Genomic DNA, 57,671 nt, shown 5'->3' on the forward strand with positions numbered 1-57,671 from the left:
ATCAGTCATCGCTTCGATCGGCACGATAAAATGAATCGCATCATAATGATGATGATGTTCACTCACATATTGAAATAAAGGATTCGCTTGCATGCGAAACACACGATTTAAAATCACACCTAACTTCATAGCACTCCTCCTTAGATGATACCAACGTTGCGCTTATGCTTTGTTTAAAAGATAATTCCCAGTCGCGAGATACGAAGCAAAGGCACACCAAGCGACATATGGAAACAACAACACGCCCGCCACTTTATGTTTTTTGAAAAACTGCACAGTCGTCACAATCACCGCACCCAATAATAAAAAGCTGTTTATTACCGCTATACCTCGCCATTTAAATTTAAAATAGATGATAGCCCATGCATAATTGAAAGCCAATTGTGTCATATACATTATAGACATGAAACGTGAGGGCTTCTTATTGGACACGCACGCATGTGCGATTCCCATAGAAGTATACAGTACCGACCATACAATCGGAAAGACATATCCTGGCGGTGAATACGGTGGCGTTTTGGTTTCTTTATAATCGTCGCGCGCATGACGTACAATCACTCTGCCAACAACTTGGCCACCTAGTAAAGGGCCTATGGCTCTTACAAATTGTTCAAACTTCATACGTTTTGACATAATCTTCTTCCTTTCATCATAAACATTTCCTAGGAAATACACCCCATTATGACGTTTTCATCGCATGACTTTCACGTACTAAGCGCGCTTCTAATCCATAGGAAAATTTCAATTTCAGTTTAAAGGCATTCATGACGGCTTTATGCACTTTCGCTTGCGTAAATTTATAGAACCACCATGGTAATGTAGGTTGGTACTCTTGAAGGGCGATAATACAATCGTCAGAGTCAGGTAACCTTCTAAATTCCAAACGTGCATTCCCACCGTCATCCGCTAACGCAAAATCGCCTCCAACAATATGAAACATCACTTTATCTGCATGAGATACATGTTTATCTTTCTTTAAACGCAACAACGTCTTATTTAGAAACGGCACTTGAATGGTAAATAAATCATCTTCCAGACGACTGTGAACAAGATAAAACGTAATCGTGTTTAAAAATTCTGCATAGGTTGTTGCGAGCGCATTCATGTCTACAGTTTGTGGTAATGATACCCTTGAAATGGCGCGCACATCTTTTATTTTCAGCTGACCTGACTGTGATTTTTTTGATTTCGTTTTATGAGCATCTTGTTCCTCATCTAATGCTTTACGGACACTTTCCTTAAAATCAATGGTACCGATTGAAATGCCTTCAACAGTATTGTCATCACTGCGTTTCATATCATGGATAAGACTATCCATTAATGGATACACCATTTCTTTCGGCACACCTGAAATGAGTTTCACCCAAAATTTACTTAACCAAATCGGAATGATAGGTAAATCAAACATTGGCAAGCGCTTGTCTAAGACTTCTGCGGTTTGACTAAACAAATCTTTATACGTCATATGTGAAGGGCCACCGATATCAATCGCCTCATTAGTTTGAGGCTGACGTTTCACAAGGGCTTTTAAACCGTGAATCACGTCATCGATTGCAACAGGTAATGTGGTATGATATGCCCACTTCGGTAAAAGCAACCCTGGTAAACGTTCCACCAACGTTTTCAAAATTGGATACGAACTGCCTTTTGAACCAATAATAAGGCCAGCTCGCAACGTACTTACAGGCACACCATAGGCGCCTAAAATACGCTCACATTCAAGACGACTTCTTAAATGTGGTGATAATTGATCATCTTCTGGAATTAAACCACTCATATAAACGATATGTTTCACACCATTCGTACGTGCTGCTTGCGCAAAATTATCCACTAACAATGCATCCATATCTTCAAAACTTGCTTGTGTCAGTTTGGCAGAAGGCATCATCGAATGTACTAAATAAATCGCAACATCGACATCTTCCATCACTTCAGTGATTTCTTCAATATCGAATAAATCTGCTGATTTCCAAGTCACATTCGCTTCATTTTCTTTATTCTCGATATGTCGTGAAATAGCTACAATTTCATAATCTTTTTTTAATTGTTTCATTAAATGGCCACCGATATACCCTGAGGCCCCAGTTAATAGCACTTTAGTCATTGCTTTCACCTACTTATATAGAGTAAAAAAAGTGAGTCGGACTGACGTCGTACTCACTTTAAATTTTTATAAATCTGTTTATATATATTATTCCGTACCCTTCAAATTAAAATACTAATCCTAGCATATACTAAAAAAGCCCAATGGACATTTTCTCCATTAAGCTTAACATCAAACCACTTTATTGCGCGTGTGGCGTATCAGTACTTTGCATCATACTTGCTGTACCACCATGGCCATATTCATTTGACGCATCGTTCCCTCTTGATGCCATGAGGACAAACGTATAAAATATCAGTCCGATTAATGCGATACCACCAATAAATCCAGTAATAATTAAAATACTTTCTGCAAATGGATTTGTGACAATACCAGTAGGCACTAACGCCACTAAGAATATAAGGAAATAAGCTATATAACTACTCATGTTAAATAAAATCGCAAGAAACATCGTGCGATCAACATCGTGTAAACGACGTGTCATCACTGTTAAATTCGGAATAAAAATCAATAAACCAAAAATATAACTTGCACGCTCTGCTGCAAACAATGTCAACAGCGTCATAATGACTGCATTGATCCATAATGGATGCCAAAATTCTTTACGCGTCGAACGTCCCTTAATATCAAACAGACGCGTCCAATATAACGTGTAACATGATAAAACAGTTTGTGGATGATTCATAATAACACTCCTCACTATATATAATTTTTTTATATATCTTATATATAGATTATCATGTCACGCAACCAGGTCATATTAAGGCTATATTAATTAAAATTAAATCAATCTAAGCGATTTAGAGTGATAGTGACTATAAAAAATCTCAATGAATGACGCATGCACTACATTGAGATTTGTTAATTTATTATTCAGTTGTAGTTGTAGGATTCAATAAACGATATGTCCCACCATCACCATACTTGTTTGGCTTTTCGTCACCTTTTGTGCACATCAATACGATTACATAAATTGTCAAGATGAACACGATAACTGTGAAAATGGCTAGAGCTGTAATGTAGGCCGTAACCATCGGTGTCACTTCGTTAGACATAATACTGAATGAACCTGTCGTTAAGTCTAGAATCGTCGCACCTAAACCGATGACATTAAGGATAACGGCTAATAACATCGTGCGATTCTTATCGTGTAGACGTCTTGCCATTACTGTTAATGTAGGAACAAAAATGATTAACGAGAAAATATCATCTACAACGTTGTGGGTAAATCGCGCTAATAAAAAGCTAATCACTAAATTGATCCAAAATGGATGCCAAAATTCTTTACGTGTTGAACGTCCGTGATAATCAAATGCACGCGTCCAAAAAAGCTTATAACAAGATAATACATTTTGTGTTCGATTCATAGTTGCACCTCATTTATATAATATCTTTATTTTTCAAAATAATAACATAATTCCCCAAAAAACAATACTATAATGAGTCACTACATCTAGCATGTTTGATAAATATTATTTCGACTTCTAAAATGTAAATATAACAGATGTTTACGGAGTGATTGTTGATGAATGATAAAGTAAACCAACTGAAACAAATGATAGACCAATCTCATAAGATTGTATTTTTTACAGGTGCCGGTATTTCAGTCGCAAGTGGTATTCCTGACTTTCGTTCAATCGGAGGTATCAATGATGCCATTGCGCAAAACGGCTATACCCCAGAATATATTTTAAGTGCTGATTATTTAAGAGATGATCCTGCTGGATTTATCGATTTTTGTTACAAATATTTATTATTTGCGGATAAAAAACCGAATCGTGTACATCAATGGATTGCCGAGCTCGAAGCTGAAGGTCGTTCGCTTGGTGTGATTACACAAAATATTGATGGCCTTCATTCTGACGCAGGAAGTCAACGCGTTGATGAATTGCACGGCACGATGAATCGTTTTTATTGCACACGTTGTGATGCCACGTTTACGAAATCTTATGTTTTAGCACATCAACTGCGCCACTGCGACCAATGTGGTGGGCATATTCGACCAGATATTGTGTTATATGGTGAGATGTTAGACCAAGAAACGTTAATGCGTGCCATGTATAAAATTCATGATGCTGATACGTTGATTGTGCTTGGGTCATCACTCGTGGTTCAACCTGCTGCTGGATTTGTATCTCAATTTAATCACGGCAACTTGATTATCATTAATCGCGAACCCACACCCTATGACCATTTGGCAGACCTTGTCATTCATGAAGATATGGTCAAAGTGATTGATGCTTTAACTAATAGAAAATGAAAGAGTAGAGAAAGAATAAAAGTATTCTCGCTCTACTCTTAAAAATTACCTTTCATCAAAAGGATGAACGCTAATTTTCTCTACTATTTTTCTCAGTTCACCATTTACATTAGCGTAACCATTTACTAAGCATTCACCCTTTACTAAATGAGAAAGATCGTTTTCAAGTTGTTTTCTCATGTTATTATCAGAAGTTATCATTTTACTTATATAATTAATTTGATCTTCAGGAGGTGAAAAGTGTATTTGCATAGCTGCATTGAATAAATAAGAAATATCACCGCTATTTTTCAAGCTACTTATTGATTGTGTAGCTAACCAGGATGACCAACCAAATTTTCTACCTTCTCTCAATATTTTAGTTGTTGGAGAGGTTTCTTTATGGTTAAGGTTTTGCATCTCATCTAATAACACTGGTATAGGTCTATTTTTATTTCCATTAATTTCTGTATAATTATACAAATCCCAAAGTATGAATTCTGTAATAATCTTTTGTATATCTGCAACATAGCCTTTTAATTGAAAGATATTGACCTTTCCTTGATTGCTAAATATTTGATCCCAAGAAAAGTCATTATCGTCATATAGAAATGGGTCTTTATCAAGTAATTTACCTATTCTTCCAACAAGTTTAAGAGATGAATTATCTTCTTTATCAATGAGTCTATTTTTTAGTTTAGTAAAAGTAAAACTTTCACCATATATATTTAATCCTTCTATTATAGATTCTTTCAATAAGCTACTTTGTTGTATTCCTAAATTAAATACAAAGTCTATATTTTGGACAATCCTGTCAGCTAAATCATCATCTGCTTCTGGTACCTTAAAACCGTCCAAATCTATATCTTTCTTTTTAAATGGGTTAATCGGAATTTTATCTTTAAAAATATATTTAGTAACTAGGTTATCACCTAAAAACTCAATAAATTCATTTTCTAAATGATTTAGTAAAAATCCGTCAGTATAGTCAATAACTAAGCTATCAATGTTGACTTTAGCCATTTCATATAATAAACACTGCATGAAGTATGTTTTTCCTTGTCCAGATTTCCCACTTATTAATAAATGTCTGTTTGATAATCTAGGATCTCCGTATTCCCAATATAAAGTTTGGTTACTTCCCTTAATTTTACCTAAAGGTATACGTATATTACTCAAATTAGTATTTCCCGTTTTTTGCATTGGTAAATGACTTTCACTATTGTAGTCCATTTTCTCCTCTTCTATTTTCACTTCAGGTTCCAACATGGAATTATCAATGTTAAATTCATTTATATCTTCATATGCTTCTTCGATTACCTCTGTGTCTTTAAATTCTATGTGAGCTTTATCATTCGATAATTGAACATCTTTAGAATTCTTAACACCCTCAACATATTTAGAAAGTAATAGTTTTAAATCAATACCTTTTTTACCAGTATTTACTTCTTCTTTGACCTTATCTAGAGATTTTTCAGCATCCTCATATGCATCTATTTGATTATAATGTACTTCAACAACTTTATCATTTTGGTCTACTAAAATTTTTCTATACGGATTTTCATCTGTAAAAAGTATAATAATACCTTTACCATAGTATTCATTTATTTTATTTGAATACTCAATATGATTATTCATTATCAATGACTTATTATTAAAGATTTTTAAATAATCATGGCTATGAATAACACCATTTTCCATAAATTTCTTCAGATTACCAAAATAAAGATTTAAGAAAAATTGTCTATAAAAGTTCTGACTTAATTTTTCATCTGAATCAGTTATTATCTCTTCATTCAATAAATTATACAAATGAGTCACTTGTGATTTAGCTTTAGAAACCACATTACTATTATTTATTCCCACCTTAACTTCAACAGGCATAAAATGAACAGTAACTTTAGAAGAACTATACTCTAACCCCATAAATAATAAATCATCTGATATTGAACCTTGATAATTTAGCTCTTTTGCAGAAAAGATATCAGAGCTCGTTTCCAACCCTTGTTGTCTACTCACTCTTATTATTTCTTCTAGAGTAATAGGTATCCAATTAATATAATCATTATCTAGAATAGCTAAAACTTGTTTATAGGCAGATATTACACTTAATTTTTCTTTAACAGAATTATTGGTAGCTTGACCTCTTTTGGACTTAGATCCTATAACTTTTAAAAGCCATTCTCCATTCAAAATGTTAAATGAACGTATAATATTTTCGATATTCTGCGGTTCATAGTTAATATTTACTTTATTCAAAAATTCTTTCAATATATTACTATATTGTTCTGTGTTATTGGTCACGGTTATAGACTCATAATTAAAAGACGAAGTTTGGTCATTATAATGTATAACATACAAATTATAATCGTCATTGTTAAAATATGATAAATCTACAGATGGATCTAAAAAAGTAACCCAATTAGTGTTATTAAAAACATCTTCTAAATTTTGATGCTCAATACTACTTATATTGTTAATAATGCCTTCATTAGTTTTATATGGATTCAATCGTTGATTCTGATTATTTGAAACAAAGCTATTCCAAATTTTTGCACTTTTTATTAAGCGATATTCATCTGAAACTCCTTTAATGCCAAATCCTGAAAGATAAGTATCTCCTAATTTAGTATAACTTATATTAGATAATAGTCCCTTACTAGTAACAGACGACTCAATTTCCTTTAAATTGTTAAAGCTGAACTTAGGTGGTTGATTGAAATTAAAAAAAGTTATATGTGTAAGGACTTTATTATCAGAAAAGTAAATATTAATTTTACGATTCAACAGTTCTATTACATCATCTTCTTCAAATTTTCTTTTTACTTTAGCTGGTATAGAAATGTCATATAAGTTATTCAACTCATCAAAAGATGAAATGCTAAAAAAATTAAATATATCATCAATTTTTTCATTTTTATCAAAATAAACATCTATTGAATTCACTTTATATAAACTTGATGACTCTTTGAGTTCCTCAAGTATATAATCTACAATTCCTTGAATAACTACTTTTTTATCTTTTATTTCAGAAAATTTAACTTTAAATGAAAAATTTGGATTAACACTGAATAGATAGTTGAAGTGCACTTTAAAATCAAACATTCTAGTTTTTATAATGTATCTCATCTTTGTAGAAGTCATTTTATTAGAGGATTCATAAGGTTTATATATTAGCCATCTAAAATTGGACTCAGATACTTCAGAAAAATAGAAATGATTTTGTGTATCCACAAAATATGGTAATAAACTGGCTGGATTATATTTAATGAAAACTTTTTCGTTAGTAACTCCCCTTGAAAAAGTTTTTGTTTTTTCAATTTCATATCTTACGTTCAGTGGATGTAATGCTGATAAGAAAATTTCACCATTTTTATAAACCAATCCTAATTCATGAATATTTAATATTTTTTTATCTATTATTTTTTCATTATCTTTTAAATTAATCAAAACATTTTCTACAGCATTACAATATGACTCTGCTGCTTCAATTATTTCATGATCATAATACATTAAACTAGGCAAAGTGTTTTTTGAAAGGATTAAATCACAAAATTTTGTATAAGAGTCCATTATATCAGTGTCTAATTCGAGTGAAGTCACCGTCATAATGTCATTCTCAAATTTAATTGACATACCTTTTTCTTTTACCATTTTCTCTTCAATGATTAACGTTTCCTTTAAATCATTATATAAATAATACTCTTCCGTACCTAATTTAACCAAGTTATCTTCAAAGTTCGCTGATATTTGTTGATTATATACTGCTCTCAAAAGACTCACACTACTAATTGGAATTGGCTTATTCAATACTTCTTTCAACTTTAGTTTGTAAAATAAATTATTTATTTCTATGAAAATATAAATGTCATCTTCATCTTTTTTAACTAATGGAGAAAAATCAAACGTAGAATATTTTTGTGATGAATAATTTTCTCCTACTGCACTTACAATGACCTTATGCTCATTATAATCATTTATTTTTAAAAGGCTATTTGCACCTGCAATACTAAATTCTACCATTTTGTTTTTATTGTCATATTTCAAATTATATTTAGTTTTAATGTGTTTAATGGTATCTTCTTCAAAATTGACTAATAAAATCTTAAATTTAAATGAATGAGAACTGCTATTATTATGACGATAAGTGAATTCGAAGAAATATTCATTGTGAGAACCTAACTCACTTAAATCTAAAACTAGATTGCTTTTGTTTCGAGTAGAGAATTTAATATCCACCTTTTTATTATTACTTAAATCTATTAGTTTAATTCCACGTGTAACGATATTACTAGTATTAATGTCAATAATTTTACTAAATGGCAAAGTAATTTTATTAATTGGCTCTTTGTTTTTAAATATGATAATATTTCTATCTTTCTTTTTAGCTTTAGTTGTTCCTGCAGGTTTATCCCAAACTTCAACATTTTTAAACTGTTTAACGAACTCATCTTCTAAAAATTCTATTCGAACTTTTTTTCTTTCATCATTGGCATCCTTACTTCTTTTCACTATTTCAAATTCAGTTTGATACCATTGATCTTTTTCTAGTTTTTCTACAGTCTTTCCTTCAAATTTCTCTTTTATCTCTTCTTTTACGTTACCTCTATCGTGTATGGACTGTACAGTGTCAAATAATTGTTTATTTTCTTCTAACCTTTTAGCAATTTCTTTCTCATTGAAAGTATTAATTTGCTTATCTTTGAACAAACCCAATTTAAAGTAATCATCGTTACTAATATAACCTTGCTCAATAATGCTATATATTGCTTCAAAATCTATTAAAGCATATTTAATAAGTTCATCATCAAAATTTTTATCAACAACAAACTTTAATATTTCAACCTCTTCTTCACCTAATTTCTCTTTCTCCTTTTTCAAGATATTGGTCAAGTTTGCTCTTAATGATTTATTATGGAAAGGAGCACCCCTTTTTGATAGATTAAAAGCTCCTCCAGTTATACTATCTAAATCATCCTTTATAAAAAATATAGCTATAGAATTATTCCATTCATTTTCTTGCAATGAAACTTTATTTCTTACAGTCACTAAGAAATCATGAGTAATGCCCTCATCAGCAAATACAAAAATTACATTTTTCCCTTTTATGTTACAGTATAAAGTTTCATAATCGAATTCTTCACTGTAGAATTTCATCACATTTATTTCTTTAGAAAATTGTATTGACTGCTTTAATTTTCTTAATTCCTCATCATTATTCATAATTAAATAAAATCGATCACCTGAATGAACATCAGATTTTTCGACATATTTAAATAACTCTTTATTCAAATAGCTATAAAACTGACTTAACATATTTTACATCCCCACTATCGCTCTTTTTATCTAATATATTCATTTTTTCATAAAATAAGGCTATTTCTTCTCTAGTATATCTGTCAAAGTATACTCCTCTTTTTTCAAACTCTAGAAAAACATCTTTGATTAGCATCTTTTCTTCTTTTACAATTATGGCAGTAAGAAGAATTAACATTTCCTTTTTTAAAGTTAACGTTTTTCCTAAAGAACCTCTATTTTTTAAAAACATGTATCTACCAATATCTTCAACTGAAAGGTGATATCTAGAAATTGTTTCTTTATTAATATCTTCACTCAACCATTTTTTAAATATCTCTATATTAGTAATCAATTTATCGCTTAATTCATCATTTTTCATATTAACTTTTCTATAATAATTAAGCACAATCTTAAGTTCATTATTTAGTTGTGCGCTTTGATTAGGAGGTAAATTTAAGATTTCTGTAAGTGTGTAAAATTTTTCATCATTATTAATTATATTAATTAAATCATTTAAATAACCTAATAAGTTATCGTTTATCAGTGTGAAATTTCTCAATGACGTTATTTGATTATAGCCATTAATATTTGTTTTTCTACTAGAAGTCAGTTTTTCTGTCTCTAAAGTAAAATATAATGGATATAAGTGCGTTCCATATTTCAAATTATTAATGTTATTTAGATTTAAAATTGATTGAGTAATATATTGAAAATAGTAAAAAGCGAAAAATTTATCGATATTTTTAAGAGCAAACTCCTTATGATCCAAAAGATAGTTCAAATCTTCTTTTTTGTACTTTAATTCATCATTAAGAATGAACTTAAAGGGGTTTTTATTTTTTACTTTAGGAATTCCATCAATTGATTCTAGGAGAATTTTTTCAACTAAATTTTTAGCTTTCTTATCTCCTATAAATTTGCACCATTTACTATTTTCTCTTAGATTAAACATTGAAGATATATACTGAGCTATGTTAATTTCTCCTGTTTTTTCAGAACCATTTGAAAGTGGATAGTAATTAACTAAGTATGGGTGATTAATTGCATGAATATTTGTATAACCAAATACCTTATCTAAGAAGTTAATTTTATCTTTTTCGCTCAAATCAGACACTGCTTCTACATTGTTATATATATTTTCAATGTTATAATCCTTTGAGCTATAGTCAATTTTCAATTCTAAACTATCTCTTGAAATAGCCCCTAAAATTGGTGTAAAACCATTAGTGAATTGAGCACGTTCAGGCTCCCTTGTAAAAAACGGATAAATCTTATACTTAAAATTACGGTTATACTTAATTTTCCCTTTATCTAACGCTAACTTATTAATTAGAAATTCACTTGCAGCTCCCATTTCTACACCCTCTCTATTTCATATCCAATAAACCCTTCTCTTATAACAAAAGTATCATTTGAATTTGGAAGATTAATTAATGTTTCATTCGTAGATTCTAAATCATTTACAACATTATCAATAAACTCAGAAAATACTACAGTTTCTTGAATATCTTGCATTTTTAAGAGATATCCTCTTTCAATTTTGTCCATCAGTTTATACAAATTGTAATCAACTTCTAAGGAATAATTGTTACCTTGTATACTTAATTCGACCTCTAATGTCAATTTATTAGTTACTTTTATGCTTTTAAGTTTTGGGTTAAATTTCAAACCAATTCTTAAGTTTGTATCAGGTTTTAAAGTCTCGTTAAATAAAAACCCACTTTTCGGAGAACCTTTCCAATTATTAATAGTAACTAAAATTTTATTAACTAGGCTTTTTTTTAAATTTATATCATATGGTAAATTTTCCAATATATTTATATATTCATTAAAGATTCTAGGTTCATACTTTTCATAATTAAACAAATAATTTAACCTTAAAATTATCTCAAATTTACGATTGTGTGCTAAACCTTCTAACAGATACAAATAATTATTAATTTTCAAAAAAGTTTCTTCACCAAAAATCTCTTTACACTTACTCTGCAAATCCAAAGTATTATACAACTCTATATTCAAAACATCTATTTTACTATCTTGGAATAATATTGGATCATGTTGTGCAATTGAATTTAGTATTTGTGATTTGTCAAAATTATTAAAAAGTAAATTAACTAACATTGATTCGTTTTCTCGTTCTATTCCTTCTGGCACCACTATGTCATATATAAAGTTTAAAATTGATCTAGTAGACAATATTCTTTTATTTTCAATTTGTATTTTGTTTAACAAATGAATAACAGTCTTTTGTACTGAGTTTTCCAGCATTAAACGATAATTTATATAAACTGCTTCATTTCTTGAAAAACCCTCGTCTTCTTGATAAGCCCTATAGAACGGGTTGTTACTATCTTTATTAAACACTTTTTTAAATATATCTATAATAAATAGATTTTTTATCTCACCTTCGGATATTTCGTTAACCTTTTCATTAATAAATGATACTATTGTGATATCGTTATGTTCATAGGCATCTTCCCTCATGCCGTTTGTGCTGAAAATATCACTATTCTCTATAGTATTTATAACATCCATTTCGATTTGTGCTCGTGCTAGAAATTCTTTTAAATTATGTAACATTCCAATGTTGATAGCCACAACTAATTTTTTCGTTATTTTTTTATGATATTTTTCGAGCTCACTAGCTAGAGTTTCTACTGCTGTTTTGTAAGGGTTATTACTTTCAGTGGCATCATTATAAATTTTCACACCTTCAAGTAAGTCAGGCTTCTTTTTATTAAAATAAGATAATAAATGTGATTTCCCATCCCCAACAGAACCGACTAAAAATATAATGCCATGCTCTTTTTCTCTTAAATTGTAAAGTGCTCTTTCTAACTTAGATTGAATAGGTCTTTCTACGTGCATATAATCGTTAAATTCACTAAACACTTCTGAGTTCACTATTGATTCCTTTGAGGAGCTACTCAAAAATTTTATAATATTAAGAAAATTTTTAGAGGTTCTTGTGGTACCATTTTCCCTATAAATTCTAACGTTATAAATATAATTATCAAGAGCTTTATAATCATTTACATGATGATATTTTTGAATCTCTTCTATCTTAATTTTTAAATTCGAAAGTATTTCAAATTCCGTATTATTAATACTTTTTTTTAGCTTTAGTTTATAGATTTCTTTGTTAAAAATTTTAGTATCTATCTCATCTAGATTGCTAAAATTTATATTCATCTCAAATAATTTCAAACAGTCTCTTAATTTCTGAATAATTTGTACATACGTATCCATTCTACCCCATCCCTTTATACCTTATTTATAGTTTATATTATCATAACACTCATTAACTTTAACTATATCACAATACAAAATAACAAAAAATATAATATTTAGAGCTTTGAATCATTTTGTAAGCACTTATTTTTTGCAAACTTTTTCAATGAAAATCCCGTTTAATCATTTTAATAAAAATTTAATTTATTCTACATATTTAATAAAGAACTGAAACATACAAATTATATGAGTAGTTTATTTCCTCATAAGAAAGTGGAATTTCATTGGTGAAGTAAGGATCATCACTCGTAGTTCAACCTGCTGCTGGATTTGTATCTCAATTTAATCACGGCAACTTGATTATCATTAATCGCGAACCCACACCCTATGACCATTTGGCAAACCTTGTCATTCATGAAGATATGGTCAAAGTGATTGCGGCGCTTGAATCGAAAAAAACGCACTGATTCAATCAGCGCGTTTTTATTTTCCCCATAAAAATGAAATGATTTCGTTGGCAACTTTGGGATTGTCGTGAATGTCGCTATGTTCCGCGTCAGCACCTTCATATTTCGATTCTTTGTAACTTTTAGGGCTATCACCAAGTAAATATTTTAATGATTTTGACGAGCTCATTGACACAATGCCATCTGAGTGTGTGCCGTCTAAAATATCACCATATATATTTAACACTTCGATGTTTTTCCCTTTATACATAGGCTTTAATTTCATAAATCCTTCATACGGTGCGATCATTCGACTTGGTTTTCCTGCATTATCTACGGATATTTCATTGACGTCTTCATTCATGCCTAATACGCCATTGTACGTTCCTGCGATACTAACTTGATGTTTCAATTATGGTAAAGATGTATCATTTCCATAATTTAGCATGTATTGTGCAAATGATGTGTTGCCCATAGAATGCCCAACAAAATTAAAATGTTTAAAATGTTGTTTTTGGTCAAGTGCCACAATCACATTTTTAATCCATGAGGCATTTTTGTTTAAATCCATATTGTCATTATCTTCTAATTCTATTTGTACAATTGGATTGCGTGCTTGTTGTGCTAGTGCGCCCTCAAACGTTACTGCACCGTCTTTAGACACATGTGCAATCACAACATCTTGTGTGACACCTCGGTCTTCAGCTTCGTTAACTATATATTTGAGTGAATTTAAATTCCCACTTGTTCCGTGTAAAAACAATGTCGGTGTGCGGTCATTGATATAATTTGCATGTGCAACTGTGCTTTGTTTATGTTGCGTATACATAATACTTGCCCCAGCAATGATTGCGATTACGATAAATACGACGGCGCTACTTAACCATATTTTCTTCTTTTTCACACACTTACCTCGATTCTATCCCATAACTTAGATTTATTTCTCTTATGTAATACCCATTTTTATAAATATAAAATACACGAGATAAGAAGTCACGACTTTTGAGTCAATTCTTACCTCGTGTATATTTTAGCTTATTTTAAATCGTTTAAATAACTGCGACCATACTCTGGTGCTTTAACCCCAAAGTTATCGGCAATCGTGGCACCAATAGAACTGAACGTTGTATCGGTTTCTAATGCATGGCCTTCTTTAAATTTCGGACTATACCAAAGCACTGGAATGTATTCACGTGTGTGATCTGTGCCTTCAGCAGTTGGATCATTTCCATGGTCCGCTGTAATGATCAGTAAGTCATCGTCACGCATATGTTCAAAGAGTTCTGGTAAGCGGTCGTCGAAATCTTTTAATGCTTGGGCATAACCTGGTTTGTTACGACGGTGACCGTATAATGCGTCAAAGTCGACAAGGTTTAAGAAACTGATGCCTTTGAAGTCTTTTTGAACGACTTTCATTAATTGGTCCATACCGTCCATGTTACTTTTCGTACGTACAGCTTCAGTAACGCCTTCGCCATCATAGATGTCGTTAATTTTACCAATCGCAATGACGTCATAACCATCATCTTTCAGTGCAGTCATCACCGTATCACCAAATGGTTTTAATGCGTAGTCATGGCGGTTACTTGTACGCGTGAAGTGACCTGGCTCACCTACGTATGGACGTGCGATGATACGGCCAATTAAATATTTTGGATCTTTCGTCAGTTCACGCACTTTTTCACAAATGTCATACAGTTCTTCTAAAGGAATAATGTCTTCATGCGCTGCGATTTGAAGCACAGGGTCTGCCGACGTATAGACAATTAAGTCTCCTGTCTTCATTTGATGTTCGCCCCACTCATCGATAATTTGTGTACCGGATGCTGGGCGGTTTGCGACCACTTTACGACCTGTCATCGCTTCAATCTCTTGAATGAGTTCCTCTGGAAAACCGTCTGGGTACACTTTAAACGGCTGCATGATATTTAAACCCATCATTTCCCAGTGCCCTGTCATTGTATCTTTTCCGACTGAGGCTTCACTCAACTTATGATAGTACGCCATTGGATGGTCCACTCGGTCGATGACCGGTAAGTCATCAATGTTACCTAGACCCAGTTGTTGTAAGTTGGGTAATGTTTGGTCAAAACCTTCTAATGTGTGACGGAGTGTATGAGACCCTTCGTCTCCAAATTTGTGGGCATCTGGCGCTTCACCAATCCCCACTGAGTCCATCACGATTAAATGTACGCGGTTAAATGTTGCCATTGTAACCCCTCCTTTTGTCTGATGCTTGCTTAGTAGTCTGAATCGGATTCTAAACCTTGCATAATTTGAACACCTGCACTCGCACCAATACGTGTCGCACCGGCATCAACCATTGCTTTGAAATCGTCTAAGTTACGTACACCGCCGGACGCTTTTACTTCAAGTGCATCGCCTACTGTTTCTTTCATTAACTTCACGTCTGCGACTGTAGCGCCTCCACCTGCAAAACCTGTCGATGTTTTCACAAATGTCGCGTGTGCAGCTTTCGCGAGTTCACATGCTTTCACTTTCTCGTCATCTGTTAATAATGTCGTCTCAATAATGACTTTAACTGTTTTACCTTGTGCAGCTTTCACGACCGCTTCAATATCTTTTTGAACATCATCATAACGACCATCTTTTAATGCGCCGATGTTGATCACCATATCAATTTCATCAGCCCCATTCTCAATGGCATTCGTCGTTTCGAACGCTTTCACCTCAGGTGTATTCGCGCCAAGTGGGAAACCAATCACAGTACATACAAGTACATCTGAATCTCTTAATTTTTCATGTGCATACGCAACATGTGTAGGATTCACACAAATCGATTTGAAGTGATAGCTTTTCGCTTCGTCAATAATCTTGTCGATTTGCGCGCGTGTAGATTCCGGCTTTAATAGTGTATGATCAATATATTTTTCAAAATTCATATTCAAACTCCTTTAACTTTCTTTACTAACTTCCGATTTTGTCCATCTATTCAATATTACAAATAATGCTAGACCCACCAAACTCATCAAACCAAGTATAAACAAGATAACGCCAAAATGCGTTTCAACAGCATTATTTCCTGGGAAATTCAACGCTTTTAAATCAATTAAAGCAGCTGCGATTGCTATTCCGACTGAAACTGCCACGTTAATAATTAAATTGTAGAATCCAATTGCGACACCTGTCATATGAATATCAATAGTGCGAATCGTTTCGTTCAATAATGGTGCATACATTAACGCAAAGCTACCTGCAAAGAAGATCATCGAAATCACAAATATTGAAACGTGTTGACCTACAGTAAATGATGGTAAGAATAGGCTGAGTGCAATGAGAACAATTGCTGTAATCGTTGCTTGTTTGGATGTTAAGTAATTACCAATTTTCCCACTCAATGCCCCTGTAACCACTGCAACTAAATAACCTGGAATTAATAAGAGTGACGTTGTATCTAATTCAAAATGATAAATTTGTTGCATGATAAATGGGAATGTAAAAATATAGCCCAATTGAATCGCATACATGACAAATACAATAAATAAGAATGATGCATAGCGTTTGTTTTGGAAAAATGATTTATCCACTAGTGGATGTTTGGCATTTTTAATGTATAGCGCAAATACTGCTATGGCAATCAATGCGCCAATCATATATAACCAATTAAAGTTGGTGATAAATAACATCACTGTTGTCGCAATAGTTGCTACTAAAATCAATCCAATAAAGTCCAAATGGGCTTTATTTGTATTATTTTCTTTTGGTAATAATTTAAATAAAAACGGCAATGTAAATATCACAATTAATGCGATGAGAAACATGTTTGTCCAATGTAAATACGTTGAAATAAATCCACCAGACAATGTCCCAATAACAAGTGATAAAGAATAGCTACTCGTACTCAATCCAAGATATGTTTTCTGATCATCTTTAGATAAATACTTTGCGACATAAATGACATATAACGTTTCTGCTGCAGCAAGTCCTGCTGTTTGGATAATGCGTCCTGCCAATACGAGCGCAAATTGATGTTGGAAAATATAGCCAATAATTGACCCAATAATAATTAAAAATACACCATAAATAAATAATGTACGAATGCTAATGGCATCAGATAAAGACGCATACACCACTGCACCGATCCCAATTACTAGACCCGCAAGTGTCGCTTGCCAACTCACGGTCGTCACTGAAATATTTAAATCATCAGCAATTGCAACTGAAATGAGCTTAAATGAATTATCAATGACTAAACTGAAAACGAATAAAAATAGTAATATTGGTACAGCTCTTTTAACTTTGACATAATCCATCATGACTCACCTCTTATGCTAAAGAAAGTGCAATTTCAATCATATCCGTAAACGCACGTTCTCTTTCTTCTGGAGTCGTAAATTCTTCTCGAATTAAGTGATCGCTCACGGTAAAAATACCTAAAGCTTCAACGCCCGCATACGTGGCATTCATATAAAGTGCTGCAGATTCCATTTCAACACCTAAAATACCCATGCGCATCCAACGTTTTGATGCCGTCTCATCTGCGTTGTAGAAAATGTCGCTCGATAAAATATTCCCTACATGATATGTTGTTCCGTTGTCACGTGCTTTGGCTACGGCTTTTTCAAGTAAATGATATGATGCAATTGGTGAAAAATGTCCTGGTAATTGGTATTGATTGACGTAGTTTGAATCTGTTGATGCACCCTGTGCAATAATAACATCATACAAGTTAATGTGATCTTGCATCGCACCGCAAGAGCCTACACGGATTAATTTTTTACAGCCAAACGTATGAATTAACTCATAAGAGTAAATACCTATAGACGGAATCCCCATGCCTGACCCCATCACAGACACTTTCTTGCCTTTGTACGTTCCCGTATAACCAAACATATTACGTACCGTATTAAATTGTTGTACATCTTCTAAATACGTTTCAGCAATAAATTTTGCGCGTAATGGGTCCCCTGGTAATAACACCGTTTCGGCGATTTCCACGTCGTTCATCGGTTTAATATGTGGTGTTGCTTTCATAATAAAAACCCCCATTTATTTGTCTATATATTTGTCTATTTGTCTAACCACTTATATAATACATGATGTAGATAGCGCTTTCAACATGTAAAATATGACAACTTTTAGAACAACTTTCTCACTGCATTGCGTCTTACGCCCCCCTTAAACAATACAAAAAAGCCACACTGCTATTGCAGTATCGCTTCTTCATATTCCTTATTTATTTTATTCAAGAACGTTGTCTAATTTGTATGATCTGTTCTCACACGTGAGACGATGATTTCAAAACGTTCTTGTGGTAAATACCATTTATTAACTAAAATTGGGCTCGTGTGATTGCCATACACATTTTCAACAACAAGCCAACATGAAGGGCCGCCTTCAAAAACATGCTTATGATTTTTAAAGATAGGTGCTTTCGTAATCGAGTATTTCAAATCAGATTGATAGGCATTCATATAGACCGTTTCTTCTACAAATTGACACATTTGACGTTCACTTTGGGTATTAATTTTAAAAGTATCAATAACATTCACTGGAATAAATGTAAAACACAGTGCATCTGCATGGTTACTTTCATTATCTTTTTCAAAATAATAACGCTCCATCGCAATGACAGCAGAAGGATGATCTGTAAATAGATGGTTCGTATACTCGCTTTCTAAATCTACTCGATAGTTCAATGAACCTAACGTCATGGCGTGGCGTGACATTTGATGTAGCGGGTGTTCTAGCAAAGTCACACTTGATGCGTGATGTGCCCTCATTTGCGGAATGACAATGTGACCTTTACCACGAATACTTTCAATCACACCATCTTCAACGAGAATTTTAATCGCTTGACGTAGTGTCATTCGACTCACACCAAAACGCTCACACAATACTTTCTCAGTCGGGAGTGCTTGCCCTCCTGGAAACTTTCCCATTTGAATCTCTTCGAACAACGTATTATAAATGTTTAAAAACTTTGGCTGCGATTGTGTCACAAAACAACCTCCAATATTTTAACGTTTCCCTTTTTATCATACAATAAGATGATTCCAAATGGCATACATGTTTACAGAAAGTCAATGATTTCTAAAAGCCTGTCCCCCGAAATGCTAAAATCGTTCATCCTAAAAAGAAACCTGAAGCCACATCAAATGTGACTTTAATGGCAATCGTGACACCTACAATATTTTAAAAAGGCTTCAAAATTCATTAAAAGAATTCTGCAGCCTTTGTTAAAATGTGATATTTGATATATAACATCTTTCCGAACATATCAGATATATCCATAAATGCCTATGCCTTTTCCAGTTTTTCTTCTGTCTTTCTACCTAAAGATGGCATTTTAATCATGTGAACTAACAATATCACCGTAACAATATACAATGAGTATTCAATCACATTTAAAAATTGTTGTGCATATTTAAACGCATCGAATACATTTGAAATAAAAATATAGTCCCAAAACATGTGGAACAATATTGGGAAAATAATTTTTCGTGTATAAACATAGAGTACACCTAAGAAAAGTCCTATAGGAATCGACGTCACAGCTTGTAACGTTGCATCAGGTAATGGCAAGCCACCTACGACATTCTTCAAATGTAATAGCGCAAAAAGGAGTGCTGAAATCAAGACCGCATAGATTGGTTTCATATGACGTGCAAGTCCCCCAAGTAAAATCCCTCTGAATGCGCCTTCTTCCGCGATACCAATAATTAATGAACTCACAATCGGGAACAAATAAAGCGGTGTTACACTAAACGTTGCACCTGCAGTAATGAGTGCCAAAGCAGTCAATGTTACAAATGGAATAAATGGTAAGAAGTAGAAAAATGTTATCTCTGGTTTCGGTGTTTGAATTGAAAATGACGCTCTATGACGTAAACCATAAATACTTGTCATCAGAGCTAAAATGAAAAGGACTGCAATAAAGGCGAATAGGAAATTTTCAGTACCATATTCGATACCTAGCCCAAAATTCATAATACTCATACCTATACCTGAGACAATAAAATATGCAATGATGAACTTAGTGTGTTTTTCCATACGAACCACTCACTTTCTCTCTAAAATTTTTTTGAGTCTTGCTCTATTGGGAGATGCAGAACATGCATGCCTCGAATCAAACAAGACTTACTCATTTACATTATAAAACATTTATTTTTTATAAATTAAAAAATTAAGATGGATTTAAAATTAAATTAACCTTAAATGACTTATATATAAACATATAATAACCCGTTCATTACACTTGGAGCGTAATGAACGGGTTATTTGTATTTAATGTTTGATAGATGTGTCGCCACTTTTCGGCATAAGCGTTTGCACATGTCTCATTTTCCAAAGAATCCAAACGATAACGATAACTTCTAATACTACTGTGCCAATAAATAACATTGGTGCAAAGGATACGGAACCTAATCCGTTATTTAAGAAAACATAATCCCAAATGAAATGGAAGAAAATTGGATATAAAATATTTCGTGTATAAATGTACACAGCTCCTAAAAAGATACCCATCAATAACGTTGATAGCATTTGGTTCAAGACATCGCTCAACGTCACACCACCAAGAACATTTAATAAGTGCAACGCAGCAAATAAAACAGCTGATAAAAATACAGCATAAATCGGTTTCATGCGTTGGGCCAATCCACCTAAAATAATACCTCTAAACGCGCCTTCTTCTGCAATACCAATCAATATCGCATCAATCATTGGCAATACAAACATTAGACCTGCATTGGCATTATCTACTAAAGTGAAAGCACCAAGTAGCGTAATTGTAATAAAGGGTAAAATGAATAACCATCCGTGCCCACTTGCTGGCGCTAAAACGAGTGATGATTTATGACGCAATCCATAAATGACCGTCATTATAGCAAGTATTGCCATGAACGGCAAAAAGGTTTGTCCAAAATGTGCTGATTCATATGGGGTATTGAACACCTGTTTGGTTATAATCAAACCCAAACCCATGACAAACATATAAAACGCTAAAAATAAATAATGCTTTTTCATGTGCATCCCTCTTTCTTATTTTTTAATTATTTTAAATATGTGATTTTGCGCCATAACCATTCAAGTGGCCCCATCTTATAAAATTTCATATATATATTACATGCGACAATTTGCAGTACAACCACACCAATAATTAGAAGATAAACCTGACTTATCGTCATCGTACCGTATAATCTTAAAATGTAAAATACAAAGAACAAAATGACACTTTGCGTAATATATACTGTGAATCCTAATTTACCAACAGCCACCATAGGGTTTAACGCTTTTGCTGATTTTGGAAGCTGGCATAATAGCGTCACGAGGCAGAAATAGCCAATAGCCATAAACGTTCCACCGACAAACACAATTTGTGGTGCAATTGCAGAGCCTATCACATCAAATGATTGCATTTTAATGAAAATACCGATGGCTAAGGCCATCACACTGATTACCGAAATCACCTTCAAATGACGACGCATTTTATCGAACAACTCGAATCGATATGCCCATGTACCTAGCATAATAAATGGAAAAACGGTTAAAATACCTGCAAAGAAATTACCTATACTTAACATCGTGTTAACTTGGTTAAACTCATTCATATTCCATTTAATGATTTCCAAAATGTGTCCGCTTTGCAAAATTTCTGTCGTATGTGGATTGCGATTGAATGGAATTAACCTCGTCGCCTGCTCATTGAATAGCGATGACACGTACAGTAAGAAATTCAAAAGTAATAAGCCTATTGATATCATCAACGCATAACGACGATGAATAAATAAAAATGGTATAACGACTAATCCAAGCGTAGCATATGTGTGTAAAATATCACCATTGTATAAGAAATAACCGTGAATAAGCCCAAACGCTAGCATCGCAATAATACGACGATATAATACGATACCAGGTTTCATACCTTTATTGATCATATTGGTATACATAATCGCTAACCCTATACCAAATAAAAAGGCAAATATAGGATAGAAAGCGTTCTGTATAAACACTAAATTAAGTTGATATAAAAATTGACTCCAGGAATCTTTGTAGTAATGGAAAGGTTCATCAAAAACTGTAAAATAATGAACACCTAAAGCATTCATAAATAATATTCCAATTAAACTAATTCCTCGCATAACATCTAAGCTAAGAATTCTCTGTTTAATATCAATCAACTCTCTTTTTAATTAATTCTTGAAATCAATATTTCAAATCGTAACAATTACGGATTATACAACAATCCTTTTCTTTTCACAAACATTCATGAATTTAGAGAGACGAAACGGCATTGTAACTTCTGACTAAATGATTTAAAGTTCCACCAGCATGTCATGGTACGACTACTTGCAATCCCTCTTTAAACGCACAAGGCATATATGTCATTCGTGTTGACTAAGCTTTGGTTAAAATATGCGTTAAGCTAATTGGTACGCAGTAAAATCAATGTACTTACGATGATAATCCCTAGCTCACTATTAGTATAAAGTGTGAACTGACTTTAATAAAAAAAATTAAGAGAAATTTAAAATTAAATCTCCCTTAATTTAAATAATTTTTATAATTTAATTATATCATATATAACTAAGTAAACTAAGAAAATATGATTCAACTTTGCGCTAAAAGCATTCAAACGGTATTGCGCATTTGAGTGTTAAACATATGTTTTTAATAAAACCAATTCATCTTTTATAGGAATGCCCGACTCACTCAATTTTGGAATGTCAGGCTTTTTAGCTCTAGCAGTTTCTACAGCATTTGGTATCACATTGACAACCCTAAACCCTCGCTTTTGATAAAATCGTAATGCATCCAAATTGTCATTTGTGGTAATCACTTTTAACTTATGTTTTTGATATTGTTTTACAACATCATCCATCATGTTAATGAGACGTGTACCTACCCCTTTATTTTGCTCTGTACAATGTAGAGATATGATTTCGACATGGGCATCAAACACTAAAAACGTTAATATACCGATAATTTCATCACCTTCGATTGCAGCTAGTCCAGGTAATATATTCAAGTCATAATCTCCGGAAGATACCACCATCCTGCTCCCCCCGCAATAACAATGAAAAAATGCATGTTTATCTTCTTGGCTTAACGTATTTGTCTTGACGATATTCATGTTACACCTCACTTATTGATGAATTCCTATTGCTATATCATTTCCCCCTTTGAAATCATTTAATAGAAGGAATATAAAATTGCGCATTGTGTTGATCGAAAACAATTTGACTATAATCGAATGGCACACCCGTCTTTGTATAGAAAACTTGTTCATATCTAAGGGTAGGATCGCCTGTTTTATGATGCAGTAAATCCGCTTCTTCTTCCGTCAACGTGTCTACTTGAAAATAAATATCTGAATAGCCAATCTTTATTTTCAAATTTTCTTCCAAATATTGAAAGATTGATCCTTTAGCGATGTCTCCACTCATATAGGGCACTAATTTTTGACTAAAATAGGCATGTTCGATACACAAAACTACCCCATCGATATAGCGGACTCTTTTAACATAATAAACCGCATCATGCTCATTTAAATGCAATTGGTGCCGAATCTCTTCATTAGGATGTTTAATGTTTTGAACCTCAAGTACTTGGCTCGTGACAGTATGATGTTTTAAATCGTCTGTAAAACCATTACTTGTAAATAAATTAATGTATCCTGACCTTTTGGGACTTCTGACAAATATACCCCTTCCACGAGACTGATAGATATAGCCGTTTTTCTCTAACGTTTCAAGTGCTTTAATCACAGTACTCTTACTGACGCAATATTTCGTTTTTAATTGTTCGATATTAGGTAGACGGTCACCCGCTTGGTAAACGCCGTTTTCTAACATGCTACGAATCTGCTGTGCAATTTCTTCATACTTTAACATCAATATGCCTCACTCTTATTCATTTCTATATATTATATCATTAAAAACACCGTTTCATCATTGAACACGTTTTTACAAATTATACCGGTACATTTATAATGTATATGAACAAATAACTTTTGTAATGCTTAGATTTCAACACGAAAGGATGACGATGATGTCACAATTACCAAACAATTTTTTATGGGGTGGCGCGCTCGCTGCAAACCAATTTGAGGGCGGATACGATCAAGAGGGCAAAGGACTAAGTGTGATTGATGTAATGACTGCAGGCAGCCCGCATCACCCTCGTCAAATCACACAAACTATCGAATCCCATCAATATTATCCCAATCATGACGCCATTGATTTTTATAACCGCTATCCATCAGACATCGCATTATTTGCTGATATGCATTTGAAATGTCTTCGCACTTCTATCGCGTGGTCACGTATTTTCCCTAAAGGCGATGAACTCACACCTAACGAAGAAGGACTTCGTTTTTATGACAAAGTGATTGATGAACTACTCAAACATCATATTGAACCTATCATCACCCTTTCTCACTTCGAAATGCCCTTGCACCTTGCACATCACTACGGGGGTTTTAGAAGTAGAAAGGTCGTCGATGCATTTGTAAGATTTGCTGAAGTGGTCTTCAAGCGCTATCGACACAAAGTCAAATATTGGATGACATTTAATGAAATTAACAATCAAATGGACACGAGTAACCCTCTATTTTTATGGACGAATGCAGGCGTTTTGTTGAACGATGATGAGGATGCTGAAGACGTATTATATCAAGTCGCCCATCATCAACTTATTGCAAGCGCCCTCGCAGTAAAAGTGGGGAAATCCATTAACCCTAACTTTAAAATTGGCAATATGATATCTCACGTTCCAATTTATCCATATTCTTGTCATCCGGAAGATATAATGGAAGCAGAAATAAGTAATAGGCAGCGCTTTTTCTTCCCTGACGTTCAAGTGAGAGGATATTATCCACATTATGCTAAAAAGATGTTTGAACAAAAACATCTACATATCGGATTACGCGATGGTGATGAAACGATATTAGCTCAAGGCACCGTAGACTTTATCGGCTTTAGTTACTATATGTCTACAACAGTGAAACATAGAGACGACGTCCACTTTAATCACAATCCTGTTTTTGGCAGTTTACCAAGCTCCATAGAAAACCCTTACCTTGAAAAAAGTGATTGGGCTTGGGCTATTGACCCCATAGGATTACGCTATACACTCAATACACTCTATAATCGTTATCAACTGCCCTTATTTATCGTAGAAAATGGTTTAGGTGCCGTCGATACAATCGATGCACACGGTGAAATACAGGATGACTACCGTATTCATTATTTAAAACAACATATCGAAGCTATGATTCAAGCAATTAACGAAGATGGTGTTGACGTCATAGGGTACACACCGTGGGGCATCATCGACAGTGTGTCTTTTACTACAGGAGAAATGAGTAAACGCTATGGTCTCATACATGTAGACCGTGATAATCACGGTAATGGAACATTAAAACGAACAAAGAAAAAATCATTCTACTGGTATAAAAAAGTCATTGATTCTAACGGATCTATATTAGACTAGAATTTACACACAAAGAGGCAAAACGTTCATATATCTTCTCATTTTTTAAAAAGGAATTCTAAGCGCTTCCCTGTTCTAGGCGACTGACCTCGACAAATCTAAAAAATTTAGACATTAATAGCCAACAAAGATTATTTTATAGTAAACTTTGTTGGCTTCACAGATAGGGCGACGTCTTAGCCCTTCACTATTTATTTTTGACATGTTCTATGATATCCCCAGGTTGACACTCTAAATAATCGCAAATTGCTTCTAGTGTACTAAAACGAATGGCTTTTGCCTTTCCGGTCTTTAAAATGGATAAATTAGCTATCGTGATGTCTACCGCTTCTGATAATTCTGTTAATGATATGTTTTTTTCTTTCAGTACTTCGTCTAATTTTATTTTAATCATCTGTATAACCTCAAATTGTCAAATCATGTTCTGCTTTAATTTTTTGAGATTTTTCATAAACTGCTGCGAGTATTAAAATTGTTACACCAATAATCATAATGAGCGCATGACTCATATCGCTTGTATTTAATACGCCCTTATAGCTTTCTCTAATTGTCATGAGCGCTTGAAAGTTTGGAAGCACCCCATAAATGAATAAACACATGGCAATGCCCGTAATCTTCGTATGATTCGCATCTGAAAAATCAAAGCCTTTAAAAATCTTAAAGAATAATTTTAAAGTTAAAATACCCACGACAATAAACATGACACATTGCAAGATATAAATAAGCGCATAAGCATGATACTTCATTTCAATATCTACAAAATCCAAGTCAAATAGCGCATAATAATTCATAAGAGACTTAATAGCTACAACAATACTAAAAAATAAAAGCAACACCAACATTAACATCGTTATTCTAAATATCGCTTTCATAATCCACACCTCTTTTTATCGTTTTTCAATAAAATCATATCATCTATTTTATCGAATATCAATAAAAATTATCGATTTTCGATAAAAAAACACCCCCACTACGCTGATAGTGGAGGTGTATGCCATCTTAAGCGTGATATCTGCCAATAATAACACTTGTCACGTCATTGCCATTATACACAAAGCTGATTTTTTTACCATTAACATTATATGTCATACCTCTGTGTATTGAATCATGAGCCATAGGATAATTTGCATATGCTTTTTTCACATCTGAAACTTTTAATGATTTGTTTGTTACTGAAAATGTAATAGCAGTCGGTTTATGATTGATGTATTCAATTACTTGGTCATATTTCTTTTTAAAATAATATGGATCAGTCGCTTTGTATTTTGGATCTCTCGCGTCTACTTTGACATTGTTTATCGTCACATTATTAAACTTTAATGCTTGAATAAACGTTTTGTTAGTGACAAATTTTGCATTCTGTCCAGCGTAACCTGTATATGTGTAATATGGCGTTACTGCTGCTTGAGCAACACTTGATTCCGTTGGCAATGCGTTAAAAGATACTCCAGTTAATAAAATACTCGTAGCTAAAACGACTTTAGACATTTTGAACATCATATCAACTCCTGTATATTGTTAAATTACACTTTTATATTACGATAACATTACAAATATATCAACAGCATTACAGAAGTTTTTATAAATTTTTTTGGCATCTCTCTTAAAACCTTTATATATCAACATTTATAAATTAAAAAAATACACATATAACTAAAATTCGTTAGCTATATGTGTTCGATATGTCATTATATAATTTTATTTTTCCCATAAAAATTGAATCATCGCATTTGCTGCTTCTGCATTATCATGAAGTGCACTATGTTGCGCCTCATCACCTTCATATTTTAGTTCTTTATAGCTTTTAGGGCTATCGCCTAACAAATATTTTAATGATTGTGACGAACTATTGGATACTCGGCCATCGGAATGTGTCCCATCCAACACATCGCCGTAAATATTTAATACTTCGATATTTTTACCTTTATAAATGGATTTTAACTGCATAAATTCTTGATAAGGCGGGTTCATCCGTGATGGTTTGCCTTGATGATCAACTTTAATTTCATTATATTCTTCATTTAAGCCGATAACACCATTAAATGTTCCTGCGATATTCACTTGTTTTTTAAGTTGAGGCAATGACGTATCTTCCCCATAATCAATCATATATTGCGCAAAAGAAACATTTCCCATCGAGTGTGCGACAAAATTAAAATGTTTAATACCATATTTTTGTTTGAGCTTTTCCAATACATTACGAATCCATAATGCATTTTCGTTTAAATCCACTTGTGTATTGTCTTCTAAAACAATTTGGACCAATGGGTTTTTGGTATTTTTGGAAAAGTCACCTTCAAGCGTGACATCACCATCAAGAGATACGTACGCAATCACTACATCTTGCGTCACACCTTGATCTTTGGCTACATTCACTAAATATTTCATCGAATTGATCGTCCCACTATAGCCATGCAAAAAGACTGTCGGTGTCGTATCTTGAACGAATCTAGATTTTGCTTCTTCTTCAAATATTGTCCGTTTATGTACCACTATCATTATGATTAAAATAGCCACTATGACTGTCACTAAAGCCCCTACAAGCCATAAAATCCTTCTTTTCACAGTCGTAACCTCAATTCATTATTTTTTCACTATTATAACCAAAGTTGTTAGAAATTACCTTGTATTGAACTTAATTGAAGTGAATAGACCCATATCTATATTATTAAATCTAATGTTGTATGATTCTTTAGAAATACATATTAAGTCTTATGTTTCAATATTGTGTTCATATATTATAATTATCTGTATAGATTAGAAAAGGTATTGCTACCTTCAATTTAATAATATAGCGTACACAAATATTCAATTTCAGCAAATGATCACTCACGCATAATAATTAAACCGCTTCAAAGGAGGTCTTACGATGGCGTATCGAATCTTTGTAATTGAAGATGATCAGCAACTCGCACAACTCATAAAAACCTATTTATTAAAGTATAATTATGACGTTATATTATGTGACAATTTTAAAGACATTGATCATACTGTCAAATCTTTACAACCTGATTTAATCCTTTTAGATATTAATATTCCGTATTATGACGGTTTTTATTGGTGTCAGGAACTACGTAAAATCACATTAGCACCGATTATGTTTATGTCTGCTAGATCAGACGACATGGATCAAGTGCATGCAATGATGAGTGGTGGCGATGACTACATTACTAAACCATTTTCATATGATTTATTATTAGCAAAAATAACCTCACAGTTACGGAGAGCTTATGGAGACTATGCGGTGAAAGAGACAAACATTCAGTGTGGTGATTGTACGTTTAATAAATCAAAATTCACATTGTCCTGTCATGGTACAGAAATTGATCTTTCGAAAAATGAGTCATTATTGATTCACTCTTTGTTCGAACATTATCCTAACTCTGTCAGCCGAGAAAAAATTCTACTTAAAATTTGGGACAATGAGCATTTTGTTGAGGAAAATACGTTAAATGTGACTGTGAGTCGTGTCCGCAAAAAGTTACAAGACCTTCAGTCTAATATTAAAGTTGTGACAATACGTGGGATTGGATATAAAGTGACCTATGAAAAATAAACATATCCTTAAATTATTTATATTTGATTATGCGTCGCTTTTTATCATTATGTTTGTAGTACAATCGCTTTTCTTTAGTATCTTATTATTTTTAAAGGGCATCTGGATTAAAGAAGCACTCTATTTCAGCTTCTTAACCGCTTTTGTTTTATTCCTATATGTCATGTTTCGTTTATATCGAAGTGGTCAACTTTACGGTAAATTATTGCAAAAACATTCAAACTTAAATGATTATATGATTCATGATCCTAGAAGTTATATGGAGAAACAATTTAATGCATTAATCGATCATCTTATCGAAGAACAAGCACACCAATCCGTGAAATATAAAGAAGATAAACAATTGCAAAAAGTGTTAGTTTATCGCTTTGTACATCAAATGAAAACGCCTGTTTCCGTACTAAAGTTGATGTTAGAGAACCATGAAAACGATATGTTGGCTCAACCTATCAATCAAAACTTAGACAAAATTCAATATAACTTAAACCAAATGTTAAGTATGTATCAACTTGATGATTTCAAAAATGATTTTGTGTCTGAAAAAGTATATTTGCAAGACATATGTAAAACATGTATTAACAACTTGAAAGACTACTTTATCACTGCTCAAGTTTATCCTAGATTAGAAATTTCTGACGATACGTATGTTTATTCAGATTCTAAATGGTTGAAATTAGTGTTACATCAATTACTCACAAATGCCATTAAATATAGTTATAAAGGACAATCTGTTATTATCCAAGTTCATCGTGATGCTAATGGTGTGACACTTTCAGTGATTGATGAAGGCATGGGAATTCATGAAGCAGAACTCAAACGTATATTTGACATCTTTTACGTGGGTAGCAATGGCCGTAATAACGCAGATTCAAGTGGCATCGGCCTTTATATTGCACGAACAGTCATCGACAACCTCGGTCATACGATTACTATCGAGTCACAACTTAATCAAGGGACACAAGCACACGTACACTTTTAGTTAACAATAAAGAAACGTTGATTCATCAAATAAGATTACTTTTCCATAAATCCGTAACATTACAAATCTGTAAGGTTCTGTAATGTAATCGGATTTTTTTACTACATTTTGATTGCTAAGATTGATGTATAAAAGATGACCTTGTTAACGAGATAAAATAAAAGTTTAAATAGAGGAGCAAATATCATGATTCTAAAAGTATCTCATTTAGAAAAAACGTATAAAGGAAAAGTTGCATTCAAAGCATTAAACGATATCAATATGGAAGTAGATAAAGGAGAATTTATTGCCATTATGGGGCCAAGTGGAAGCGGTAAAAGTACGTTTCTCAATACGATTTCTACCATTGATGAACCCACACACGGCACAGTAGAAATAGACGGCATAAACCCTCATATTATTAACGATGAACAACTCGCAAAATTTAGACGTAACACCCTTGGATTTGTATTTCAGCAATTCAATTTAATTCATACATTAACGATTGGTGAAAATATCATTTTACCTTTAACTTTAGAAGGCATGGATTTTAAAGAAATGGATGCCAAACTTAAAGAAATCAGTGCAATGTTAGGCATAGAAAATATTTTGGATAAACGAACATATGAAGTATCTGGTGGACAGGCACAACGTGCAGCAATCGCAAGAGCTGTCATTAACGCACCTTCAATCGTATTAGCAGATGAGCCTACAGGAAATTTGGATTCTAAATCCGCTAAAGATGTCATGAAACTATTTAAAAAATTAAATGACACTTTAAATGTGACTATCATTATGGTAACCCACGATCCTAATATCGCGGCATATTCCGATAGAACGTACATTATAAAAGATGGCAATATTTATCAAGAAATCTTAAATAAATCGAGCCAAAGCAAATATAAACAACAGATTTTGAATACAATGACGTTGCTCGGAGGTGACGAAGTTGACCTTGCTTAATTTTGCATACAAAAATATCAGTCGTGACCTCAAAACCTATTTTTTCCATTTCATCAGTTGTACCTTTTCAGTTTTTGTATTTTTTATCTTTACGAATTTAACGTTCCACCCTGCACTCAAAGTTGTAGATAAAGATAGCACCATTGGTGTGATCCTAAATTTAGGATTGCTTATCTCACTGTTCTTTTCGTTTGTATTCATTTTGTATTCTGTAAATAACTTTCTAAAATTAAGAAGTAGACAATTTGCAATTTTAAATATTATAGGGTCGACCAACAAGCAATTTAAACGCATTATTTTTTATGAAAATGGGTTAATCTCTCTAGGTGCGCTTATTTGTGGAACAATTTTAGGAATTGTCTTTTCCAAATTCTTTTTAATGATAGCTGAAACAATCATCGGTGGATTGAACCTTTACTTCTATTTACCTATTAAAGCGATGATTTTCACTCTATTGTTAATGGGTGGATTATTTCTTTTTATCTCTATCATTGCACCCATCGTTTTAAGAAAGAAGAAGATTATAAGTTTGCTAAAAAAAGAGGATGAAGCAGAAAATAGCTATTTACCAATTATTGGATTAGGTGTTGCCATTATTATTCCAATTTTAATTTATAATAGACATAGCGAAAGCCTTTTGATGTACCCGCTTTATCTCCTGGCTTTCATTTTAATCAGTTATTTTATATTTAACCTTTTATTTGTTGTCTATATGTTAATCATGAAACAGACTAAATTGAAATTTAAAGGCGCCGGACTGATTAAACTCAGTAATTTTAATTATCACATTCATACCAATTTAAAGACGATGACCATTACAATGATGTTATTTACAATAACATTGACTTCTTTAATTTATATCATTGGTGCACCTAGAAATGTAGAAAAGACAACTCAAAAAATCTTACCGTATTCATTGATGTACAGTGCTTTAAATAAGAACATTGATGATAAAGAAAAAGCCAATAAAATTAAAGAAACTTTGAAAGATTACAAAGGCTTTAAATTTCTAGAAGTTAATTATTTAAAATTTTCGACCCCAAATAGAGATGTACTGATTTCCAATTCAATGTATAACAAGATTGCTAAATACCTTAAAAGAAAGCCTGTAGCTTTGAAAGACCATGATTACTATATGATTGGTACCGATGGTAAAAACGTCCCAAAGATGGGAGAGCTCATGGGAAAAGACCTTGAGCGCCATCAAATCAACAACAATAAAGGGGCAACATCTGAAACAATTGCGTTATCAGGCTATTTTACAAGTGTCACTGTTATTTCTGATACTAAATATAAACGCCTTTCACAACAACTTGAAAATAATCGCTTTTTCGCTTATCAATTTGATGACTGGCAGCATTACAATAGTCAAGCTTTAGCAAAGCAGTTAAACATCAATCAGGATGATGATTCGTTATCATCCGCTTACTGGTACTATACAACCGAAAAACTACAACGAAATATTATTGCTTATGTAGGGAGCGTTTTATGTATTTCGTTTCTAATCGGAATTGCCAGTTTAACTTACTCAAGGTTATACTCTTCAGCAGAAACTGAAATTAAAAAATATGAGACGATGATACGTTTAGGTATTTCCAAACAAACAATCAAGCATGCTCTTTCAAGCACAATTATATGGATTTTTCTCCTCCCTTTTATCGTAGCGCTGATGATTACATGGGGCATCGTCATTTATCTTGACCAATATAGTGTCATTTCCTACTATAAAATCGCGATGTATTGTAGCCTAATATATCTTCTCATTGAAGTCGGTTTATATTATTTAATTAAATATAAATACCAACGAAAAATATTTGAAGTGCTGTATCAACAAAAATAAGCCTATTCATTTAACTTAGCAGTCTCCCTTCATACTGACGGCACTCTCCCCTGTGAAGCTCACACAGGGGTTTATTTTATTTATTCATTTGTATCAACCCTATTCTGTAGACTTTCAAATTTATTAATCAAAAATTATATTGACTAATTGTGTAATTTCTATCATAATAATCCTGAGAATGATTCTCATTATCAACTTAGAGGAGGCTTCCATACTCGATGAAGCATTTATACCAACTGTTGATGCTGTCTCTTGCGGTTGTACTTGTACTTGCCGCTTGTGGAAATGATTCCAAAACAGCATCACAAAATAAGAATGGCGACACCGTTTCAATAAAACATGCCCTCGGCACGACAGATGTTCCTAAACATCCTAAACGAATTGTCACATTGTATCAAGGTGCAACGGATGTAGCAGTGGCGCTTGGTGTTGAACCCGTTGGTGCTGTTGAATCCTGGAAACAACAACCGAAGTACGATTATTTAAAAGATAAATTAAAAAACACTAAAATCGTAGGTCAAGAACCAGCGCCAAACTTAGAAGAGATTTCGAAATTGAAACCAGACTTAATCATTGCATCAAAAGTACGTAATGAAAAAGTCTATGATCAGTTGTCGAAAATTGCCCCAACAGTGAGTCACGAAACTGTATATAAGTTTAAAGACACTACTGAATTAATGGGTAAAGCACTTGGTAAAGAAAAAGAAGCACAAGATTTACTAAAAAAATATGATGAGAAAGTGAACGCATTTAAAAAAGATGCGAAAGCAAAATATGGTGATCAATGGCCAATCTCAGCTTCAGTTGTCAACTTCCGTGCTGGTAACACACGTATTTATTCAGGCGGATACGCTGGCGATATTTTACAAGATTTAGGCTTCAAACGTCCGAATGCGCAACAAAAAGAAGTCGATAAAGGTAAAGATATTATCGAACTGGCTTCTAAAGAAAGCATTCCGTTAATCAATGCAGACCAGATTTTCATTTTCAAATCAGACCCACATGCGGCTGATGCTAAATTAGTATCGAAAACTGAAAAAGATTGGACGTCTAGTCGCGAATGGCAAAATTTAGACGCCGTTAAAAAAGGTCATGTCGTGAACAATGTTGATGAAATCACATGGAATTTAGCAGGTGGTTATCACTCAGCGTTAGAATTAATTGATCAATTATATAAAGAATTGGACATTCAAAAAGTCACAAAATAAGGAGCCACGCTATGAGAGTTAAACCGACGCAGCAGCTTATAATAGCCGGTTTATGTCTTATCGTTGTGACAATATTAAGTTTTATGATAGGAATAACGTTTGTATCCTTCCCTTCTTTGATACAAGCGTTATTCCATTTTGATTCAAACAACGATATACATACACTTATTACTGGTACGCGCGCCTCAAGAACAATCATTGCGATGCTTACAGGAGCTGCATTATCAGTGTCTGGACTTTTAATGCAAGCCCTTACGCGTAATCCGATTGCGTCGCCTGGTTTATTTGGAGTAAATGCCGGCGCCGTCTTTTTTATTGTTTTTAGTATTACCTTCATTCAAATTGAATCATTTGAAATATTAACGATCGTCGCATTTTTAGGTGCCATTTTAGTAACATTACTTGTTGTTGCACTTGGGATGTTTCGACAAACACAATTTTCACCGCAACGTGTCATTTTAGCGGGTGCTTCAATATCGATGTTGTTCACCGCCTTTACACAAGGTATTTTGATTATGAATGAAACGAACTTACAAGGACTTTTGTTTTGGCTTTCAGGTTCCGTTGCATTACGTAATATATGGGATACCGCTTGGGTCATTCCATTGTTTCTCGTACTTTTCATCATTGCATTTTTTATGTCTACAAGAATTAATATTTTAATGACAAATGACGACATCGCTACTGGATTAGGACAAAACATTAAAATTACAAAATGGATATTGATATTGTTGATTAGTAGTTTAGCAGGTTTATCCGTTGCTTTAGTAGGGTCTGTCGTGTTTATAGGCTTAATTGTCCCTAATATCAGCAAAAAACTTTTACCACCTAACTATAAATATCTTATCCCTCATTCTGCTATGTTAGGTGCGATTTTAATGTTAAGTGCAGATATTATTGCGAGAGTTATCATTCAGCCTTCAGAGCTTCCGGTAGGTGTCATAACAGCGGTGCTAGGAGCGAGCGTCTTAATCTACTTAATGCGAAAAGGAGTTTATCGCCTATGATTATTAAAATGTCGCTTAAAGAAACACTTTGGGTGTTATTAACTATGGGTTTACTTCTTTTAGTCATTATATTAAGCATGATGTGTGGTACTTCCTTTATTACTTTATCTGAAATCATCGCATATTTTATGCACCCTTCAGAAAGTGTGAATCAATTCACACTGGAAGTACTTCGACTACCGAGAATCACGCTCGCCCTTTTAACTGGTATGGCTTTTGGTATCAGTGGGTTATTACTTCAAAATGTACTCAAAAATCCCATTGCATCACCAGATATTATTGGTGTCACGGGTGGTGCAAGCTTATGTGCTGTTAGCGTGATCACACTTTTTAACAGTATTAGTATTCACATGTTGCCATTATTTGCGATATTAGGTGGGACGTTAGCAATGATGTGTTTGTTATTATTCCAATTCCGCACACCTATACGTCCTTCCACGTTAATTATTATAGGTATCGCTTTGCAGACACTCTTTATTGCTCTAACACATGGGTTAATGGTGACTTCTAAAGAATTTGCGGCCTCTAAAGCGTATACTTGGTTAGTGGGAAGTTTGTATGGTAGCGCATTTGAAGATACGTTTGCTGTCTTAATCACGATAATCGCCATCATCCCAATACTTATCCTTCTCATCCCAAGAATGAAGGTTGCTGCCTTAGATGATGATATTGGTCGGGCTTTAGGGTTGCATTTAAAACAAACAAAATTATTACAACTCATTGTTGCAACGCTACTTGTATCCGTATCTGTAAGTTACGTTGGCAACATTGGGTTTGTGGGCTTAATTGCGCCTCACATTGCTAAAACTTTAATTAAACAAAGTACGTTGAAGCAAGTGATGATGTCTGCTTGTATTGGCGCCCTTTCTATTTTATTAGCTGATTTGGTTGGGCGTACTTTGTTTTTACCTAAAGAAATTCCTGCTGGGGTCTTTATCGCAGCGTTTGGTGCACCTTTTTTCATCTACTTATTACTCACAGTAAAAAAAATGTAAATACACTATAGTATTCCTTTTTTAATCGCATCGCCTTACTTATAGGGCCACAAAGTTCTGACGGTATCATCCCTTATGGATTCACTTCAGAAGACACGAAAAACGCCTTCAAAATTCATTTAAGCATGAATTTTTGAAGGCGTTTTAACGATGGTTTTCTTATGAAAATGCTTGGCATCGATGTATCATCATAACAAATTGGATTGCGTTTCAAATTATGATTTTTAAGCATTATGAAGTAAAACATCTACTTTGAGAGGAGCCTAATTACACTCATCTCATATTTATCGTTAATGTGCTAACATCTCTTCTTTTATTTCTTTTTCACTTAAGTGTGACGGATAATATGTTGGCCAATTTTCCATTTCTTTCAATAACGCTTCACGATCATTCCCCATAAATATATGGAAATGGCCTGTTTTTGTAGGCGCAATATTATGGTCACTAAACTGCACGTATTTCGGTAAATCTTTAGAACCCGTTCCAACTAACTCAAACGTGTACCGTACGCCTCTATTTCCTTTTTCATATTTAAGAATATCTTTACCGGCATATTCATATTGTCCTGTTACAGACTGTCCATTTTTCATAAATGTAATGGTACCATTTGAAATCGTAATATTGTTGATATCTGTTTGATACCCCACATTGTAATACGCTTTATACGCTTTTGCGGATTTATCTCCTTTTTGCTTCGCTTTATGTTCAAACACTTCATCAAGCGCTCCCGCTTTTAATAGTGGATAGACTGACTGCCATTCTCCTTCATAATCTGACAATGCGCGATCTTTAACTTGACTGTCTTTGAAATAGCCGTCATAAATGGCTTTGGCATGTTTCTGAGTATCATTGTCATCCTTAGTATCCAATGTCACCTTATCATTTAATGCTTTTTCAATATGTTGAATATTTTCGTTCATCAAACTTTGATATGTGGCGTCTTTAGCCTGTGATTTGGAAACAGACTCCATATTGTTAAAGCGAAGTGGTTCTGCACGCGTTTCTTGTCGTACTGTTTCTGTAACTTTATTCGAAAGATTGTCTTCGTACAGAATGTACTTTGCTTTCGTTTCATTGATGTCTTTCACAATGTTTTGAAGTTGTTTTTGTGAAGGGTCTTCTGCATTTAAGCTTTGAATCCCTACTTGTTTAAAGCCATAGCGATTGGCAAGATAACCTAATGATTCATGAGAAATAAAGACTGCATGTCCCTTATGGTTTTGTGTTGCTTTTTCTAATTTTTTATCTATATTTGCCACATCTTTAAGTAGCTGTTCGGCGTTCTTTTCATAAGTATTTTTATGACTCGGATCTTTTTTTACAAGTTCATCACGAATCGATTCAATAAATTTCTCATTGAATTTTGGATCTAACCAAACGTGAGGATCATATCCCCCGTGATGATGTCCTGTTTCATGATGATGCTCATCCGATCCATGCTCATGTGTATCTGTTAACAATTCAGACTTATCGATATGATTTTCTAATGATAACTTTTTATCATCCGCTTTAATAGCCGATGCCACTTTTTTGGCTACAGGATCTAAATTATCCCCTGTGTAGATAAATAAATCGGATTGACTGGCATTGATGATGTCTTTTTGAGAGGGCTCAAAATGATGTAAATCTGCGCCAGCAGGATAAAGCGTATTCACTTTAACATGCGCTCCTCCAATTTGTTTCACAAATGATTGTAAAGGAAAAACAGTTGTCGTTACGCTCAACTTATCATCATTTTTATCTTTGTCCTCTTGTGGACCGCAGCCAACTAACACAGCGCAACTACACGCTAACCCTAATAAAATTTTTAAATGCTTTTTCATACGTGATTCCCTTCTATAAATAGTAATGATTACTATTTGCAATTATACAATGTCACACGTCTTAATTTCAATACTATCTTTTATCTCTTTAAATCACATTTTTCTTTTTATGTAATCGTCTTTAAGTATGCGCGGATAAGGTCATTTTTCAAATTAACTCCGAATTGTTAAAAATGCTATATTATCAGTATTTAATGATTTAAGTTAAGCATTTGTTTAATTTAGTTAATGAATGCTTTACATTTATTTAAGCTTCGTTTAATTCCCATACCCATGTCCGCGTGCTAAACTTCTAATTGCTTGGGATGATTATTTTACACACAGAGGAGACAACATCATGAGAAAACAGAACATTTCGAGATTATTAATTGGAGCAGCAACACTTACACTTGCAACAATGGTTGCTAATGGAGAAGCAAAAGCTTCAGAATACACTACACATCAACAATCTACGCATCATTACCAAACACATCAACAGCATGCGCCTCAACAACAAGCGCATCAAAATGATCATAAAGATGTGCAACGTGCCTACTATCATTTAATCCATTTAAAAGGGATTGATGAAGCACAACGCAGTCGATTCTTACAACAATTACACGACAATCCTACAAAAGAAACCGCACAAAATGTATTTTCTGAATCAACAAAAGACGTCAACAATCCTGAGCGTCGATTAGCACAACGCAATGCTTACTTTTCAGTTGTAAACAATCCAGATATATCTTCAGCTGACCGTGAGCGTTATATCAAAAAAATAATTGAGAATCCAGATCACAGCCAACAAATTTGGATTGAATCTAACAGCGTTCCAAGTCAAAACAAAGATAACTCAGCTACTGAAGAAGAACTTCAAAAATTAATTAGTATAGATCAACCGATTAACAATGCAAATCATCACGTTGTACCTAATGTTGTACCTAATAATGTCAAAAACAAACATACTCTATCTGATACTAATGTAGGTAAAGCAGACACAACAAGCTACAAAACACCAGACAATGGTCACAAACCATCAGCACAAGACCTTAAAGCAAAACAAGAAGAGCAACATGTTGTCCAAAAAGCCTTCCAATTTCTTTTACAATTAAAAGGTTTAGATGAAAAACAACGTAGTGAATTCTTAAAACAATTACATGAAAATCCAACAAAAGAAACAGCGCAAAATGTCTTTTCTGAAGCTTCAAAAGACGTTGCCAACCCTGAGCGTCGTGTGGCACAACGTAAAGCGTATATTAATTTATTAGAAAACAATAAATTACCAATTGGTGACCTTGAACGTTTAGTGAAAGAACTTCACAAAAACCCTGACCATGCACAACAAATTTGGATTGAATCACATCGTCTTTCAAACGCCAACACAAAAAGTAAAGTGTCAGAACACGAATTCAATCGTTTAGTTAAACCTACTCAAAAAGATTTTGATAGACGTGACGATTTTCTTAAAAGTAACGAATTAAAAGCTTTACAAGGATCTAACAGTGGAAATACGGCATCTGTAGATGAATTCCGAAGATTCACTAAAGATAGCGTAATTGACCTTGAAAACAACAAACAAAAATTAGATTACTTATTAAGCTCAAATAAAGATAACACTGTTAGTGCTGAACAATTTAGAAATATTCATTTACCAAATATTTCAGTACCATCTGAAAAAGGCTCTCTTGAATATTTAACAAATTCAAACAGAGACAATACATTAACAGATGATCAATTACCAAATATTATTAATTCATTTCCAATTATTCCAGTAGCGCAAGACGCAACAATTCAGCCAAGAGCTAAAGCATCACACAAACGACATGCACATAAATCAAGCCATGTTAAAGAAAGAGGTATTACGTACCCGCTTTATGAAAACTTTGGCACTCAAATTAAAGAGAGAGGTATTACGTACCCACTTTTTGAAAACACAAAAGCTCAAAAAAAATTTATTGAAAAATTATTAGGGCCAAATGGGACAAAAAACTTAACAGTTGAGGAGTTAGACAAATTATTTCCTCCTATCCCAGTAGCTAAAGAAGCAGCTAAAAAAAACGTAGCACATTCAAAAACTAAGACAACAAAACGTACCCAAAAAACAAAACATCAATATCAAGAAGCGATTACATATCCGCTTGATGTAGAGTCTAATGAAGACGTTTTAAAACGCTTGCTTGGATCTAAAAGTCTTAACAATTTAGCTATTACTCAATTAAAAAGTTTGTACCCTACAATTCCAGCATCAAAAGAGGCTGCTCAAAAGAAAGGCAATCATCAATATCAAGAGGCCATTGCCTATCCTCTTTATGAAGACAATGTGGTACGTAAAGCCCTTATTGATGAGCTTGTAGGACCTAACGGGACGAAAAACATCTCACTTGAAAAGTTAGAAAAGTTATTCCCTGCTATCCCAGTAGCTAAAGATAAAGCATCTCACAAACAACATGCGCATAAATCAAGCCATGTTAAAGAACGAGGTACTACGTATCCTCTTTATGAACACTCTGATGCTCAAAAGAAATTCATTGAAGAATTGTTAGGGCCTAACGGTACAAATAACTTAACGCTTGAACAATTAGAAAAGTTATTCCCTGCTATCCCAGTAACTAAAGATAACGCATCGCACAAACAACAAGCGCATAAATCAAGCCATGTTAAAGAAAGAGGTACTACGTATCCTCTTTATGAACACTCTGATGCTCAAAAGAAATTCATTGAAGAATTGTTAGGACCTAACGGTACAAAAAACTTAACACTTGAACAATTAGAAAAGTTATTCCCTGCTATCCCAGTTACAAAAGAAGCAATGGAAGCACGTCAAAATGATCGCATTGCATCTGCAAATAAAGCATTAGTGGCATTAAACAAAGACTATTCAGTAAACAGCCACCGTTTTGCACAACGTGAAGTGAACAAAGCACCTCACCACGTTCAAGCGCAATTACAAAAACAACTTGATGGCATTCTTACAACACATCGTGAAAAAGCAGAAAAAGAACGTCTTCAAAAACCTGAAACAAACAAAACATCAAATAAGGCATCAACATCAAAAACGGATACGCAAACTAAAACAACACAATCAAAAGCAACGCAAACAACTCAATCCGAACAACAGACAACAACATCAAGCTACTACAAATCATTGAAAAATTATTTTACTCAAGGCTATCATAATGTTGCACAATCACACCAAGGATTTAAAGCGAAATATGAACAAGCAAAATATTATTTCAACACGTACTTTAAACATAAAAGTACAATCGATAAACTTGTTTTAGCGGCACTTGGCAATGGTTCAAAAACACACATTAAACCACTTGATATTAAACCGAACGGAAACGTATTTTATAACACGTATGTGCAAGCAAGAAATTATGCTACTGAAGCATTAAATACAGGAAAAGTGTTATACGCACTTTACCAAAATCCAAAAACAGTGAAAACAGCCATTGCAGCAGCAGACACTGTATCATCATTCTCTCATTCACTTTCAAACTTTTTTGCTTCAATTATGAAGTAATCTCATTAATGTTATTGAGCGGAGCGGTTAAATGACATTAAGAAAAGGACACGTCCTATCCCAGTCGGATAGGCGCGTGTCCTTTTTATGTTGCATCATTTATAATAAATGATACGTTTTAAGTAATGTTTCGATATAAGTGCCTTTGATTTTGCGTTTTATCCCTTTGAAAAGCGTCCGCTGAACTTTGTTCGTTTTCGTTATTTCTGAGAGTCCTTTACGATCATTTAGGTGATACATGGCTTTCATCAATTCTCGAACGTCGAATTCTGTGCCAATCGTTTCAGGTACGCCTCTGTCAATGTTTAACAGTTGATACACAGCTTCCATAGCGGTTCTCACTGAATACTCCGTCGTAAATACTGTGTCGCGTTCTGTTTCAGCAAAATTACCAATAAATGCAAGGTTACGAGATTGATGTGGTACTACACGTGGACGATCACCTAATGCGCGTGGCATAAAGTAAGCTGTAATATATGGCATGTAAACAGGGATTGTGTTAATTTCATCTTTTGCGAGTTGCTCAATTTGATCTTCAGGCATTCCCATATGATACAACCATTCTTGGCATATTTCATGGCCACTACATTCTGTGATGGGCTTTTTAATATAATCGCCTTTCACGTCTGAATATAATGCGTAAATCCAAGTACTCACTTGATCTTCAGGCTGTGATTTAAATTGTTGTTGTCGGTTGACTGTAAAACTTAATTGCCATGAAGAGTCGTGTACAGTTATAATCCCTCCTGTGACCGTTTTACCTGCTAGCGGATCACGTTTACACAATGTTTCGATTTGACGTATTACCTTTTCATGATTCGTCGTTGCAGTCGCAGAAACGAACCAACTTTTTGGAGGGATATTTTTGAAAAATTTCTCTGGATTCCCAAATTCGGGGCTTTGTTTAGCCAGATTCTGCCACAATTTCCAACTTCCCCCCAATTCATGTGAAGGAGGTGCTGGTGTGAAATTATCTCCATACGTAGAACTTTCTGTAATACTTCCATTTGTCACAAAAATGAGATCATCCGGCGTTAACTTCAATGTTTCACGCTGACCATCACGTTTAATAAGTAATTCCCTTGCGACTTTTTGAGAAGTGGTTACATCAACCTTAATATCTTCAACTTCCACATTATAATCAAACTGCACTTGATGTGCTCTTAAATAATGAATCATCGGCATCACCAACGACTCATATTGATTATATTTCGTAAATTTTAGTGAACTGAAATCTGCTAATCCATTAATATGATGTATAAAACGTAATAAATAACGGCGCATTTCCATAGCTGAATGCCACGGTTCAAACGCAAACATCGTTTTCCAATAAATCCAAAAATTTGAGTCAAAAAAATCTTTAGAAAATACCTCTGTAATGCTTACATCGTCTAAATCCGCTTCATTTGTTAAACATAATTTAACGATTTCTTTCAATGCTGTCGGTGTTAACGTAAAATCACCATCAGTGGCCAAACGTTGCCCTCTCTTTTCGATGACACGACATCGAGAATAATTAGGATCTTCCTTGTTTAACCAATAAAATTCATCTAACACTGATGCACCTTTAACCTCTAGAGAAGGAATTGATCTGAATAAATCCCACAAACACTCAAAATGATTTTCCATTTCTCGTCCACCACGAACGACATACCCTTTGACTGGCAAATAATCCCCATCTAGACTGCCGCCGGGCTTAGACATTTCTTCTAAAATATGGATTTGTGTTCCTTCCATTTGTCCATCACGAATTAAAAAACAGGCTGCTGCGAGTGAAGCAAGCCCTGAGCCGACAAGGTATGCGGATTTCTTTTCAACATTTTCTGGCTTCTTAGGTCGCGCAAATGCTTCGTAATTACCTTTACTATAATACATTGTTAACACTTCCTTTTTTCACTCAAAAATACGATAATAATGACTGTATCGTCCTTTCACATTAGATTTTAACGCCTTGTGAAATAAAGTTGGGCGTCAATTCAGCACTTTTGTCGCATAAGCGACACATCTTTATAAATGTTCGATAAACGGGGGTTAAACGATGAATAAACAAGACTTACGTGTACTCAAAACCCAAAAAGCATTCATGCATGCATTTACTGAACTTTTAAAAACTAAAGCATTCGACCGTATTACTGTTCAAGATTTATGTGATCGCGCACTCGTACAGCGTTCAACTTTTTATAGACATTATAAGGACAAATATCATCTCCTCGCTTGTGCAACAGAGCACGCCCTCACGCGCATTACTCAAGAACACGTGTCCGCGATACGTAGCGACAATGCGACGTTACGTCTAGAACAATATATCGATAATTTATTAACATATGTTTACGACAATCAAGTCATATTACGCCATGTCATCTCTCATTATATGCATGATGAAGTCACATCTATTATTTATAAACAAGTGTATTTAGCCGTTCGGCAACAAACCCATGCAGAGCTCCTCTCTGGAAAACGGTTAGACATTGACACCGACGTATTCAATCATTTTATTGCTGGTGGTCTTATTAGTATTATGCTCAACTGGAGTAACCAAAACGATGCAACGCGTACAATTGATAACCTGAAAACAGACATCGTGACACTGATTGATCGCGTACGTACGACACACCTTAAATCAATTTAATACATAAAAAAGCCTTATAACATTGAATCCACGTTCAACGTTATAAGGCTTCATGTTATTCCATCACGTCACTTTTTTCAGCGCGTGCTGCAATTTTTCTCATTATTGGGTCAGTAATCGGTTTTAAAATAATACCTACAATTAAGGACCCGACACCAAATGCAATCAAGGTAACGATTTTGCGTGTTAATATCACTGGGACATAGCCGCCTACTGCTTCCCTTAATGCGTCAATAGCATATGAGAATGGGATAAATGGATGCAGTTTTTGGAAAAATTCTGGTGTGACTTCAATTGGGAATGTGCCTCCACCACCGGCAATTTGTAAAACCAATAATATAATAGCTAATGCTTTACCTGGGTTACCAAGTAGTGACACAAGCGTGTATACAATCGTCACAAACACTAACGAAGATAACACTGTAATCCCTATAAACCACGGTACACTTTCAACTTGCGCATGTAATATCACAATGTCTCCTATAGAGACAATCAATGCTTGAATGATGCCAATAATATAAAATAGGCCAAGTTTGCCTAAATAAATTTCACGTTTCGACAAGTAGTCTAACGCTTTATGTTTATTATCTGTTGTTAATAAACTAACCATTAAGAGTGCCCCCACCCATACCGCAAGCGCTGTATAGAATGGCGTACTTGCAGAACCATAATCTTTCACTGGGAAGATATCTTCTTGGTTAATTTTTATCGGATTCGCAATCACATCCGCCTGTTTTTTCAAATCATTTTTCAATAAGTCAACTAATTTATTTACTGTATCGTCTTTATCAATTTCTTTAAATAATTTGTCCGCTTTCGCTAAATCCTTTTCAACGCCTGGCAAATCGTTGCGTATAAATTCAGCCAGTTGGTGTAAGTCTCGTTTCGCTTGTGGTTGGTTTTCATTGAGTAAACGCACGAGTTGATCATAACGACTAAATAAATTCGGTACATTTTGATTCGCCGTTGCCGTTGTATCTGCTAAACGTTGTTCTAATGCTGGCAAGTCATTTCCCACAAACGCGGCAGCTTTCGCAACATCGTTTTCAAGTTGTGGGAAATAGCGTTGTGCGATGGACATCGCGTCAATATAACGTTGTTCGATGAGTGGCAATTCACTTTGAATCACATTTAATCGAGACTTCGCATTTTGTAAAATTGACTGACCATTATCTATAATTTGATGAATCGTGTTTAATTTGGATTGCAGTGTGGATAGCGAGATATGTCCATTATTTAAAGACGCAATGATCGTTTGAGCCACGTCAGACAATTTTTGATTTAAGTCTTGTTGGATGAATTGACTTAATTCTTCTAAACTCGCATTCACTTTTGATAATTGTTTCAATAAATCTATAGCTTCAGCCTTACCCGAACTGCCATTTGATAATGCCGTGCTTAGTTGATTGATTTTCTTAATTGAATTATTCACATTGTTGTTTGTTGTTTCCAACGCTTTAATTTCTGACGAAAGGTCTACGCCTTCGCTATTTTCAAGATCAGTTAATGTGTCTATGAGCTGTTGATTCGATTTGCTTGTGAGTTCTAATCTCGATTTTAAATGGTCTAACGTTGGTACAAAATCTTTCGGTTGGTTTGACGCCATGACACCATACAACACATTTTCTAATGCTTTGATATTTTGTTGGCTACTTTGTACTTGTTGATCCGCTTGATTCGACATCGATAATAATGCTTGTGACAACGCCGAAGCCATCGCATTCGTGTCATTGGCATCATACACTCCATTTGAAGGCGTTTGACCGGTCGTACTCAACTGAGTCGTTTGAATATGCCCACGATTCATTGGCGCACTTTGTGGTGCTGTTTGAATATGCTTTTGCGTGTTTGCTTGTGGCGTGTTTTGTCGTTGATTGTTGACATGCCCCACACGTTGATCAATATCATTTAAAAAGCGTTCTGCTTCATTTAGTCCTTGTAAACCTTGGTCAACGCCTTGACTCGCTATATCGACACCGCGATTGATTTTAGGAAATGCTTGTGGCACATCATTTGCCGCAACATTCAATGCTTGCTTAATGTTCGGCATATACGCATTCAAAGCGAGAATCAATTTGGCCCGCTCATTGAGGGCTGGCACCGCATTGTTCACCTGATTCAATTTATCGACCGCATTTAAAACGTCACCTTTATAGCGCCCCAGGTTTCTAAATTCATTCGCTTTTTGATCGATTTCATTTTGATGTTCATCAAGATATAAAATCTTTTTGGCAACTTCATTTACTTTTGGCACTGCATTATTTGCTGTAGCAACCGCATCTTTAATTTTATTAATGGTTGGAATTTCATTTTCTAATTTAATACCTAAACGATTGGCTTCTTTTAATAATGCTTTCGTTACCGTTTCATTAAATTTATCATTCGCTTTTTGAACGATGGCACTCGTTCCAGCATTGGTCATTTTTGGCGCAATCGCATTTAATTTTTGATTGACTTTATATTCGATGTTTGCCCGTTCTGGTTTTTTACGAAGAGTACCGGTAATTTGATGGGTGAACGCCTTAGGTATGTATATCGCCGCATAGTATTTACCCATTCGTAAATCGTGATCCGCTTTTTCACGACTGACGAACTCCCAATCGAAATGGTCATCCTTTTTCAATTGTTCCACCACAGTATCGCCTACATTCAACGATTTGCCTCTCACTTTATCTCCTTCGTCCTCATTAACGACCGCAACTTTTATGTTTTTTGTATTTCCATATGGATCCCAGTTGGCGTCTAAATTAAACCATGCATAAAAAGAAGGGAGAAGCGCAAGCCCTGCAAGAATGACGAACACTGCTGGTGCTTTAACAATTTTCTTCAAATCCATCTTAAATAATTTTATCGCGTTTTTCATTTTGCACCTCAAGCTTATTCTATATTTCTTATGCATATTATTCAAATTATCATTTCTATATTTCCAGTAAATTGGTATAATGGTCTCGTTACGTTGTGTAGTAAATAAAGTTGATGTTCATCAACCTTATTGTCAAGTATTCACATTTTAACAATTCCAACTATCATTTGTACATAGATAAAGATTAAATTTTAAAGAGAGGTAGCGCTATGAAGACACATAAACTGCTCATCTGTATGCTTTCAACAACATTAGTCTTCCCTTCATATTCTGTGCATACGATTCATGCAGCAACTGATAACCCGTCATCTGAAACATCGACATTAGAAAGCACTTCTTCAGAGACGTCTATCGATAAAAATGGAACTGATGAAACGCCTAAAGATGAGAAAGAAAAGGCTGAGAAACAACAAACATCGTCTCAAACTAAAAAAGAAAAAACTAAAAAGACGACATCTTCTTCATTATTACCATCATGGATAAATACGTTGAATCATCCTTTAGGCATATTCAACCCTACAACAGAACATTCGACGCACTTTTGGGACAATTGGCTCGCTTTAGACCCACCTTCAAATACGATTTCTAAAGACGCTAACACATCAGAAAACGACGCTATCCTGGCGCAACCAACACCATCAGCTGCGCATTCAGACGTTGATCCTACTACGAATGAAACGACGAAAACAGAGGTGCCTTCATCAGAACATGACGCATCTCCATCAGAAGCAACATCTGAATCCTCACGAGATAACAGTCATCTCTCTGAAGAAGACCAAGCAGTAGCGAATGAACTCGACAACATTACGGATAAGATTCAGTCTAACCAACCGAGTGATAAGGATACATTTTCAGAAACGCCTGATAGCAAGCACGATGAGACGTCATCTAACGAAGCGCCAACTTCAGAAGACAAACATATTGAAGGTCAAGATGCTGAAAGCAATGAGACATCATCAACGGCCAACGACCACATTGACGATGCGCTCATCGATGCATATGGCAAAGATAAGAAAACGACACCTGATCCAAAGACAACCCAAGTGGACGCTAAAAAAGGCAACTCACCTAAACATTCAAACGAAACAAATACACAGTTACCGTCTCAAAAAGAAATCAAACATAGTGAAACACCAAAACAATCTTTTGAAGACGGTGTGAAAGCTTCCAACTTCAGATCAAGAGCAACATTCGTCACGTTACCTCAAACTTCAAATACGTCATCAACGTCTAACCCGTACATCGTTACAGAGAACAAAGATACACGGGCATTTATTAAATCCATCGCAAAAGATGCGCATGATATCGGACAGAAAGAAAATATTTACGCATCTGTGATGATTGCTCAAGCCATATTAGAATCAGATTCCGGTAACAGCGCATTGGCACGTGCGCCTCACTACAACTTGTTTGGGATTAAAGGTACATATCACGGGCACTCGGCTACATTTAATACGTTAGAAGATAACGGAGGTGCGTTATATCAAATTTCAGCATCTTTCCGGAGCTATCCAGATGAAAAAGCTTCCCTTCAGGACTACGCAGATTTAATTAAAAACGGCATTGATGGAAATCCATACATCTACAAACCAACTTGGAAAAGTGACACTACAACTTTTAAAGATGCCACAGCACATCTTGCGACAACTTACGCGACAGACTCGCATTATGCAGATAAGTTAAATAGTATTATTAAACATTACAACTTAACACAATTTGATCATACATCCATGCCTGATATATCAAACTTTACCGTAGCACATGAGGCGTCAGCTTCTCATTTCAAACCATTTACTGAAGCTGCTAGTGGAGCGGCGTACCCTCAAGGTCAATGTACATGGTATGTCTACAATCGTATGGCGCAATTTGGTCTTCATATCGGTGGTCATTTAGGTAATGCGCGCGATTGGGATCAACACGCAGCCAATGATGGTTACAGTGTCCGTTCAATTCCATCTGAACACAGCGCTGTCGTCTTCGAACCTGGTCAACTTGGCGCTGATGCATACTATGGGCACGTGGCTTTCGTTGAAAAAGTCAATTCAGACGGTTCTATCGTCATTTCAGAATCCAATGTTAAAGGATTGGGTGTGATTTCTTACCGCACCATTGATGCATCCGATGCCGAATTATTATCATATATTAAAGGTAAATAACCATAAAAAGGCTCCAGTGAGTGGTAAACTCATCTGGAGTCTTTAATGTCATTATGAGTTTTTCGATTTATGGCGTTTAGTGAACCAAATCACTACACTACCAAGTAGGATGAGCGCAATGCCGAATGGTAGTAAGGTTTGTTTTGCCACTCGACCTGCAGCAGGTAAGTCAAAATTACCTTCATGGTCAAATAGTCCACTTAAAAAGTCATCCGATGGCTTAATTAGAGATAACGCACGTCCTTGTGTAGGATTCGGGATATCCGGAATACGGTCTAAAATACTTTTTCCGCTCAACGCACGGTCAAATAAACCAAAGGGATTTAACAGGTGAGACTGCCCTCCGCGTAAATGGTCATTTAAAACGCCATCCATGCCTTTTAAAAATCCTATCATTTTATCGATTTGTACTTTTATGCGGTCAAGGTCATTTTTCGCTTTAATGATATCATTAAGACGTCCATCCGCATCTGACTTTAACTGTTTTAACAATGCTGCGCGCGAATCTGCCTTATTCGCGATTCGTTTCGCAAGCGCTCGCGCTGTCTCATCATTGAACTGTGATCCGAGTATCGTTTCAAGGGCTTGACGCTTATCATGCGCTTGATCTAACACATTTTCTAAAATGTCATCGCCTGTCATATGTGGTCCGTAGCGTTGTTTTAAACGATTTACAATTTGCGCGCTATTCGGATGCCCTTTTAAAATGTCAGACGCTATTTTAGCCGCTTCAACTGTATCATATCGTGTGGAAAGCAACGCCTCAAGCAATTCTTGAGGATTTGATGTATTGTCAATCATTGAACGCAATACATCATCACTAGAATGTGCCGATAAGCGATCAAACTCACTGACCAACTGGTTTGCGATTTGCGCATCCGTTTTATCTTTCGTTTGTACACGCTTTAAAATCGTATCTGCTTCTCTATCATTAAATGTTTGTCTGATTAACGATGTCACCGCTTCTGTTTTATGGCTGCTTGACTTCAATCGATTTAGCACAAGATCATTTTGCGTGTTTAATTGATGTTTTATCGCATCAATTTCTTTCGATAATAACGCTTTACGCTCCTCAGATAAATTCGGTTGTTGCACAAGTCTTGCCTCAAACGCCTTTAAACTTTCTGTTTTCGTAGCAACGTAATTGTCGAACGCCATCGCCCCATTAGGTAACGCTAACAATTGTTGAATATCTGTTTTAATATCACTGCTTTTAGGGTCTTTTTGATTCAATTCATCCAGCAAATGACGTGCAGATGTCGTAGTATCGAGGTTCACATCATTTAGTTTACCCCCATCAACTTTATTAACTGAGTGATTGAGTTCGGCAAAAAAACGGTCCATATTGTTGTTCAATTGTTCACGTATCACACGTGCCTCTTCTAATTGACGCGTATTTTGCGTCGAAGTTGATTTAACCTCGTTTAATAAACGATCAATCGCATCAATGCTTTTCGCCTGGCTCAAATCTGACGACAATTGTGCCTTTTGTTGATCTGTTAACATTCGCCACTGCTTTACTTCAGCTTGACGTTGTTGAATATATGCTTCCAGAGATGGTTGTTGATTCACATGTGTAACATTTTGTGCATTCACATTGGGAGAAATATGATTACCCAGCAACCCTGTTGAGATAACCAATACAGCACTGGACACTTTAAAAGAACGGTTTAACAAGTTACGACTATGCCAATGTTTGTTTCTCACCTTTTTCATAAACTTCACCTTTCTAATTTGACTCATTCACATTATAGACGGAAATGACAATAAATCATAGAGAAAGAATTCGAGAAATTTAATAAAAGGTAGATGAAAGAGGCTACCTTTTATTATACCAGGCATTAGGTTTATATTGGACAATCAACGCAGGATTTCTCATCATACAAATCGTGCTAACGCATCGTTACTTTCTAAAAAATTCTACAAATGAATCTCTTGATATAAATAAGACGATTCATAAAGTATAAACTTTAATTGAATAGAAAAAAGAGGTAATAAAATCGCATCAATTTTATTACCTCTTTTACATTTGATATGTTGACGCCTAGACGTATTTTTCCAAATTACTCTTAATCACCCTAATTAGATGTTAAAGCATATAGATAGAACGTCTCAATGATATTATCTACTAGGTTTAAAATTAATACTATCAGAGAAATACACATTCTTACCATGTCGCTTATCGAATTCAAATTCAATGGTTTTATAACCTATTGAACTCCCTTCAAACTCTCCTACACCTTTCAGAATTAACTTAGGCGCATTATTTGTTGGTATATCATAACGTGTGCGTAATTGCTTTACATTATAATCATCATTGCTTAAATGATATTCCGCTGAATAGTTTGGCACATTCGGATTATACGAAAAGTGTCCATTGTTATACTGATTTAAATCTTTGAACTTTGCATATTGTACAAAAAACTTAAATGACTCAATTTCTTTAGCTATATGTGTTTCTTTGATTGGTTTTGTAGGTATGAATTTATTGTTTACCATTTTCACAGGATACTCTTTTTCGTGACTTTTTAACTCTCCATTTTGATCTTCTGAAACATTATGTATGACATATTTACCATGTGCGATTTTTTTATTTCTATCAATAAATAGGACCATCCCTTTACTTACAAGCACTCCCTTACTTGATTCAATAGCCATCGTTGAACTTAATACCCAAGTCCCTTTATCATTCTTATCGAATTCCCCGTCTCTAAAGCCTTCTTTATCATAAAAGTCCTCTAGGTTTTTGATAGGATACATTTCTAGAGTATTATTAAAACTCGTCTTAATCTTCCCTTCTGTACTTGTTTCTTTAGTATTTTCGGTATTCTTAAATCCTCATCCAGCTATTACCAAAGCTAACATTATTGTTGTAATACAAACACTAAATCTTTTAAAACTACTCATATTTCCACCCTCTTACGTTGAGTCTTGATTTATAAAAGTACGCCCATACATATTAATGAATTTAAAAGTATTAGTAATTACATTTGAACTATCCGCTCTTATTTCGGAGTCATCTTTACACATTTTTCATCACTCTCCACTTGGTTGATAGTCTACCGTATCACCGTAATAAATAACTTCATCCTTATTTTTCTCAAAAACTATTTCTAAATTTTTATAACCTATTGAAGATCCTTTGAATTCTCCTATCCCTTTTAGTTTTAATTTAGGTGCTTTATTTGTTGGAATATCATACCGTTTTCTCAATTGTTTTACATTTTCATCATCATTCGATAATTGATATTCTGCTGAATAACTTGGCACATTGGGATTATAATCAAAATGACCTTGGCCATATGAATTTAAATCTTTGAAATTGGCAAACTGGACAAAAAATTTAAATTTCTCTATTTCATCTAATATTTTTTTATCTTTAATAACTTTGGTTGGAACGATTTTATTATTAACCATTTTAACCGGGTAGCTTTCTTCATAGTCATCTTTATAAGACCCTTCACCTATATGACTTATATAATATTTCCCCTCAGATGTTCTCGTGTTTCTGTTTATTCGTAGAACTACCCCTTTAACTATGTGCTTGTCATCTGTTTTTCGTTTAATTACCATGCTCGAATCTAAGAGCCACGTCCCTTTATCATTCTTATTAAATTCCGAATCTCTAAAGCCTTCTTTATCATAGAAGTCTTCTAGATTTTTAATCGGATACATTTTTAATGATTTGTTGAAGCTTTGTTTAATCTTTTTTTCAGATCTTGTTTCATTACTATTTTCTTTACTATTTTCACTGTTCATAAGGCCACATCCTCCCATCATTATTGTAAGTACTACTAAACCAATGCAGAGACTTATTGTTTTTATATGTATCATAGTTACCCCCGTGTCATAAGCTTGTGTCGTTGAAACTTTATACTAAAGCATTTCTTTGAATACATTTATTTAATATTTAGGTACGGATAAATATTCTGATGTTTCTTATTAAACTAAAATATTCATTACACTCTAATAATACTAATAATTGATTGTGCAATCCATATATTTCTTTATTGATTTTAAGCTTTATAACTTCTTATTTATAAACCTATTTCATGTTTTAATTTTTCTTGTTTTGCTTCTTTATCGTTTTCTATACAACAAAAACCCCTCTCAATCATCGTTTATTGAAAGGGATTTTACATACTTTGGGATTATGTTTGATTGTCATACTATCGATATATATTGATGTCTTTACCTTATGTATGAAAATTTGCATTTTCTATATCATAACTAATTAAAGACACGGCACTTGTTTCTTCAGTATTGTCTTTAATATTATCAGATGTTATTTTATATTCTTTTTCACTCATTTTAATCCCTGCTTGGTTGTAATTTTATTAAATCATCGAAATAAATATTTCTATTTTTTCCCGCTTCAAACTGTATTTTAAGTTGCTGATATCCTATAGAAGATCCCTTGAATTCACCTATACCTTTAAATAATAGTTTTGGTGAGTGTTTAGAAGGTATGTCATAACGCTTCCTCAATTGTTTTACATTATTGTCATCATTCGACAATTGATATTCAACGGAATAGCTCGGTACGTTCGGATTATAATCAAAATTACCTTGACCGTATGAATTTAAATCTTTAAAATCCGCATACTGTACAAAGAATCTAAAGTTTTCTATTTCTTTTTCAACTTTTTTATTTTCTATAGATTCTGCAGGAATAATTTTATTATTTACCATTTTCACCGGATATTTTTCCTCTTTATGGCTACTATTCTTAAAGCGGCTAATAAAATATTCTCCTTCTGCTTGCCTTGTATTTCTATTAATACGTAATACCATTCCTTTAGATTTTAAATCTTCATCTCCATTAGTTTGTATAGCCATTTCAGAATTTAAGACCCAAATCCCTTTATCGTTTTTATCAAATTCCCCATCTCTAAAACCTTCTTTATCATAGAAGTCTTCCAGATTTTTAATCGGATACATTTTTAATGATTTGTTGAAGCTTTGTTTAATCTTTTTTTCAGAACTCGTTTCATTAATGTTTTCTTTACTATTTTCACTGTTCATAAAGCCACATCCTCCCATCATTATTGTAAGTACTACTAAACCAATACATAGACTTAATTTTTTTATATGTATCATAGTTACCCCCGTGTCATAAGTTTGTGTAATTGAACCTTTATACTAAAGCATTTCTTTAAATACATTTATTTAATTTTTAAATGTGGTCGAATATTCTGATGTTTCTTATTAAACTAAAATATTCATTACACTCTAATAATACTGAAAATTGATTGTGTAATCCATATATTTTTTCATTAATTTTAAGCTTTATAACTTCTTATTTATAAACGTATTTCATGTTTTAAATTATCTTGTTTTACTTCTTTATCCTTTTCTATAAAACTAAAAATCCCTCTCAATCATTATTTATTGAAAGGGATTTAACATATTTTGTACTTAAGTTTGATTGTAAATCAATTTTAAGACTGTATTGGTTGTTTCTTTTTTTCGTTAACTGTAATCAATTAATTCATCATATGCTTCGCTCCAATGGTAGGATTGAAGTGTTTTTAGTGGTTTATATATTAATTTATTGTCTGGATTTGTCACCGCAACTTTGACATCGCCACCCCAATAACGGAGACGTTCTTGACAAATACCACAAGGGGTTAAAATTTTAAAATCACTATGTTCATCATCTCTTACTACGCAAATGCTATGCGTAATGACGTCCTCATTTTTATGCGCTTCTAAAATCGCACCTGTTTCTATACATAGAGCCGTGCTAGCATTTATAATCTCAGGCGCTACCGATATATAAATTTGCCCTTGTTTAGAATACATTGCAGTTGCACCACCCCAGCCGGTGGGATACCTATGTTGAATAAACTTCACAGCTTCTTCATATAATTGATTTTCAATAGTCATATCAATGCTCCTTTAAAAAGGTAATATGTTAAATAACCATATGCTTATAAGAGTAATGAGTAAAAACACACTCACGACACCTGTCACAACAACAACAGTTTCTACACCGTTTTTAAAGCGATGTCTTTCTTTCGTTATTGTTTTCTTACCATTTTCCATATAATCGACGATTTCTTTATACGTTTTTACATCATGTTTCTTCTTTATTTTATCTACTTTTATTGCACTATACATGGAAATTAACCAAATGACAAAAGGTCCCAAAAACCCAAACCATCCTTCACTATACTTGAGTGCTGCCGCAAAGGAAACTGCGGTTAAAAACATACTTATCACCATGATATTGCCATAACGCTCTATATTGGAGCTATCAATGTTATGTTTCATTTCTTCTACATCTCCTCTAACAAGTTGATCTAAGGAAACGTTGAACACTTCAGATAGGTATATTAAATTTTGTAAATCCGGATAACTTCTTTCATTTTCCCAATTGGAAATCGTCTGACTCGACACATATATTTTCTCTGCTAAGTCACTTTGAGATAACTGCATCGCTGTTCGATATGCTTTAATATGATGACCTACTTCCATATGCAACCGCTCCTTGCTTTCAATCTAACTTGTTCTCATCAGTCATACCATCAACACTTTTAATAAAACAAGGTAATCACACTATAAAAGTCTTTATAGCTCGTCATTTCCCTGGAAATAATACTTGTATTAGACGTCGATTCATCTCATCACCTCATTGTGGCTGATTCAACATGAACGGCTGCACATCAACCGTGAGTGATATATCATGAAAGTATGCTGTAGTGTTCCATGACTAACTCGCGCTAAACCTGTTTTATATCCCGTGAGTGATAGATTACTACTTCCTATTTAAGGGACAACGTTTTTATTTCTCAGCGCGTATGAACTTGAATCATTTATAGTGCAAATGACTCATTTTTTCTATTATCACATATTAATTCCTTTTAAAAAACGCCGTATAAACGCTTATTTTTAGTTAAAGACATTTTTAAAATATCTTTAAAAAATAAAAATTTTGAATCTATTGAATTCCCTAAATATTCTGCTATACTGATTTATGCGTTACTCGTCTGTTTTAAAACAGAAATAAAATATCATATCAAATAGCCGTGCGATTCATATTGTACACATTTTGACCATATTTATACATTATTCGAGTAACTATTAAAATATACTATTGTAAACAAATGGGGGAATTACATGAAGAAATACGATTTTCTTCCGAATAGACAAAATCGGTACGCAGTTCGAAAATTCACTGTAGGTACTGCTTCTATTCTATTGGGGACATTTTTATTAATGGGATCGAATGAAGAGGCAAAAGCGGCTGAAAGTACTGCGAGTACCGCACCAAATACCACGTCTTCTACATCGTCTCCAACAACGAGTTCTACATCGACAAACACGACATCAACCACAAATCAATCAAATTCAAATCCTACAACGCTACCAGACACATCAATGTCTACTGCCAATGCGACAGATACTTCCACATCAACGGCCACTGCTTCTACAGTAAGTTCTACAAATACCTCAACATCAACGACAACGACAGCTCCAGCAACATCAAGTACGACGACAGACACTTCCACTTCAGCATCTTCGCCAAATACAAATACAACAGTAACAGACACGACACATACGACAACATCAAATTCGAACACTTCACCACAAAGCACCTCGACAACGGCTACTTCTGAGACAAACACTTCAACTGCTAGCACGACAAGTTCATCCACATCAACGTCTAACACTGCTTCTGTCAATGCCATGCCAACACAACCAAATAATACAGTTACTGCTGCAGAACCAACTTCAGCGACTTCGTTATCAAATCCAGTGACGACAGGGCCATCTTCAAGCAATAATGGTCCGACTACGATAGCGACAACGGCTGAAACGACACCGACATTACGTTCTTTTAGTTTAATGACCGCTTCTCCTACTGTCACGACTTTAGCCGCAACATCGGGAGCAAACGTAAATCAATTAGTCACTGTAACAAACCCTAAAATTTCTAAAACAACCATCGACCCAAACCAAAGTGGTAATTTCCGCTTAACTGCAGATTATGTCGTCAATGGAAAAGTAAACGGAGGGGACTATTTTACAATTCAAATGCCCACTTACGCTAATCTCAATGGAGAATTAGATTTCTCAGCATCTAACAATCAATTTCCGATTGATTTGTACTCTCCTGCAGGTTATGTCATTGCGAATGGTGTCTATGATACCAATACCAAAACATTGACTTATACGTTTACAGATTGGGTGAATGACAAAGAAAACATTTCCGGAACCTTTAACTTAGCACAATTTGCCGATCGTAAAACCGCACAAAAATCAGGCACGTATCCATTGGACTATAATTTAGCTGGAGAACCTTTCTCTACATCCATTACTTACACATACGACAATCATGATTATGGGGTCTATCCATCTTCTGTCGATACGATGATTACCCGTGTAGATGGA

43 protein-coding genes and 5 pseudogenes (2 of these 48 only partly in view) are annotated in these 57,671 nt (G+C 34.2%); 15 read left to right on the forward strand and 33 right to left on the reverse strand.

Going from position 1 to position 57,671, the window contains the following annotated elements; genetic code table 11:
• From GJE18_RS11540 to GJE18_RS11560, 5 genes are all read right to left on the reverse strand, one after another.
• Positions 1-129, reverse strand: partial view of a cryptochrome/photolyase family protein gene (locus GJE18_RS11540; protein ID WP_165886163.1) — the 5' end (the start) only. It extends 1,263 nt beyond the left edge of the window; only the first 129 of its 1,392 coding nucleotides appear in the window; it begins with the start codon at positions 127-129; its stop codon lies off the left edge, out of view.
• A gap of 33 nt (positions 130-162) precedes the next feature.
• A complete protein-coding gene (locus GJE18_RS11545) occupies positions 163-633 on the reverse strand; it encodes a TspO/MBR family protein (protein ID WP_107368523.1) in 471 nt (156 codons plus the stop codon).
• 46 nt (positions 634-679) lie between these two features.
• Positions 680-2,104: an NAD(P)H-binding protein gene (locus tag GJE18_RS11550; protein ID WP_107368522.1), complete on the reverse strand. Its 1,425-nt coding sequence runs from the start codon at positions 2,102-2,104 to the stop codon at positions 680-682.
• A 181-nt stretch (positions 2,105-2,285) separates the two neighbouring features.
• Positions 2,286-2,789: a DUF805 domain-containing protein gene (locus GJE18_RS11555; RefSeq protein ID WP_060552068.1), complete on the reverse strand. Its 504-nt coding sequence runs from the start codon at positions 2,787-2,789 to the stop codon at positions 2,286-2,288.
• A 184-nt stretch (positions 2,790-2,973) separates the two neighbouring features.
• Positions 2,974-3,471 (reverse strand): DUF805 domain-containing protein, encoded by a 498-nt coding sequence (locus GJE18_RS11560; RefSeq protein ID WP_107368521.1) that lies wholly within the window; start codon positions 3,469-3,471, stop codon positions 2,974-2,976.
• A gap of 158 nt (positions 3,472-3,629) precedes the next feature.
• Here GJE18_RS11560 and GJE18_RS11565 point away from each other — a divergent pair, with 158 nt between their 5' ends.
• Positions 3,630-4,364 carry an NAD-dependent protein deacylase gene (locus GJE18_RS11565; protein ID WP_107368520.1) on the forward strand — a complete coding sequence of 245 codons (735 nt, stop codon included), beginning with the start codon at positions 3,630-3,632 and terminating at the stop codon, positions 4,362-4,364.
• 45 nt (positions 4,365-4,409) lie between these two features.
• On the opposite strand, the gene GJE18_RS11570 is transcribed toward GJE18_RS11565, so the two are convergent.
• The 3 genes from GJE18_RS11570 to dptF are packed head-to-tail and all read right to left on the reverse strand — an operon-like array spanning position 4,410 to position 12,890.
• A complete protein-coding gene (locus tag GJE18_RS11570; RefSeq protein ID WP_165886164.1) occupies positions 4,410-9,659 on the reverse strand; it encodes a helicase HerA domain-containing protein in 5,250 nt (1,749 codons plus the stop codon).
• A complete protein-coding gene (dptG, locus tag GJE18_RS11575; protein ID WP_107376443.1) occupies positions 9,640-10,995 on the reverse strand; it encodes a DNA phosphorothioation-dependent restriction protein DptG in 1,356 nt (451 codons plus the stop codon). The genes GJE18_RS11570 and dptG overlap by 20 nt, the downstream gene beginning before the upstream one ends.
• A 2-nt stretch (positions 10,996-10,997) precedes the next feature.
• On the reverse strand, positions 10,998-12,890 hold the full coding sequence (gene dptF / locus GJE18_RS11580) for a DNA phosphorothioation-dependent restriction protein DptF (RefSeq protein ID WP_107376442.1): 1,893 nt from the start codon (positions 12,888-12,890) through the stop codon (positions 10,998-11,000).
• Positions 12,891-13,168: 278 nt separating this feature from the next.
• Here dptF and GJE18_RS12225 point away from each other — a divergent pair.
• Positions 13,169-13,339: pseudogene (locus tag GJE18_RS12225) on the forward strand (NAD-dependent protein deacylase); the annotation flags it as partial.
• Positions 13,340-13,355: 16 nt separating this feature from the next.
• On the opposite strand, the pseudogene GJE18_RS11585 reads toward GJE18_RS12225, so the two are convergent.
• The 11 genes and pseudogenes from GJE18_RS11585 to GJE18_RS11635 all read right to left on the reverse strand — a co-directional run bounded on the left by GJE18_RS11585 (position 13,356) and on the right by GJE18_RS11635 (position 24,174).
• Positions 13,356-14,222: pseudogene (locus GJE18_RS11585) on the reverse strand (alpha/beta hydrolase).
• Positions 14,223-14,353: 131 nt separating this feature from the next.
• Entirely contained in the window at positions 14,354-15,529 is a 1,176-nt protein-coding gene (deoB, locus tag GJE18_RS11590; RefSeq protein ID WP_107369021.1) for a phosphopentomutase, read from the reverse strand.
• Positions 15,530-15,558: 29 nt separating this feature from the next.
• Positions 15,559-16,221 carry a deoxyribose-phosphate aldolase gene (gene deoC / locus GJE18_RS11595; protein ID WP_145051036.1) on the reverse strand — a complete coding sequence of 221 codons (663 nt, stop codon included), beginning with the start codon at positions 16,219-16,221 and terminating at the stop codon, positions 15,559-15,561.
• A gap of 12 nt (positions 16,222-16,233) precedes the next feature.
• Positions 16,234-17,595, reverse strand: coding sequence for an MFS transporter (locus tag GJE18_RS11600; protein WP_107368771.1), 1,362 nt, complete (start codon positions 17,593-17,595; stop codon positions 16,234-16,236).
• Positions 17,596-17,605: 10 nt separating this feature from the next.
• A complete protein-coding gene (deoD, locus tag GJE18_RS11605) occupies positions 17,606-18,313 on the reverse strand; it encodes a purine-nucleoside phosphorylase (RefSeq protein WP_085622600.1) in 708 nt (235 codons plus the stop codon).
• Positions 18,314-18,537: 224 nt separating this feature from the next.
• On the reverse strand, positions 18,538-19,281 hold the full coding sequence (locus tag GJE18_RS11610; protein WP_060552076.1) for a GntR family transcriptional regulator: 744 nt from the start codon (positions 19,279-19,281) through the stop codon (positions 18,538-18,540).
• Between the two features lie 298 nt (positions 19,282-19,579).
• A complete protein-coding gene (locus GJE18_RS11615) occupies positions 19,580-20,332 on the reverse strand; it encodes a CPBP family intramembrane glutamic endopeptidase (RefSeq protein ID WP_107368770.1) in 753 nt (250 codons plus the stop codon).
• Between the two features lie 234 nt (positions 20,333-20,566).
• Complete coding sequence (locus GJE18_RS11620) at positions 20,567-21,307, reverse strand: CPBP family intramembrane glutamic endopeptidase (protein ID WP_157951753.1); 741 nt, start codon at positions 21,305-21,307, stop codon at positions 20,567-20,569.
• A gap of 26 nt (positions 21,308-21,333) precedes the next feature.
• Positions 21,334-22,389 carry a DUF418 domain-containing protein gene (locus GJE18_RS11625; RefSeq protein ID WP_157951754.1) on the reverse strand — a complete coding sequence of 352 codons (1,056 nt, stop codon included), beginning with the start codon at positions 22,387-22,389 and terminating at the stop codon, positions 21,334-21,336.
• A 548-nt stretch (positions 22,390-22,937) separates the two neighbouring features.
• On the reverse strand, positions 22,938-23,336 hold the full coding sequence (locus tag GJE18_RS11630) for a GNAT family N-acetyltransferase (RefSeq protein WP_060552080.1): 399 nt from the start codon (positions 23,334-23,336) through the stop codon (positions 22,938-22,940).
• Positions 23,337-23,469: 133 nt separating this feature from the next.
• Complete coding sequence (locus GJE18_RS11635; RefSeq protein ID WP_107368767.1) at positions 23,470-24,174, reverse strand: GntR family transcriptional regulator; 705 nt, start codon at positions 24,172-24,174, stop codon at positions 23,470-23,472.
• A gap of 157 nt (positions 24,175-24,331) precedes the next feature.
• Between GJE18_RS11635 and GJE18_RS11640 the strand changes: the two genes are divergently transcribed.
• Positions 24,332-25,774 carry a 6-phospho-beta-glucosidase gene (locus GJE18_RS11640; protein WP_107368766.1) on the forward strand — a complete coding sequence of 481 codons (1,443 nt, stop codon included), beginning with the start codon at positions 24,332-24,334 and terminating at the stop codon, positions 25,772-25,774.
• A gap of 187 nt (positions 25,775-25,961) precedes the next feature.
• Here the strand turns inward: GJE18_RS11640 and GJE18_RS11645 are convergent, their stop codons facing one another.
• From GJE18_RS11645 to GJE18_RS11660, 4 genes are all read right to left on the reverse strand, one after another.
• Positions 25,962-26,168, reverse strand: a complete 207-nt coding sequence (locus GJE18_RS11645; protein WP_060552083.1) for a helix-turn-helix domain-containing protein — start codon at positions 26,166-26,168, stop codon at positions 25,962-25,964.
• A 10-nt stretch (positions 26,169-26,178) separates the two neighbouring features.
• A complete protein-coding gene (locus GJE18_RS11650; protein ID WP_240928881.1) occupies positions 26,179-26,646 on the reverse strand; it encodes a DUF2975 domain-containing protein in 468 nt (155 codons plus the stop codon).
• A 127-nt stretch (positions 26,647-26,773) separates the two neighbouring features.
• Entirely contained in the window at positions 26,774-27,271 is a 498-nt protein-coding gene (gene isaB / locus GJE18_RS11655) for an immunodominant staphylococcal antigen IsaB family protein (protein ID WP_107368765.1), read from the reverse strand.
• Between the two features lie 201 nt (positions 27,272-27,472).
• On the reverse strand, positions 27,473-28,273 hold the full coding sequence (locus tag GJE18_RS11660) for an alpha/beta hydrolase (RefSeq protein WP_107368773.1): 801 nt from the start codon (positions 28,271-28,273) through the stop codon (positions 27,473-27,475).
• A gap of 370 nt (positions 28,274-28,643) precedes the next feature.
• Between GJE18_RS11660 and GJE18_RS11665 the strand changes: the two genes are divergently transcribed.
• From GJE18_RS11665 to GJE18_RS11695, 7 genes are all read left to right on the forward strand, one after another.
• Complete coding sequence (locus GJE18_RS11665) at positions 28,644-29,330, forward strand: response regulator transcription factor (RefSeq protein WP_107368764.1); 687 nt, start codon at positions 28,644-28,646, stop codon at positions 29,328-29,330.
• A complete protein-coding gene (locus tag GJE18_RS11670; RefSeq protein ID WP_060552087.1) occupies positions 29,320-30,309 on the forward strand; it encodes a sensor histidine kinase in 990 nt (329 codons plus the stop codon). The genes GJE18_RS11665 and GJE18_RS11670 overlap by 11 nt, the downstream gene beginning before the upstream one ends.
• A gap of 186 nt (positions 30,310-30,495) precedes the next feature.
• Positions 30,496-31,251: an ABC transporter ATP-binding protein gene (locus GJE18_RS11675; protein ID WP_060552088.1), complete on the forward strand. Its 756-nt coding sequence runs from the start codon at positions 30,496-30,498 to the stop codon at positions 31,249-31,251.
• Positions 31,238-33,091: an FtsX-like permease family protein gene (locus GJE18_RS11680; RefSeq protein ID WP_107368763.1), complete on the forward strand. Its 1,854-nt coding sequence runs from the start codon at positions 31,238-31,240 to the stop codon at positions 33,089-33,091. Before GJE18_RS11675 ends, GJE18_RS11680 begins: the two co-directional genes overlap by 14 nt.
• Before the next feature lie 218 nt (positions 33,092-33,309).
• A complete protein-coding gene (locus GJE18_RS11685) occupies positions 33,310-34,299 on the forward strand; it encodes an ABC transporter substrate-binding protein (RefSeq protein WP_107368762.1) in 990 nt (329 codons plus the stop codon).
• Between the two features lie 11 nt (positions 34,300-34,310).
• Entirely contained in the window at positions 34,311-35,306 is a 996-nt protein-coding gene (locus GJE18_RS11690; protein ID WP_107368761.1) for a FecCD family ABC transporter permease, read from the forward strand.
• The gene (locus GJE18_RS11695; RefSeq protein ID WP_107368760.1) at positions 35,303-36,301 is read left to right on the forward strand and encodes a FecCD family ABC transporter permease; all 999 of its coding nucleotides are present in this window, start codon (positions 35,303-35,305) and stop codon (positions 36,299-36,301) included. The genes GJE18_RS11690 and GJE18_RS11695 overlap by 4 nt, the downstream gene beginning before the upstream one ends.
• Positions 36,302-36,591: 290 nt before the next feature.
• Here GJE18_RS11695 and adcA read toward each other — a convergent pair whose 3' ends face one another.
• Positions 36,592-38,124, reverse strand: coding sequence for a zinc ABC transporter substrate-binding lipoprotein AdcA (gene adcA, locus GJE18_RS11700; RefSeq protein WP_107368759.1), 1,533 nt, complete (start codon positions 38,122-38,124; stop codon positions 36,592-36,594).
• Positions 38,125-38,461: 337 nt separating this feature from the next.
• On the opposite strand from adcA, the gene GJE18_RS11705 reads away from it, so the two are divergent.
• Entirely contained in the window at positions 38,462-41,626 is a 3,165-nt protein-coding gene (locus GJE18_RS11705) for a B domain-containing protein (protein WP_107396923.1), read from the forward strand.
• 99 nt (positions 41,627-41,725) lie between these two features.
• Here GJE18_RS11705 and GJE18_RS11710 read toward each other — a convergent pair whose 3' ends face one another.
• Positions 41,726-43,501: an oleate hydratase gene (locus tag GJE18_RS11710; protein WP_107396924.1), complete on the reverse strand. Its 1,776-nt coding sequence runs from the start codon at positions 43,499-43,501 to the stop codon at positions 41,726-41,728.
• Positions 43,502-43,664: 163 nt separating this feature from the next.
• Between GJE18_RS11710 and GJE18_RS11715 the strand changes: the two genes are divergently transcribed.
• A complete protein-coding gene (locus GJE18_RS11715; RefSeq protein WP_107368756.1) occupies positions 43,665-44,255 on the forward strand; it encodes a TetR/AcrR family transcriptional regulator in 591 nt (196 codons plus the stop codon).
• A 55-nt stretch (positions 44,256-44,310) separates the two neighbouring features.
• On the opposite strand, the gene GJE18_RS11720 is transcribed toward GJE18_RS11715, so the two are convergent.
• Positions 44,311-47,118, reverse strand: a complete 2,808-nt coding sequence (locus GJE18_RS11720) for a YhgE/Pip domain-containing protein (protein ID WP_165805734.1) — start codon at positions 47,116-47,118, stop codon at positions 44,311-44,313.
• A 209-nt stretch (positions 47,119-47,327) separates the two neighbouring features.
• On the opposite strand from GJE18_RS11720, the gene GJE18_RS11725 reads away from it, so the two are divergent.
• A complete protein-coding gene (locus GJE18_RS11725; protein WP_107396926.1) occupies positions 47,328-49,274 on the forward strand; it encodes an amidase domain-containing protein in 1,947 nt (648 codons plus the stop codon).
• Positions 49,275-49,325: 51 nt separating this feature from the next.
• Here the strand turns inward: GJE18_RS11725 and GJE18_RS11730 are convergent, their stop codons facing one another.
• The 6 genes and pseudogenes from GJE18_RS11730 to GJE18_RS11755 form a co-directional block, all read right to left on the reverse strand.
• Positions 49,326-50,990 carry a coiled-coil domain-containing protein gene (locus GJE18_RS11730; protein WP_107368753.1) on the reverse strand — a complete coding sequence of 555 codons (1,665 nt, stop codon included), beginning with the start codon at positions 50,988-50,990 and terminating at the stop codon, positions 49,326-49,328.
• Positions 50,991-51,395: 405 nt separating this feature from the next.
• Positions 51,396-52,181 (reverse strand): annotated as a pseudogene (locus GJE18_RS11735) (tandem-type lipoprotein).
• A 129-nt stretch (positions 52,182-52,310) separates the two neighbouring features.
• A complete protein-coding gene (locus tag GJE18_RS11740) occupies positions 52,311-53,108 on the reverse strand; it encodes a tandem-type lipoprotein (protein WP_107376523.1) in 798 nt (265 codons plus the stop codon).
• Positions 53,109-53,585: 477 nt separating this feature from the next.
• Positions 53,586-54,374, reverse strand: coding sequence for a tandem-type lipoprotein (locus GJE18_RS11745; protein ID WP_107368446.1), 789 nt, complete (start codon positions 54,372-54,374; stop codon positions 53,586-53,588).
• Between the two features lie 372 nt (positions 54,375-54,746).
• Positions 54,747-55,163, reverse strand: coding sequence for a cytidine deaminase (locus GJE18_RS11750; RefSeq protein WP_165886165.1), 417 nt, complete (start codon positions 55,161-55,163; stop codon positions 54,747-54,749).
• Positions 55,164-55,175: 12 nt separating this feature from the next.
• Positions 55,176-55,754, reverse strand: coding sequence for a helix-turn-helix domain-containing protein (locus GJE18_RS11755; RefSeq protein WP_107368448.1), 579 nt, complete (start codon positions 55,752-55,754; stop codon positions 55,176-55,178).
• A gap of 642 nt (positions 55,755-56,396) precedes the next feature.
• Here GJE18_RS11755 and GJE18_RS12385 point away from each other — a divergent pair.
• Positions 56,397-56,474 (forward strand): annotated as a pseudogene (locus GJE18_RS12385) (YSIRK-type signal peptide-containing protein); the annotation flags it as partial.
• Between the two features lie 143 nt (positions 56,475-56,617).
• On the opposite strand, the gene GJE18_RS12235 reads toward GJE18_RS12385, so the two are convergent.
• The gene (locus tag GJE18_RS12235; protein WP_107378679.1) at positions 56,618-57,148 is read right to left on the reverse strand and encodes a hypothetical protein; all 531 of its coding nucleotides are present in this window, start codon (positions 57,146-57,148) and stop codon (positions 56,618-56,620) included.
• Between the two features lie 94 nt (positions 57,149-57,242).
• Here GJE18_RS12235 and GJE18_RS12395 point away from each other — a divergent pair.
• Positions 57,243-57,671, forward strand: a pseudogene (locus GJE18_RS12395) (SdrD B-like domain-containing protein) (its annotated part continues 2,871 nt past the right edge of the window); the annotation flags it as partial.

The organism is Staphylococcus agnetis, assembly GCF_011466855.1.
Classification (GTDB): Bacteria; Bacillota; Bacilli; order Staphylococcales; family Staphylococcaceae; genus Staphylococcus; species Staphylococcus agnetis.

What these genes read in the sequence shown, in the direction of transcription:
- GJE18_RS11545 (WP_107368523.1), bottom strand. Translation starts at nt 633, where the DNA reads ATGTCAAAACGTATGAAGTTTGAACAATTTGTAAGAGCCATAGGCCCT.
- GJE18_RS11550 (WP_107368522.1), bottom strand. Translation starts at nt 2,104, where the DNA reads ATGACTAAAGTGCTATTAACTGGGGCCTCAGGGTATATCGGTGGCCAT.
- GJE18_RS11555 (WP_060552068.1), bottom strand. Translation starts at nt 2,789, where the DNA reads ATGAATCATCCACAAACTGTTTTATCATGTTACACGTTATATTGGACG.
- GJE18_RS11560 (WP_107368521.1), bottom strand. Translation starts at nt 3,471, where the DNA reads ATGAATCGAACACAAAATGTATTATCTTGTTATAAGCTTTTTTGGACG.
- GJE18_RS11565 (WP_107368520.1), top strand. Translation starts at nt 3,630, where the DNA reads ATGAATGATAAAGTAAACCAACTGAAACAAATGATAGACCAATCTCAT.
- GJE18_RS11570 (WP_165886164.1), bottom strand. Translation starts at nt 9,659, where the DNA reads ATGTTAAGTCAGTTTTATAGCTATTTGAATAAAGAGTTATTTAAATAT.
- dptG (WP_107376443.1), bottom strand. Translation starts at nt 10,995, where the DNA reads ATGGGAGCTGCAAGTGAATTTCTAATTAATAAGTTAGCGTTAGATAAA.
- dptF (WP_107376442.1), bottom strand. Translation starts at nt 12,890, where the DNA reads ATGGATACGTATGTACAAATTATTCAGAAATTAAGAGACTGTTTGAAA.
- deoB (WP_107369021.1), bottom strand. Translation starts at nt 15,529, where the DNA reads ATGGCAACATTTAACCGCGTACATTTAATCGTGATGGACTCAGTGGGG.
- deoC (WP_145051036.1), bottom strand. Translation starts at nt 16,221, where the DNA reads ATGAATTTTGAAAAATATATTGATCATACACTATTAAAGCCGGAATCT.
- GJE18_RS11600 (WP_107368771.1), bottom strand. Translation starts at nt 17,595, where the DNA reads ATGATGGATTATGTCAAAGTTAAAAGAGCTGTACCAATATTACTATTT.
- deoD (WP_085622600.1), bottom strand. Translation starts at nt 18,313, where the DNA reads ATGAAAGCAACACCACATATTAAACCGATGAACGACGTGGAAATCGCC.
- GJE18_RS11615 (WP_107368770.1), bottom strand. Translation starts at nt 20,332, where the DNA reads ATGGAAAAACACACTAAGTTCATCATTGCATATTTTATTGTCTCAGGT.
- GJE18_RS11620 (WP_157951753.1), bottom strand. Translation starts at nt 21,307, where the DNA reads ATGAAAAAGCATTATTTATTTTTAGCGTTTTATATGTTTGTCATGGGT.
- GJE18_RS11625 (WP_157951754.1), bottom strand. Translation starts at nt 22,389, where the DNA reads ATGAATGCTTTAGGTGTTCATTATTTTACAGTTTTTGATGAACCTTTC.
- GJE18_RS11630 (WP_060552080.1), bottom strand. Translation starts at nt 23,336, where the DNA reads ATGGTGGTATCTTCCGGAGATTATGACTTGAATATATTACCTGGACTA.
- GJE18_RS11635 (WP_107368767.1), bottom strand. Translation starts at nt 24,174, where the DNA reads ATGTTAAAGTATGAAGAAATTGCACAGCAGATTCGTAGCATGTTAGAA.
- GJE18_RS11640 (WP_107368766.1), top strand. Translation starts at nt 24,332, where the DNA reads ATGTCACAATTACCAAACAATTTTTTATGGGGTGGCGCGCTCGCTGCA.
- GJE18_RS11645 (WP_060552083.1), bottom strand. Translation starts at nt 26,168, where the DNA reads ATGATTAAAATAAAATTAGACGAAGTACTGAAAGAAAAAAACATATCA.
- GJE18_RS11650 (WP_240928881.1), bottom strand. Translation starts at nt 26,646, where the DNA reads ATGAAAGCGATATTTAGAATAACGATGTTAATGTTGGTGTTGCTTTTA.
- isaB (WP_107368765.1), bottom strand. Translation starts at nt 27,271, where the DNA reads ATGTTCAAAATGTCTAAAGTCGTTTTAGCTACGAGTATTTTATTAACT.
- GJE18_RS11660 (WP_107368773.1), bottom strand. Translation starts at nt 28,273, where the DNA reads ATGATAGTGGTACATAAACGGACAATATTTGAAGAAGAAGCAAAATCT.
- GJE18_RS11665 (WP_107368764.1), top strand. Translation starts at nt 28,644, where the DNA reads ATGGCGTATCGAATCTTTGTAATTGAAGATGATCAGCAACTCGCACAA.
- GJE18_RS11670 (WP_060552087.1), top strand. Translation starts at nt 29,320, where the DNA reads ATGAAAAATAAACATATCCTTAAATTATTTATATTTGATTATGCGTCG.
- GJE18_RS11675 (WP_060552088.1), top strand. Translation starts at nt 30,496, where the DNA reads ATGATTCTAAAAGTATCTCATTTAGAAAAAACGTATAAAGGAAAAGTT.
- GJE18_RS11685 (WP_107368762.1), top strand. Translation starts at nt 33,310, where the DNA reads ATGAAGCATTTATACCAACTGTTGATGCTGTCTCTTGCGGTTGTACTT.
- GJE18_RS11690 (WP_107368761.1), top strand. Translation starts at nt 34,311, where the DNA reads ATGAGAGTTAAACCGACGCAGCAGCTTATAATAGCCGGTTTATGTCTT.
- GJE18_RS11695 (WP_107368760.1), top strand. Translation starts at nt 35,303, where the DNA reads ATGATTATTAAAATGTCGCTTAAAGAAACACTTTGGGTGTTATTAACT.
- adcA (WP_107368759.1), bottom strand. Translation starts at nt 38,124, where the DNA reads ATGAAAAAGCATTTAAAAATTTTATTAGGGTTAGCGTGTAGTTGCGCT.
- GJE18_RS11705 (WP_107396923.1), top strand. Translation starts at nt 38,462, where the DNA reads ATGAGAAAACAGAACATTTCGAGATTATTAATTGGAGCAGCAACACTT.
- GJE18_RS11710 (WP_107396924.1), bottom strand. Translation starts at nt 43,501, where the DNA reads ATGTATTATAGTAAAGGTAATTACGAAGCATTTGCGCGACCTAAGAAG.
- GJE18_RS11715 (WP_107368756.1), top strand. Translation starts at nt 43,665, where the DNA reads ATGAATAAACAAGACTTACGTGTACTCAAAACCCAAAAAGCATTCATG.
- GJE18_RS11720 (WP_165805734.1), bottom strand. Translation starts at nt 47,118, where the DNA reads ATGAAAAACGCGATAAAATTATTTAAGATGGATTTGAAGAAAATTGTT.
- GJE18_RS11725 (WP_107396926.1), top strand. Translation starts at nt 47,328, where the DNA reads ATGAAGACACATAAACTGCTCATCTGTATGCTTTCAACAACATTAGTC.
- GJE18_RS11730 (WP_107368753.1), bottom strand. Translation starts at nt 50,990, where the DNA reads ATGAAAAAGGTGAGAAACAAACATTGGCATAGTCGTAACTTGTTAAAC.
- GJE18_RS11740 (WP_107376523.1), bottom strand. Translation starts at nt 53,108, where the DNA reads ATGATACATATAAAAACAATAAGTCTCTGCATTGGTTTAGTAGTACTT.
- GJE18_RS11745 (WP_107368446.1), bottom strand. Translation starts at nt 54,374, where the DNA reads ATGATACATATAAAAAAATTAAGTCTATGTATTGGTTTAGTAGTACTT.
- GJE18_RS11750 (WP_165886165.1), bottom strand. Translation starts at nt 55,163, where the DNA reads ATGACTATTGAAAATCAATTATATGAAGAAGCTGTGAAGTTTATTCAA.
- GJE18_RS11755 (WP_107368448.1), bottom strand. Translation starts at nt 55,754, where the DNA reads ATGGAAGTAGGTCATCATATTAAAGCATATCGAACAGCGATGCAGTTA.